Origin of the sequence: Chromobacterium vaccinii (assembly GCF_000971335.1) — a bacterium.
Lineage (GTDB): Bacteria > Pseudomonadota > Gammaproteobacteria > Burkholderiales > Chromobacteriaceae > Chromobacterium > Chromobacterium vaccinii.
In genome coordinates, this window is sequence record NZ_JZJL01000006.1 from 1 (window position 1) to 56332 (window position 56332).

The following is a 56332-nucleotide window of genomic DNA, read 5'->3' on the forward strand; positions in this document are numbered from 1 at the left end:
CGGCCACCGGCGCGGCGATCGGCGGCCTGCTGGGCGCGGGCGGCGGCTATCTGTGGTCGCAGCACATGCAGAAGCAGAAGGAAGCGATGGAGCAGGCGACCAAGGGCACCGGCATCGGCGTGAGCCAGACCGCCGACAACCGCCTGAAGCTCAACATCCCCGCCGACGCCTCGTTCGCCACCAACAGCTACGCCTTGCGTCCCAGCCTGAAGCCGGTGCTGGACAAGCTGGCCGCCACGCTGCAGCAGAACCCGGTGACCTCGGTCAACATCATCGGCCATACCGACAACACCGGCAGTGACGCGATCAACAACCCGCTGTCGGTCAACCGCGCCAAGGCGACGCAAAGCTACATCGCGTCCCGCGGCGTGGACATCAACCGCATCGGCGTGGACGGCCGCGGCTCGCGCGAACCGGTGGCCGACAACGGCACCGTGTCCGGCCGCGCGATGAACCGCCGCGTGGAGATCTTCGTGGCCGAACCGGCGCAGCCGCAGAAGTAAGCGCGGACGGCGAAACGAAACAAGGGCGGCTCCCGATCGGGTGGCCGCCCTTGTCGCATTCAGGCTGGGGGAGGTTAGAACGTGGCGTCTATCAAGCGCCGCACTTCGGCCTCGTCCCATTGCTGTTGCGATACCTTCAGGTAGGCGACGCGGTCGGCCAGCACCACGGCGGCTTCGTGCACGCCGGACACGCCGGCCAGCTCGCGCGACAGCGCCTCGGCGTCGCCCTGCCACGATTCGCCGATATGCAGCATCACCGAGCGCACCGCCTTGGGCGGCTGCATGCCCAGCGACCAGATCAGCCACGACAGCATCAGCAGGGTGGTGAAGCCGAACACGCCGGCCGGGCCGTAATGGCTGTACAGCCAGCCGCCAGCGGCCGCGCCCAGGAACAGGCCGAACGACTGCGAGGTGTTGTAGACGCCGATGGCGGTGCCTTTGGCATCGGCCGGGGCGATCTTGGAGATCAGCGACGGCAGCGTAGCCTCCAGGATGTTGAAGGCGATGAAGTACAGGGACAGCCAGCCGACGATCTGCCAGAAGCTGTCCAGCGCCAGCGCCATGCCCAGCTGTGCGGCGGTCATCAGCGCGATGGCGCCGACGAACACCGGCTTCAGCCGCGCTTTCTTTTCGCCATAGATGATGGCCGGCACCATCAGGATGAAGCCGATCACCGTCACCGGCAGATACACCTGCCAGTGCTGGGACTTGTCCAGGTGCGCGGTCTTGATCAGCGCGAAGGGCACGGTGACGAACATCGCCATCTGCGCCGCGTGCAGCGCGAAGATGCCGTAGTTGAGCCGCAGCAGCTGGCCGTCCTTCATCACCGCCGGCAGCCGCTTGGCGTTGGCCTCGGTGTCGGAGTGGAAGCGGGATTGCGTCGGGTCCGGAATGACCAGCCACACGCCGATCAGCGCCGCCAGCGACAGGAAGCCGGTGAGGGCGAAGATGCCGTTGACGCCGATGTACTTGGCCAGCAGCGGGCCCAGCACCAGGCTGGCCGCGAAAGTGGTGCCGATGGACATGCCTATCATCGCCATCGCCTTGGTGCGGTTTTCTTCGCGGGTGAGGTCGGCCAGCAGCGCGGTGATGGCGGCGGAGATGGCGCCGGCACCCTGGATCACGCGGCCCACGGTCAGGGTGGCGATGTCGTGCGCGCCGGCGGCGACGAAGCTGCCGATGGCGAACAACAGCAGGCCGCCGTAAATCACCTTCTTGCGGCCGATGCGGTCGGACAGCATGCCCAGCGGCAGCTGCAGGATGGCCTGGGTCAGGCCGTAGCTGCCCAGCGCGATGCCGATCAGCGTGTGGTTGTCGGCGCCTTGCAGAGTTTTGGCGTAGATCGCGAAGACGGGCAGAATCAGGAACATGCCCAGCATGCGCAGGGCGTAGATACCGGCCAGCCCCAGGCTGGCCCGCAATTCAGTGGCATTCATGCGGTGAGATTTCGGTTTTGCGTATCTGGGTTTTAACGACCGCGCCGCGCAAACGGATGACGCGTTTGCACGGTCATTGCACGGACAAGTGGAGCCGTCCCGGCCAAGTCGGGTATATTAACAGGTTCCCTGACGACGGTGAGTAACAGCTTCTTATGGACAGCATCCGCATCCGTGGCGCCCGCACCCACAATTTGAAGAACGTCAACCTGGACTTGCCGCGCAACCAGTTGATCGTGATTACCGGCTTGTCCGGCTCCGGAAAGTCCTCGCTGGCCTTTGACACGCTGTACGCCGAAGGCCAGCGCCGCTACGTCGAGAGCCTGTCGGCCTACGCGCGGCAGTTTCTGCAATTGATGGAAAAACCGGACGTGGACCTGATCGAAGGCCTGTCGCCGGCGATCTCCATCGAGCAGAAGGCCACCAGCCACAACCCGCGCTCCACCGTCGGCACCGTCACCGAGATCCACGACTACCTGCGCCTGCTGTTCGCCCGCGTCGGCGATCCGCATTGCCCCGAGCACAACGTGCCGCTGTCCAGCCAGACCGTCAGCCAGATGGTGGACCACGTGCTGGCGCTGCCGGAAGAAACGCGGATGATGATCCTGGCGCCGGTCATCGTCGGCCGCAAGGGCGAAAACCTGGACCTGTTCGACGACCTGCGCGCGCAGGGCTTCGTCCGCGTGCGGGTGGACGGCGAGGTGTACGAGCTGGACGCGGTGCCCAAGCTCGACAAGAACAAGAAGCACACCGTCGAGGTGGTGATAGACCGCCTCAAGGTGCGCGCCGACATGCAGCAGCGGCTGGCCGAGAGCTTCGAGACCGCGTTGCGCCACGCCGAAGGCCGCGCCATCGCCGTGGAAATGGATGGCGGCAAGGAGCACTGGTTCTCCGCCAAATTCGCCTGCCCGGTGTGCAGCTACAGCCTGCCGGAGCTGGAGCCGCGGCTGTTCTCGTTCAACAACCCGATGGGCGCCTGCCCCAAGTGCGACGGCCTGGGCGAGATCACCTTCTTCGATCCCAAGCGCGTGGTCGCGCATCCAGAGCTTTCCCTCGCGTCCGGCGCGATCAAGGGCTGGGACAAGCGCAACCAGTTCTACTATCAGATGCTGCTGGCGCTGGGCGAGCACTACGCTTTCTCGGTCAATGACTTGGCCTTCGACGACTTGCCGGAGAAGGTCAAGCACGTGGTGCTGCACGGCTCCGGCCGCGACAGCATCGAATTCAGCTACATGTCGGAGAAGGGCACCAAGTTCACCCGCGCCCATCCGTTCGAGGGCATCATCCCCAATCTGGAGCGCCGCTACCGCGAAACCGACTCCATGGCGGTGCGCGAGGAGCTGGCCAAGTATCAGAACAACCAGGCCTGCCCGCACTGCAGCGGTTCCCGGCTGCGGCTGGAGGCGCGCCACGTGTTCATCGGCACGCGCACGCTGCATGAGATCAACCAACTGCCGCTGAAGGAAACGGCGGACTTCTTCGAGGGATTGGAATTCACCGGCCAGAAACAGGCGGTGGCGGAGAAGATCGTCAAGGAAATCCGCGAGCGGGTGTCCTTCCTCAACAACGTGGGCCTGGATTACCTGAACCTGTCCCGCTCCGCCGACACCCTGTCCGGCGGCGAGGCGCAGCGCATCCGGCTGGCCAGCCAGATCGGCTCCGGCCTGACCGGCGTGATGTACGTGCTGGATGAGCCGTCCATCGGCCTGCACCAGCGCGACAACGACCGCCTGCTGGGCACGCTGAAGCGCCTGCGCGATCTGGGCAACAGCGTGATCGTGGTGGAGCATGACGAAGACGCCATCCGCGAGGCCGACTACCTGGTGGACATGGGACCCGGCGCCGGCGAGCACGGCGGCGAAGTGCTGGTTGCCGGCACGCCGGCCGACGTGGCGGCCAGCGAGAATTCTGTCACCGGCGCCTTCCTGTCCGGCCGCCGCAAGATCGCGCTGCCGGGCGGCCGCCGCGAGCTCTCCGAGGAGCGCATGCTGCAGCTGATCGGCGCCACCGGCAACAACCTGAAGGACGTGACGCTGAACCTGCCGCTGGGCGGCCTGGTGTGCATCACCGGCGTGTCCGGCTCCGGCAAGTCCACGCTGATCAACGACACGCTGTACAAGATCGCCGCGCGCGATCTGAACGGCGCCAGCGAGGAGCCGTCGCCGTACCGCGAGATCAAGGGACTGGACCAGCTGGACAAGGTGATCAACGTCGACCAGAGCCCGATCGGCCGCACGCCGCGCTCCAACCCGGCCACCTACACCGGCCTGTTCACGCCGATACGCGAGCTGTTCTCCGGCGTGCCGCTGGCGCGCGAGCGCGGCTACGGTCCGGGCCGCTTCTCGTTCAACGTCAAGGGCGGCCGCTGCGAGGCCTGCCAGGGCGACGGCGTGATCAAGGTGGAGATGCATTTCCTGCCGGATATCTACGTGCCCTGCGACGTTTGCCACGGCAAGCGCTACAACCGCGAGACGCTGGAAGTGCAGTACAAGGGCAAGAGCATCCAGGAAGTGCTGGAGATGACGGTGGAGCAGGCCCTGGAGTTCTTCGCCGTGGTGCCGCCGGTGGCCAGGAAGCTGAAAACGCTGATGGACGTGGGCCTGGGCTACATCCGCCTGGGCCAGAGCGCCACCACGCTGTCCGGCGGCGAGGCGCAGCGGGTGAAGCTGGGCCTGGAACTCTCCAAGCGCGACACCGGCCGAACCCTGTATATTCTGGACGAACCGACCACCGGCCTGCATTTTCACGACATCGACCTGTTGCTGCAGGTGCTGCACCGCCTGCGCGAGAGCGGCAACACGGTGGTGGTGATCGAGCACAATCTGGACGTGGTGAAAACCGCGGACTGGCTGATCGACCTGGGGCCGGAAGGCGGCGCCGGCGGCGGCCAGATCATCGCCAGCGGCACGCCGGAACAAGTGGCGGCCAATCCGGTCAGCCATACCGGACGCTATCTGGCGCCGCTGCTGGAACGAGACAAGAAATAAAACCAAGGCGCCGGCTTGTCCGGCGGCAAACCACAGCACATCAAGAGGTAGGCATGCTGAGCTTAGGCAAGATCGATCACATCCACATCCGCGTCAAGGACGTGGCCGTCGCGCTGAAATGGTACCAGCGGGTGCTGGGCATGGTTCCCGACGCGCGCTACAAGACCGACGGCGAGCACAACAACGCCATGCTGGCCAACGCCAGCGGCAATGTGCGCCTGGCCATCAGCGAGGACGCGGACGCGGCGCCGTCCGACGCCCAGGGCGCGGTCGCCTTCGTGGTGAGCGGCCAGGAGTTCGTCGAGTGGATAGACCAGCTGGCCGGCGAGCGCGTCACCAATCGCGAAGGCCAGACCATCGCCCGCGATTCGGTGCACGACCACCGCTTCTTCTGCGCGCTGTCCTTCGTCGATCCGTTCGGCAATCCGTACGAGATCGTCAGCTACGACCACACCTGGCTGGTCGGCAAGCTGAAGCTGGGCGGCCAGTTGGCCGTTTGATCCGAGTCGTTCAAGACACCCGCCGCGAGCGGGTGTTTTTTCATTGGAGCAGGCCATGGCGCACTATCTGGTCGATAACCCTTCCCCGGAGCAGGTGGCGGCGCTGCCGGGGCTGACGTTGCTGGAGTTCGGCGTGGACTGGTGCCCGCATTGCCAGGGCGCGCAGCCGCTGCTGGCGCAATATCTGTCCGCGTATCCGCGACTGCGCCATCTGGCGGTGGAAGACGGCAAGGGCAGGCGGCTGGGGCGGCTGTACGGCGTCAAGCTGTGGCCCAGCTTCATCCTGCTGCGCGACGGCGTCGAGATCGGCCGCGCGGTCCGGCCGCAAAGCCTGGACGATCTGGAGGCGCTGCCGGCTGGCGCGTAAACGGTTTTGACGCCGGCTTTGCGCGGATGGCCTCCGCTTTTAGCCGGTTTTTAAGCGTATTTGGATATCTTGCATGTCCGTCCCGCCAAAGGGCGTCGCAAGGGGCGATGCCCGGCCTGGGCATGGTCTGGAGATATCCATGTTTGAAAAAGGCAAAAGCTACACCCGCGAGGAAATCCGCGCGGAGGTCGGCGGCAACAAGCATTCCTTCCTGCCGCGCCACAAGGGCAGGGTGGTGGCCGCCTGCCTGCGTCCGGATCTGAACCCGGACGCGCCCGAAGTGATCCTGTGCAATTCCTGCCCGCCGGAGCGCGCGGCCGGCGAGCAACTGGCCAGCCAGGGCGGGGCGATCCCGGTATTCCTGAAACAGGGCGCGGACAGCTGGACATACCAGGGCCTGTTCCGCGTGGCGGACAGCGAGACCCATCCGGACGTTTGCGCGCCGCATGCCGCGCGCAGCGCCTGGACCCGGGGTCAGATCAAGCGGGTGTTGAGGATGGCGAAGCAGGGCTAGCGCCGGCAGGCCGGCGCGGCTTGTCGGGACGGATCGGATGCTTTGGGCGTTCGATCCGCCGCCAGGCTCAGGCTTGCGGCTTGGCGCCCAGCCGCCACAGGCTGGTGATTTCGGCCCGGCGCGCCACGCTCAGGCCGTCGGTCTGCTCTACCGCTTTCTTGTGGCTGGGTTTGATGTCCAGCCTGCCCAGCACGGCGAGGCCGGCCTGGTCTATCCATTGCAGCAGTTGCTCGCGCGAGCGCAGGCCCAGGTGTTCGGCCAGGTCGGACAGGATCAGCCAGCCTTCGCCGCCGGGCAGCAGGTGCGCCGCCAGGCCGTCCAGGTAGCCGCGCAGCATGGCGCTGTCCGGGTCGTAGACCGCGTATTCGATCGCGGAGCTGGGTTTGGCCGGCAGCCAGGGCGGGTTGCATATCGCCAGCTGCGCCCGCCCTTCCGGGAACAGATCGGCGCGCCGCAACTCCACCTGGCCGTCCAGCCGCAGGCGTTGCAGATTGTCGGCGGCGCAGGCCAGCGCGCGCTCGTCCTGGTCGGTGGCGACGACGCGGGCCACGCCGCGCTTGGCCAGCAGCGCCGCCAGCACGCCGCTGCCGGTGCCGATGTCGAAGGCCAGCTCGGCGCCCGGCAGCGGGGCCTCGGCCGCCAGGTCGACGTATTCGCCGCGAATCGGCGCGAACACGCCGTAGTGCGGATGGATGCGCGCGTCCAGCGCCTTCACTTCCACGCCTTTCTTGCGCCATTCGTGCGCGCCGATCAGGCCCAGCAGCTCGCGCAGCGACACCAGCGACGCTTCGCCGCCCTCGCCGTAGGCTTCCCGGCAGGCCCGGCGCAAGTCGGGCGCGCGGCGCAGCGGGATGGCGTAGTCGGCGTCCAGCGGCAGCACCAGCCGCGACAGGATCTGCGCGCGGCGTCCCTGGGCCTGGCGGTGCAGGTGGAACGATTCCAGCGGCGTGGCGCCGGTTTTGGCGCCCTTGCGGTCCACGCGCCGCGCCAATGCCTGCAGCAGCTGGCGGGCGTTCTGGTAGTCGCCGCGCCACAGCAGGGTGCCGCCTTCGCAGGCCAGCTTGTAGGCGGCGTCGGCGGACAGGCTGTCGTCGGCGATCACGATGCGCTTGGGCGGCGGCAGGCCGGCTTCGGAGCGCCAGCGGGCGCTGCGCTCGGCGCCGTCTTCCTGCCAGTGGGCGATGGGGTGCGCTGGGGCGGCGGGCTGCGGAGTCTGGGTCATGTCGTGCGTCGGATAAGGTTGGCCAAGGGCGGAGCCGCGTCTGCGCAGGGCCAATGGGCTGCGACTCGCCGCGAGGCGGCGGGCTTTGGAGTGCGGGACTGCGGGGAAGGGCTGAATGGTAAACGCAACGGGGCCATCCGTCATCTGGAAAACGCGCCGGTCCGCGCGGGCGGTCCGGCGCGGCGAGGGGGCTTATTTCAGCTTGATGCCCCAGTTGTCTTCCACGCAGCGCTGGTAGTTGCCGGCCTGCAGCGCGCTGTACGGCGTCTGGTAGCTGACCAACTGGCACTGGTAGTCGTGCTGCCACTGCCAGTCTTTTTCCCAGTAGATGTTGTAGGCGGCGGAGCTGGCGGAGGTGAAGCGCTGCATATTGGCGCAGGACAGCTGTTCGTTGCCGTAGTCCCAGCCCAGATCGTGGGCGAACTGCTTGTAGTAGTCGATGCGGTTCTGCGCGGCCTGGCGCTCGGTGCCGCCGCCGCATTCGCCGTTGATGATCTGGATGGTGGTGGCGAAGTTGTTGCCGGCGCCGGCGGCTTTGTCGGCGGCGTTGGGCACCCAGGTGCCATCGAGAACGTGCAGCATGGAGGGCTTGGGCGGCTGCGGATAGACGAAGAAGAAGGTGGCGGAGGCGAGGTTGAGCCAGGTGCTGGCCACCAGGTCCGGGTTTTGCAGCAGCACCGATTGGTCGCCGTTGTTCATCGCCTGCGAGAAGGGGCCGTAGTTGTAGTTGTACGACAGCTGCTTGGCGCCGCGGCCATAGTATTTCTTCCAGCTGCCGTCCGCGTTCTTGCCGCAGGTCCACACCTTGTTGAACACCGGATCGTTGCACTCGGTGTTGTAGCCGCAGGCGCTGCCGCTGTCGGTGCAGCCCATCTCGCGCAGGTAGGCCAGGCCCTGGCGCCATTGCGGCACGGTGTCGCTGGCGTCGTGGTTGCCGGTTTCCTGGCCGAAGTGGGCGAACATGGTGGCCAGGCTGTGGCGGCAGATGGCGTCGGCGTCGCGGCCGTCGCTGTAGTCGTCGCAGACGCCGGGGAATTTGGCTACCGCCTGCAGAAAGCGGGTGTAAGTGTAGCTGGCGTCGCGGCGGCTGAAGTAGTAATCCCATTTGGCAGACGGCAGCAACCGCTCGACGCGGCGCACATTGGCCGGGTTGGCGGCGCGGCCGGGGGCCACTTGCTCCACCTGGTCGTTGGGCAGGGTGCGGATGGACGCCTTCACTTTGCGGAAGAAGTCGTTGTTGGTGAGGTCGGCTTCATGTTGCAGCGCTTGCTGCAGGGTGGGAATGGGCGGCGCGGCGTCATCCAGCTTGCGCAAGGTTCCGCCGACATGGGCAACCCACGATCCCTTGGGGTTGGCGCCCGGGGTTTCGCCGCGGGTCGGCCATTTGGCCTGCCAGTCGCGGCCCTGCCATTGGACGGTCTGGCCTTTCTGGTAGGCGGCGCCGGCGTTCCATGGAGCGGCGAGCGCGGAGCCCGTCAGCAGCGACAGGACAAGGGATGCGAATAATTTCATATCGGTTCCTCGATGGTGGGGCATGCCGGATGGCACGTAATACCACTATGGAACCAATATGAAGTATGTCAAATGCAAATCAATGCCGCTAGTTCAATCCGCAGAGGAAGCGCCAAGCGGCGAGGGGCCAGAGCCGAAGCTGGCCGATGCGGAGCGCACAGGGCCGAAAAAACGGCCGCAGGCGCTCAGCGGCGGTGGTGCGACGGACGCGGGCCGGCACCGGGGTTGGCGGTCGGGTGGCGGAAGTTGATGCGGCCTTTGGTCAGATCGTACGGCGACATTTCCACGGTGACGCGGTCGCCCAGCAGCACGCGGATGCGGTGCATCTTCATCTTGCCGGAGCCGTAGGCCAGGATCTCCATATTGTTGTCCAGTCTCACGCGAAAGCGCGACTCGGGCAGCATTTCGATGACGACGCCTTCCAGTTCGATCATGTCTTCCTTGGACATAGCGTTTCCTTTCTCATACGGTAATGAAATGGCTCCGCGCGGCTGTCGGTTCGACTGCCGCGGCGAGGCGTTTTAGCTTCAGTTCGGTGACCTTGCGGGATGGGCGCTAGGCGGGCCCAAGAGGCGAGGCTAAGCGTCGGGCCGCGCGGGGCTCGACAGCTGAAATCCAGAGGCAAGCCGGTATTGTACCGCCAAGCGGGCAGACTGGTCAGCTGTTTTGTTCTCATCGCGGAAAAAAGCGCTCAGTTCGCGCCCGCAAGCTGCGCGCCGGCCAGCTGCCCCACGCGCACCAGTGCGGCCAGATAGCGTTCGTCCAGCGGGTAGCAGCAGGACAGCCGCATCGCGTTGCGGTAGCGGCCGCCGGGCGAGCTGAGCGGGCCGGGAATCAGGCTGATCTTCTCGGCCATCGCGGCGTGGAACAGCGCCACGCTGTCGCAGCCTTCGGGCAGCTCCAGCCAGATCAGGAAGCCGCCTTGCGGCTGGGTGGCGCGGGTGCCGGCCGGAAAGTGGCGGGCGATCAGGCCGCGCACTTTTTCCACGTGGGCGGCGTAGCGGCGCTTCAGCGTGCGCAGATGGTGGTCGTAGCCGCCGGACTCAAGAAACGCGCCCAGGGTCTCGGCCAGCACCGCCGGCTGCGCCACCGACGAGGCGAACTTCAGCTTGCGCAGCGCCGCGCCGAAGCGGCCGCCTTCCATCCAGCCGATGCGGAAATCCGGCGCCAGCGTCTTGGTGTAGCTGGCGCAGACGATGATCCAGCCGTCGTTGTCGAAGGACTTCACCGCCGGCGCCAGCGTGTCGGAAAACTGCAGCTCGGCGTACAGCGCGTCCTCGATCAGCGGCACCTTATGCTGGTTGACCAGCCGCGCCAGCCGCTTCTTGTTCTCCAGCGGCATGCAGCAGCCCAGCGGATTGTGGACGTTGGGCATGGCCACCAGCGCCTGGATGCGCCCCTCGGCCAGCAGCACCTCCACCGCGTCTATCGACAGCCCGGTCTGCGGGTCGGTGGGAATTTCCACCGCCTTCAGCCCCAGGCTGGCCAATAGCGGCAGCAGATTGAAGTAGGTGGGCGACTCCAGGCCCACCGCGTCGCCGTGGCGAGTGACCGCGCGCAGCGCCAGTTGCAGCGCCTCCATGCAGCCGTGGGTGAGGATGATGTCGTCCGGCTGCAGCGTCATGCCCAGGTCCATGCCGCGGCGGGCGATCTGGGTGCGCAGCTTCTCCGGGCCGGGCGGCAGCGCGTAGGTGCTGACCATGCCGGGCTGGCGGCGCAGGATCTGGCCCATCAGCCGCGCCAGCTTGTTGCCGGGGTAGAAATCGCCGCCGCGCGGGCAGGCCAGGGCCAGATCGATGAAGCCTTCGGTCTGCTGCGCCTGCAGCACGGTGCCGATCAGGTCCAGCACCGCGTGCTTGGTCGGCGAGGCCGGGCTGCTCTGGGTGCCGGCCTGCCTGGCCGGTGACGGCAGCCGCGCGCGCACGTAATAGCCGGATTGCGGCCGCGCCTCGATCAGGCCGCGGTCTTCCAGCACGCGGTAGGCGCTGACTACGGTGTTGAGGCTGAGCTGGCGATTGTGCGCGGTGCGCCGCACCGACGGCAGCCGCGACCCCGGCGGCAGCGTGCCGCGGCTGATCGCCAGCGACAGATCGTCTGCCAACTGCTGGTAAAGGGTGGAGGCGCTGTTCTGCATCGTCGGCTTTCGGCGGGGGAGAAGTACAACGCTCATCATAGTGGATGGTAACAGTTGCTGAAAAGATCAATCTGTAACCAGATCAATAATGGATTTTTGAATCTGTATCCATAAGGACGGTCCGCATAGCATGTGGGAGTGGGCAAGGGCTTGTCGCCGCTTGCCGTTTTGCCGGAGAACCGCCATGCCAGAATTCGCCTTGCTGTCCTATGTCGCCCTGATGTCCATCACCCCGGGCCCCAACAACCTGATGCTGGCCTCGTCCGGCGTCAATTTCGGCTTCCGCCGCACGGTGCCGCACATGCTGGGCATCAGCCTGGGCTGCGCGTTGCAGGTATTCATCGTCGCGATGCTGCTGGCGCAGATGCTGGGCTGGCTCAGCGCCTGGCGGTTGCCGCTGGCGGTGGCCGGCTGCGTCTACCTGTTGTGGCTGTCGTGGCAGATCGCCCGCTCCGGCCAGCCCGAGGCGCGCGAGCAGGCTCGGCCGCTGGGCTTTGTCGGCGCGGCCTTGTTCCAGTGGCTGAACCCCAAGGCCTGGGTGATGGTGCTGAACGCGTCCATCCTGTTCATGCCGGCAGGCGAGGGCGGCCGCTGGCTGGCGGCCTCGCTGCTGGCGCTGGCCTTCGCGGTGGTCAATCTGCCCTGCATCAGCGTGTGGGCCTGGGGCGGAGAAAAGCTGCGCCGCTGGCTGGCCGCGCCGCGCGCCTTGCTGGTTTACAACCTGACGATGGGCGCGCTGATGGCCGTCACCGCGGTGTGGCTGCTCTACGACGAACTGACGCCGGCGCTCGCCCAGATGGCATGATGTCCTTTTTTGGCAGGCGCTTGTCCGCTCGCGGCCTTATTTCCTCGCGCTATCCGCCTTACGATGCTGTCCATATCCACACCGCCGGGAGAGGCGAAATGAAAAAGACCGCATTGTTGGTGATCGACGTCCAGGATTCCTTTCTTCACCGTCCGTACTGGGAAGAGAGCGAACTTCCCGCCTATCGCGAGGCCCAGCTCCGCTTGATCGCCGGCGCCGAGGCGCGCGGGGTGCCGGTCGTCAACATCTTCCATACCGATGACGATGCATCGTTCCGGATCGAGTCCGGGCTGGTCAAGCCGCAGTCCTGGCTGACGCACAAGCCGGTGGCGTCTTTCGTCAAACGCGTGCACAACGCGCTGACCGACTCCGGGCTGAAAGATTGGCTGGAGCGGCGAGACATCCGCCGCTTGGTCATCTCCGGCATCCGCACCGAGCAGTGCTGCGAGACCACCACCCGCGTGGCGTCCGATCTGGGCTACGAGGTGGACTTCGTCACTGAGGCGACGCTGACTTTCCCGATGACGCATGCCGGCAACGGCGTGGTTTACAGCGCCGCCGACATCCGCGCCCGCACCGAGCTGGTGCTGGCCGGACGCTTCGCCACCATCGTCACGGTGGAGCAGGCGCTGCGCCGGATGGAAGGCTGATCTGGAGCGCCGGGCCGCGCTTGCGGCTCGGCATGTCCATGGAATAGAGTGGTGCGAATAGTCATAACAAGGTGAAACCATGCCCGCAGATACGAGCAACACCCCGCCCGACGGCCTGCCGGCTTATCGGCTGCTGACCGGACCTGACGATTCCGTCTTCTGCAAGCGGGTCAGCGAAGCGCTGGCGCTGGGCTACCGGCTGTACGGCTCGCCGGCGGCCACTTTCAACGGCGAGCGGGTGATCGTCGCGCAGGCGGTGTTGTGGCCGGGGAGCGACCATGCCGCTGGCTGACATGATGCAGGCGCTGGCCATCGTGCTGGTCTGGGGCGTGAATTTCGTGGTGATCAAATGGGGCGTGGCCGGCGTGCCGCCGCTGTTGCTGGGCGCGCTGCGCTTCGCGCTGGTGGCGCTGCCGGCGGTGTTCATCGTCAAGCGGCCGGCGCTGCCGTGGCGTTACCTGGCGCTGTATGGGCTGACGGTGGGAGTGGGGCAGTTCGGCTGTCTGTTCACCGCGATCAAGCTTGGCATGCCGGCTGGCCTCGCCTCGGTGGTGCTGCAGTCGCAAGCTTTCTTCACCTTGTTGCTGGCCCGGGTCTTCCTGGGCGAGCGCTGGCAGGCCAGCCAATTGGCGGGGCTGGCGCTGGCCTTGGGCGGCCTGGCGCTGATAGGCATGGGCAAGGGCGGCAATATGACGGCGCTTGGCTTCGGCCTGACCATCGCCGCGGCCACCAGTTGGGCGGCATCCAACATCGTGGTGCGCGCGATCGGCCGCGACGGCTTCAAAGTGGAGCCGCTGGGGCTGGTGATCTGGTCCAGCCTGGCGCCGCCTATTCCTTTCTTGCTGCTGTCGTGGCAGCTGGAAGGCGGCGAACGCATCGCGGCGGCGCTGCGCGGCTTCGACGGACAGTCGCTGTTCGCCGTCGCCTACCTGGCCTTTGTCGCCACCATGTTCGGCTATGGCTTGTGGAGCCGCCTGCTGGCGCGGCATGCGGCGGCCAAGGTGGCGCCGTTCTCCCTGCTGGTGCCGGTGGTGGGGCTGCTGGCTTCGCACTGGTTGCTGGGCGAGAGCCTGACCGCCCCGCAACTGGCCGGCAGCGGGCTGCTGATGGCCGGATTGCTGGCGACGGTGTTCGGCGGCAGGCTGCTGGCCTTGGCCGCTTCCTGGAGAACCAGCCGTGCGTGACGTTTATTTCGTGCTGTCGCCCAACGTCTTGCTGCTGGATCTGGCCGGGCCGGCCGACGCCCTCCGCCTGGCGGGGCTGCGGGGCGCGGATTTTCGTCTGCATTACGTCGGCGCGTCGGAAGCGGTGGATACTTCGCTGGGCCTGCCGCTGGGCGGCCTGGCGCCGTTGCCGGACCAGCTGCCGGAGGGAGCGGTGGTGGTGGCGCCGGGCTCGACGCCGTCCATCGAGGCCTATGCCCGGCCGGAAGCGAGGCGCATCGTCGCCTGGCTGGCCGAGCGCCGGCGCCAGCCGGGCGTCCGCTGGGCCGGCGTCTGCTCCGGCAGCCTGCTGCTGGCGGAGGCCGGGGTGTTCGACGGCCGCGCCTGCACCAGCCACCATACGCTGCTGGAGCGGCTGCGCGCGCTGGCGCCGGCGGCCCGGGTGCAGGAGAACCGAGTGTTCGTCGCCGATGGCCCGTGCTACAGCAGCGCCGGCATCACCGCCGGCATCGATCTGGCGCTGCATCTGATCGCCGATTTGGCCGACCCCGCGATCGCCCGCGCGGTGGCGCGCGAGATGGTGGTGTATTTCCGCCGCTCGCCGCAGGACCCGGAGCTGTCGCCATGGCTGGCCTGGCGCAACCATCTGCACCCGGCGCTGCACCGGGCCCAGGACTTGATCTGCGCCGACCCGGTGCGGGACTGGCCGCTGGACGAGCTGGCCGCCAAGGTCCACGTCAGCGCGCGCCACCTGTCCCGGCTGTTTCGCGATCAGGCCGGCGTTTCAGCGCACGATTACCACCGAGCATTGCGGCTGGCGCTGGCCCAGCAGTGGCGCTCGGCCGGCCTGGGCAAGGAGAAGGCGGCGCTGTCGGCCGGTTTTTCCTCGGCCAGACAGATGAGCCGGGCCGCCGCCGTGCATGACTGAGAGGCTCCGCATGCCGTCCGCTTCTCAAGTTTCATCAGTTATTGCCGATGTTTCAGGTTGACGAGCTCCGGGAATGGTTCATACCATTCCATCAACACCTATCGGTAATTGCCATGAATACAGTCCGTCGTATGCCCCGCCTCGCCTTGTTCGCCCTGATGGCCGGTTTGACCGCCTGCGCCACCCCCGCCCCGCAGACGTCCGCGATGTCCGCGTCGACGCCGATGAAGGAAAGCGGCTCGGTGCCGTCGGGCGTCGGCTATGTAGGCTCCGGCGACGAGACGGCCAGCGGCGAGGAGGTGAGGGTGGTGGTCAAGGAGGTCAATCCCTTCCAGCCCATCGTGGTCCGCGTGACCGGCTCCGGCGCCGCGCCCTACACCAACAGCCTGACGCCGTCTCAGCGCAAGCTGCTGGCGATGCGCGCCGCCCGGCTGGACGCCTTCCGAGCGATCGCGGAACAGGTGCAGGGCATGAAGCTGGTCGGCAACAGCTCGGTGTCCAATATGATCGCCAACAGCGACAGCTTCCGCACCTATGTGGACGCCTATCTGCGCGGCGTCACCATCGTTTCCACGGTGATGAAGCCGGATGGCACCAGCGAGGCGGTGGCCGAGATCACGCTGGACCAGGAGTTCTACAAGCAATTCCGCCACTCCATGGAAAAGACCGGCAGCGTGATGCAGGCGTCCAAGGAAACCGGCACCGCCGGCGCGCTCTGTCCGGAAGCCAACTGCGGCGCCACCAAGATCGTGCCGGCCCCGGCGGCCGCGCCGGCGCCCGCCGTCATGACCGTTTCGCCAGCCCGCTACAGCAACAATTTCTACGTGACCCAGTAATGACGCGAATCGCTATCCGCGCCGCCGCTCTTGCGGCGGCATTTGTTTTGTCGGGCCCGTCGCAAGCGGAAATCCTGACCGCCGAGGGCGTGGCGCCGCTGGACAACGGGCCGGTCGCCGCGCGGGAGATGGCGATACAGGACGCGTTGAAGCTGCTCTCCATCCGGCAGGGCGCGCGCATCGAGTCTACGCAGCTGATCGATGCCGGCCGGCAGGGCGAATCCAGCACGCTGAGGGCCTTGTCTCCGGTGCAGGGCGCGGTGCGGGTCGTCAATGAATACGCGCAGGGCAAGCTGTACCACGTCAAGGTCGAAGTGGACACCGGCCCGGCCAAGGCCGCTCAGGCGCCCGCGCCGGAGCGGAGCGGAGACCCGGCCTGCCAGATGCCGGTGGGCCGGTCGCTGAAGCGCAAGCTGGTGACCACGTATTTCGACGTCGCGCATCCGGCCGACGCGTCCGATATGCCTGACTTGGCCACCGCGCTGCCGACTGAGTTGGCGCGCAGGTTGGCGCACAACAGCATGCTGGTGGTGAAGGACGCCAATACCGTGTCGGTGCTGGCCGACAGCCGCGTTTCCGAGCCGGATGCCGGCTGGCAGGTCGCCAGCCAGCTGGGGCAGCGGGAGAACGTCCAGTTCGTGGTGGCGGGCCGGGTGCTGTCCACATCGGTGATGGACAAAGGAATGCGCAAGTCCTTGTTCGAATCCAACAATACCAGCCAGCAGGGGGCGTTTTACAACGGCCCCTTCGCAGGCATGTTCGGCGGCGGCGTCAAGTACGTGCCCACGCAGCGGCAGTTCGATCTGGAGTTCTGGATATACGACGGGTTGACCGGCTCGCTGATCGCCAAGGATAGGGTCAGCGGCATCGTCAATTCGAAAGGGCCGGTGATTCCGACCATGCCGCAGCCCTTCGCCTCCGTCGCGTTCTGGCAGAGCGACTACGGCAAGCAGGTGGATAGGTGGCTGGATAATGTGTCGGACCGCATCGAAAGCGTGATTTCCTGCATCCCGTTCTCCGCCCGCGTGGTAAGGCTGGAAGGCAAGCGCGTTTACATCAACGCCGGCCTGCTGGACGGCATGGCGGTGGGCGACAAGCTGCTGCTGTACAAGCGCTCGACCGGGCAGCCGCTGCGCGATCTGATTTCCGGCCGGGAGCTGGGCATGCCGGAAAGCCTGAACGGCGATGTGACGCTGACCCAGGTCCAGCCCAATTTCTCGATAGGCGTGACGCAGGGCAGCGCCCGCGTGGCGGAGGGGGATTACGTCCGCTTCGGAACGGCGCGCTGACGGTGGTTTTTCTGCCGGAAGTTCCGCCGTTTTCAATTTATTTTTGTATTGATAAGTATTATCAGCTGGTGTTACGGTGCTCCCCGCACTTCGCTTTTCGTCTCAATCGAACAGGGGAAACACCTTGAAACAGCAACTGATGTTGGCCGCCGCGCTGGCGGCCGTGGCCGGCCCCGCGCTGGCCGAGGATGTGGTGGTCTACAGCGCGCGCGGCGAGCAACTGCTCAAGCCCATCGTCGAAGCCTACAAGAAGGAGACCGGCGTCAACGTCAAGCTGGTGTCAGACAAGGAAGGCCCGCTGATGGAGCGTCTGCGCGCCGAGGGCCGCAACAGCCCGGCCGACCTGCTGCTGACGGTGGATGCCGGCAATCTGTGGCAGGCCGAGCGCATGGGGCTGCTGAAGGCGGTCAATTCGCCGGTGCTGGACGCCAACATTCCGGCCCACCTGCGCGATCCGGCCAAGCAGTGGTACGGCCTGTCCATCCGCGCTCGCACCATCTTCTACAACACCCAGAAGGTGAAGCCGTCCCAGCTGTCCAGCTATGCCGATCTGGCCGATCCCAAGTGGAAAGGCAAGCTCTGCCTGCGCACCTCCAAGAAGGTGTACAACCAGTCGCTGGTGGGCATGATGCTGGCCGAGATGGGGCCGGCCAAGACCGAGCAGGTGGTCAAGGGCTGGGTGGGCAATCTGGCCGCCGCGCCGTTCCCCGACGACACCAAGATGCTGGAGGCCATCGCCGCCGGCCAGTGCGAGGTGGGCATCGCCAACACCTACTACTATGGCCGGATGATGGAAAAGTCGCCGAAGCTGCCGGTCGGCATCTTCTGGGCCGACCAGGCCGGCAAGGGCGCCCATGTCAATATTTCCGGCGCCGGCGTCACCCGCCATGCCCGGAACGAGAAGGGCGCGGTGAAATTCCTGGAGTGGCTGAGCTCGGAGAAGGCGCAGAACATGTTCGCCGACGTCAATCTGGAATTCCCGGTCAATCCCAAGGTGAAGCCCGACGCCCGCGTGGCGGCCTGGGGCGATTTCAAGCACAACTACATCAACGTCTCCAATGCCGGTGCCCGGCAGGCCGAGGCGGTCAAGCTGATGGACCGCGCCGGCTACAAGTAAGCCGCCGCGATTCGTGTTGAACCGGGCCCGCCGTCCTGACGATGCGTGCCCGCCGCCGTTGGATCGCATCGCATGCCGTTTACCGTTTCGCGCTGGCGCGCGTCGGCCGCAGCCGCCAGCCTGCTTACCCTGATTCCGCTGGCGGTGATCGCCCTGGGCCTGTTGGAGCCGGACGCCGAAGTGTGGCGCCATCTGGCGGAGCACGCGTTGCCGGAGCTGCTGCGCAACACCGCCGTCCTGCTGCTGGGCGTCGGCGCCGGTGTGCTGCTGCTGGGCGTGCCGCTGGCCTGGCTGACCGCGGTGCATGACTTTCCCGGGAGGCGGTTTTTCTCCTGGGCGTTGATGCTGCCGCTGGCGATGCCGGCCTATGTGATGGCGTTTTCCCAATTGGGACTGTTCGATTTCACCGGTCCGTTCCAGACCTGGTTGCGCGAGGCCTTCGGCAGCTCCGCCTGGGTGCCCGACATTCGTTCGACGCCCGGCGTGGTGCTGGTGCTGTCGCTGGCTTTCTATCCCTATGTCTACCTGCTGGCGCGCAACGCGTTCGCCGGCATGGGCCGGCGCGCGCTGGAGGTCGGGCAGTCGATGGGTTTGTCGCCGCTGGCCGGTTTCTTCAAGGTGGCGCTGCCGATGGCCCGGCCCTGGATCGCAGGCGGGCTCGGCCTGGCGCTGATGGAGACGCTGGCCGATTTCGGCACCGTCGCCATCTTCAATTTCGACGCCTTCACCTCGGCCATCTACAAGGCCTGGTTCAGCCTGTTCTCCTTGCCCGCCGCCAAGCAGCTGGCGTCCTTGTTGGCGCTGCTGGTGTTCGTCCTGCTATGGCTGGAGCAGCGCGCCCGCGGCCAGCGCGGCTATGTCCAGGCGGGCAGGGCGGCGCCGCTGCCGCGCACCCGCCTGGCCGGCGCGCGCGGCTGGCTGGCCAGCGTCTTCTGCGCGCTGGTTTTGTCGCTGGCTTTCGCCTTGCCCTTCGGCCAGATACTGGTTTGGGCGGCAGGCCATCTGGCCAGCGATCTGGACGCCGACCTGCTCGACAGCTTGAAGAGTTCGCTGTCGCTGGCGGCGTTGGCGGCGCTGCTGGTGCCGGCCATCGCCTTGTGCCTGGTTTTCGCCGGCCGGCGCGATCCGGGCAGCCGGCCCTGGATCCGGCTGGCCACGCTGGGTTACGCGGTGCCGGGCACGGTGCTGGCGGTGGGGGTGTTCGCGCCGGTTGCGGCGTTGGACAATCTGCTGCTCGAGCATTTCGGCCGCTGGCTGCCGGAAGGCGCGTCCGCCGTGTTCAAGGGCACGCTGCTGGTCTTGATGCTGGCCTACGCGTCGCGCTTCCTGGCCGTGGCCCACTCCGCGCTGGAGGCGGCGATGCAGCGGATCAGCCGCAGCCAGGAAGAAGCGGCGAACAGCCTGGGCGTATATGGCGGACGGCTGTTGCTCTGTCTGCACCTGCCGCTTCTCAAGGGCGGCCTCTTCACCGCGATGCTGATGGTGTTCGTCGACGCGATGAAGGAGATGCCGATCACGCTGATGACCCGGCCTTTCGGCTGGGACACGCTGGCGGTGCGCATTTTCAACCTGACCAGCGAGGGCGAGTGGCAACGCGCGGCTCTGCCCTCGGTGGCCATCGTGCTGGCCGGCCTGTTGCCGGTTTTGCTGCTGTCGCGGCAGAAGCCTGGAGTGTGAGATGGACAAGACGCTTGAATTCGACGCGGTAAGCCTGGCTTTCGCCGGCAGGCCGGTGCTGGACGGCATGAGCTTCGCGCTGGAGGGGGGCGAGATCGCCTGCCTGCTGGGCGGCTCCGGTTGCGGCAAGACCACCGCGCTGCGCTGCATCGCCGGCTTCGAGACGCCGTCGGCCGGCCGCATCCGGCTGGAGGGCGAGACGGTGTTCGGCGTGGGCGTGAATGTGCCCGCCCATCGCCGCCGCGTCGGCATGGCGTTTCAGGACCATGCGCTGTTTCCGCACCTGACGGCGGCCGGCAACGTGGCTTTCGGCCTGTCCGCGCTGTCCCGTGCCGAACGCAAGGCCAGGGTGGCGGAGACGCTGAGCCTGGTGGGGCTGGAGGACGAAGCCGCGCGTTATCCTCACCAGCTGTCCGGCGGCCAGCAGCAGCGGGTAGCCCTGGCGCGCGCGCTGGCGCCCAGGCCCAGGCTATTGCTGCTGGACGAGCCGTTTTCCAATCTGGACGCCGAGCTGCGCGAGCGGCTGGCGCGCGAGGTGCGCGCCATTTTGAAATCGCAGGGCATCGCCGCCTTGATGGTCACCCACGACCAGCACGAGGCCTTCGCCATCGCCGACCAGGTAGGCGTGCTGCACCAGGGGCGGCTGCAGCAGTGGGACGCGCCGGACGGGCTTTACCATCGGCCCGCCAACCGCTACGTGGCCGGTTTCATCGGCCAGGGCGCGTTTCTGCCCGGCAGAGTGAGCGGCCGCGCGGTGTGGCTGGAGACCGGGGAGCTGAGATGCGACGAGGGCCTGCCCTTCGACGACGGCGCCGAGGTGGACGTGCTGCTGCGGCCGGACGCGGTGCTGCCGGAGCCGGGCAGCCCGCTGCGGGCAAGAGTGGTGGACAGGGTGCTGCGCGGCACAGTCAGCCATTACGCGCTGGAGCTGCTGTCCGGCCGGCGGCTGCTGGCCGAGCTGGGCCATGAGCGGCCGCTGGCGGTCGGCGACATGGTGGGCATCCGGCTGCAGCCCAGGCCGCTGCTGGCGTTCGCCCGGGAGTGAGGTCCAGGCTGTGCCTTGGAATTGCCAAGGCCTAGGCTCTTTGGCGCGCGCTCGCGCAAAACGGAGGCGGGCAGGCCCTCAGGCGAAGGCCTGGCAGACGTCCACCCACTGGCCGGCGGTGATGTCGCCGAGCCGGTCCGGGCTGATCCGCACCGCGCTGTGCACGGCGCCGGCAGCGGGCAGCACCTCGTCGAAAGCTTGTATCGAAACGTCCAGATAGATGGGCAGCTCGCGGGCCAGGCCGAACGGGCAGACGCCGCCGACCGGGTGGCCGGTGATGGCCTCCACTTCTTCCGGCGGCAGCATCTTGCCTTTGCCGAAGGCGTCCTTGAACTTGCGGTTGTCGATGCGGGCATCGCCGCGCGCGACCAAGATCACCTCGCGGCCGTCGCTGAGGCGGAAGGCCAGCGTCTTGGCGATGCGGCCGGGTTCGACGCCATGGGCCGCTGCGGCCTCGGCCACGGTGGCGGTGCTGACGTCAAGCTCGATGATGGCGATGTCCGCTTGGCGGGCGGCGAAGAAGGCTTTGACCGATTCCAGGCTCATGGGCGATTCTCGTCGGGAAGGAGGGATGACCCGACCATTATTCCCGATGAGGACCAAAGGCGCCAGGCTCGGCTTCCGCTCGCGGTTTTTGCGGCAGCGGCCATTTCCGGCGCGGAAAAATGCCCCAGGCGGTGTCGTCCGCGGCCCGGGGCGTTTGATGGGGCGATGCGGCGGGGAAAAGCGGCCCGATAACCAGTCTTTGATGGATGATCAGGACTGACGCACGATTTCGGCCAGCTTGTCGGCGATGTCTTGCGAGGTAGCGGCCTGTTCCTCGGCGGCGTTGGCGATCTGTACGACGAAGTCGCGCATATTGTTGATTTCGTTGACGATGGTGGTCAGCGCCTGCTCGGCGTGCAGGAAGTCGCTCTCGGTCGCGTCCACTTGTAGGCGGCCGCGTTCGATCGCCTCCACGTTCTGCTTCACCTCGTGCTGGATGTCGCGGATCATGTCGCCGATTTCCTGGGTGGCCTTGGTGGTGCGCTCGGCCAGCTTGCGCACCTCGTCGGCCACCACGGCGAAGCCGCGGCCCATCTCGCCGGCTCGCGCCGCCTCGATGGCGGCGTTCAGCGCCAGCAGATTGGTCTGGTCGGCGATATCCTTGATCACGCCGATGATCTGGCCGATGGTCACGGAGCGCTGGCCCAGCGACTCCAGGCTGTCGGCGGTGTCGCGCACCATGCCGCCCACGCTTTTCATGCTGCCGCTGGTTTCGTTTACGATGGTCGCGCCCTTGCGGCCTTCGCCCAGCATCAGTTCGGCCGATTCCGACGCCGACGCGGTCTGCACCGCCACGTTCTGGATCGTGGCGCTCATCGCCTGCATGTTTTCCGACAGCTCATTGATGCGGGCCTCCAGGAAGTCGCGGCGTTGATTGCCTTGTTCCTGCAGCTTTTGGGCGCGGATTTCAGAGGACACGTCTTGAAAGCTGGCCATGAAGCACAGCAGTTGATTGGGGTTGGCCGAATCCCAGATCGGAAACACCTTGGTTTCGAACATGACCTCGCCCACCGGAATCATCGCCACGTGCTGCTCCATTTTGCGGCTGGCCAGGTCGGCCAGGATGCGGCGGTTGTGCTCCGGATCCCGGTGGAACTGGTGGATGCTGTGGCCGTGGGCATGGTTGACATCGACGCCGGCCCGGAATTTCTGGTTCATCATTTCTCGATGGCGGCCAAACACATCGCGCGCAGTCCGGTTCATGTAGAAAATCGCGTTGTCGCGACTGGTGTCGCACAGCATGATCAGATTATCCGCATGATCCAGCACGCTTTCCAGCTGGCGCACCTTGCGCGCCGCATCCTCGGCCTGATTCGCTGCTTTCTTGAAACCAAACATCCCTATCTCCCGCCTACGTACGTGTTTTTACTAGGTTTATTATTTTTGGTTTGGTTGACTCAAGACATAAAAGCAAGCTTTTTCTGGGATTTGGTCAAGTTTCATGCATTGATTTTAAAGGGGTATTTCAGTCTCCCAGAGGCAGTTGCAGGGTCTCTTTGACCTCTTCCATCACCACATAGCTTTTGGACTCCTTGGCCGAAGGCAGCTGCAGCAGGATGTCGCCCAGCAGCTTGCGGTACATCGACATGTCCGGAATGCGCGCCTTGATCAGGTAGTCGAAATCGCCGGACACCAGGTGGCATTCCAGTATCTCCGGAATGCTCATGATCTCGCGGCGGAAGGCATCGAAGATGTTGCCGGACTTGGCCTCCAGCTTGATCTCCACGAACACCAGCAGCGAGCCGCCCAGCGCGTGCGGATTGAGGCGGGCGTAATAGCCCTCGATGATGCCGTCGCGCTCCATGCGCCGCACCCGCTCGGTGCAGGGCGTGGTGGACAGGCCTACTTTTTCGGCCAGTTCGGTCATGGCGATGCGGCCGTTCTTCTGCAGGATGCGCAGGATTTTCCGGTCCATCTTGTCCAGGGCTTTGGCGACGGCGGGAAGTGGCTTCATGTTTTCACTGTTTTTATGAGAAAGATTTGAGAATGATCATTTGATTTTTATCAATTTCAGTGAAAAAAACCAGATGTCAATGCATATACTAGCGGAATTCACTATCTGGTAGTGCCAAGACTACAAACGGAGACAGAAATGAAGGTAATCGTGCTGGGCGGCGGCGTTCTGGGCGTATCCACCGCGTGGTATCTGGCCAAGGCAGGCTGCCAGGTGACGGTGCTGGAGCGCCAGGAAGGCGTGGCGCTGGAAACCAGTTTCGGCAACGCCGGCCAGATATCCCCCGGCTACTCGGCGCCGTGGGCCGCGCCCGGCATTCCGTTGAAGGGTCTGAAGTGGATGTTCCAGCGCCATGCGCCGCTGGCCATCAGCCCGGACGGCAGCCTGTACCAGTTGCAGTGGATCGCGAAAATGCTGGCCAACTGCAACGAGAAGGCCTACGCGGTCAACAAGGGCCGCATGATGCGCCTGGCCGAGTACAGCCGCGACAAAATCAAGGAACTGCGCGCCGAAACCGGCCTGCAGTACGAAGGCCGCCAGGGCGGGACGCTGCAGCTGTTGCGCAGCCAGGCCCAGGTTGAGGGCATGGCCAAGGACATCGCCGTGCTGCGCGAGTGCGGCGTGGACTTCAACGTGCTGGACCCGGACGGCTGCGTCCGCGTCGAGCCGGCGCTGGCGGCTGTCAAGCACAAGCTGGCCGGCGGCCTGCAGCTGCCCAATGACGAAACCGGCGATTGCAATCTGTTCACCAGCCGCCTGGCGGAGCTGGCTCGCGCCAAGGGCGTGGAGTTCCGCTTCGGCGTGACGGTGGACGGCATCGAGAACGACGGCAAGCGCATCACCGGCGTGCGCGTTGGCGACGAGCTGCTGCGCGCCGACCATTACGTGGTGGCGATGGGCAGCTACTCCCGCGACATGGTGAAGGAGCTGGGCATCGACATCCCGGTCTACCCGGTCAAGGGCTACTCGCTGACGGTGCCGATCACCAATCCGGCCGGCGCGCCGACCTCCACCATTCTGGACGAAACCTACAAGGTGGCGATCACCCGCTTCGACGACCGCATCCGCGTCGGCGGCATGGCCGAGCTGTCCGGCTACAATCTGGAGCTGAACCCGCGCCGCCGCGAGACGCTGGAAATGGTGGTGGGCGACCTGTACCCGAACGGCGGCGACATCAAGGCGGCCAGCTTCTGGACCGGCCTGCGCCCGATGACGCCGGACGGCACGCCCATCGTCGGCGGCACCCGTTTCGCCAACCTGTCGTTGAACACCGGCCACGGCACGCTGGGCTGGACCATGTGCGCCGGCTCCGGCAAGGTGCTGGCCGACCTGATCACCGGCGCCAAGCCGGAAATCAGCGTGGACGGCCTGTCGATGCAGCGCTACGCCAAACAGGGCGAAACCCTGGTGGTGCCGGTGATCCGTCCCGCGGCGCAAGGGGCCTGATCCGATGCGTCCGTTGATCGCGACGATACGGCTGGACCACCTGCGGCACAATTATCTGCTGGCGCGCGCCGCCCACGGCGGCAAGACGCTGGCGGTGCTGAAGGCCAATGGCTACGGCCACAACGCGGTGCGCTGCGCTCAGGCGCTGGCCGATATCGCCGACGGCTTCGCCGTCGCCTGTCTGGAAGAAGCGCTGCAGCTGCGCGCCGCGGGCGTGGCCGCGCCCATCCTGCTGCTGGAAGGGGTGTTCGAAGCGGCCGAGCTGGCCGAGGTCGAGCGCCATCGCTTGTGGCTGGTGGTGCAGAGCGAGAGCCAGTTGCGCATGCTGGAGGACGCCAATCCGGCCGAGCCGTTCCGCGTCTGGCTGATGCTGGACAGCGGCATGCACCGCGAAGGCTTCCTGCCGCAGCATTACCGCGCCGCCTGGCAGCGGCTGCGGGACAGCGGCAAGGTGGAGAGCATCGTGAAGATGACCCATTTCGCCCGCGCCGACGAGCCGGGTGTGCCGATGACCCAAGCGCAGATAGAAGTTTTCGACGCCGCCACCGCCGGTCTGCCGGGGGAGGAGAGCATGGCCAATTCCGCCGGCCTGCTGTGCCATCCGCGCGCGCGCCGCGATTGGGGCCGCGCCGGCATCGTGCTGTACGGCGCCAACCCCTTGTCGGCCGGCTACTTGCAGGGCGATGCGTTGAAACCGGTGATGCGCTTGAGCAGCCGGATCTTCGGCGTGCGCGAACTGGCCGCCAGCGAGCCTATCGGCTATGGCAGCAATTTCGTCACGGATCGCCCGACCCGGGTGGGACTGATCGCCTGCGGCTACGCCGACGGTTATCCGCGGCTGGCGTCCAGCGGCAGCCCGGTGGCGGTGGACGGCCGCCGTTCGCGCATCATCGGCCGGGTGTCGATGGACATGATCACCGTGGATCTGAGCGATCTGCCCGAGGCCGGCATCGGCAGCGAGGTGGAATTGTGGGGCGACGCGGTATCGGTCAGCGAGGTTGCCGCCGCCGCCGGCAGCATTTCCTATGAATTGCTGTGCAATATCAAGCGCGCCCACTTCGCATTCGAATAAGTTTTTGCTGATTTTCTGAAAGGTATTTCAGAATCAAACGACTAAGGGACAAGCCCGGCCATTGGCCGGGTTTTTTATTTATATTGCATCTTGTGTTGCGTCGACGCCGCAAGGCTGGCATCAAGCTTGGGTAATTTTGTCATTATTTGATAGTTATTCTCATTAGCCTGGACGCGCAATGGGATTTCTGTTTTCCTTTGTTAAAAATAGTTAAGAATCTAGTGATGATTAAATACAAAAAACTATCTTCGGCCAGATTGTGGCGGATGGCGGGGATAGTCTGCTGGGGCGTGGCGGCGCAAGCCGCGGAAGTGCCCGGCATGTCCGGCAGCATGCATCAGCAGATGGAAAACGATTCGCGGCGCTTGTTGCAAGACAACAGCCGCCGCTTCGACGCCATCATCCAGCAGCAGCGTCTGCGGCAGATGCTGCCGGACAGCAACACCATGCATCGGCCGGAAGCGGAGGACATGAGCGAGCTGGATTGCCTGCGCGTCAAGGGCGTGCGTCTGGCCGGCATCAAGCTGCTGAGCCGCAAGGAAGTGGCTTCGCTGGGCGAGCTGGCGGGCGACTGCCTGAGCAATGAAGAGCTGAACCGCTACAGCCGCGCCTTGACCCAGCTTTATCTGAAGAAGGGCTATATCGCCGCGCGGGTGGCGGCCGAAGGGCCGGACGAACAGGGCGTGCTGACCTTGCGCGTGCATGAGGGCCGGGTGGAAAAAATCGTCAGCGCCGACCGGCGCAGCAACCCGGCCACCTTGTTTCCCGGGGTGATTGGACGGCCGCTGAACATCCACGACGCCGACCAGGGACTGGACCAGGCCAACCGGTTGCCGTCCAGCAAGGCGACGCTGGACATCCTGCCCGGCGAAACGGTGGGCGGCTCCATCCTGAGCCTGCGCAACAATATGGACGCGCCCTGGCGGCTGAACTTCAACGCCGACAACACCGGCCGCGACAGCACCGGCCGGGTGCAGGCCGGGGTGGGGCTGTCCTGGGACAGCCCGCTGGGCTTGTCTGATTTCGTCAGCGTGTCGGCGCAGCGCACCAGCAACGACAACGCGGTGCGGCACAGCCGCAGCGAGTCGCTGTTTTATTCCTTGCCCTACGGCTATTGGACTTTCAGCGCCTTCGCCAGCCGCGCCGATTATCTGAACACACAGCAGTTTCCTAATGGCGTGGCGCAGTTGTCCGGCAGTACCGCTCAGAGCGGCCTGCGTACGGACTGGGTAATGAGCCGCGGCCAGGACCAGACCACCTCGCTGATGGCCCAGCTAACCCATAAGCGGGTGCGCAATTATTTTCTCGACAGTGAACTCGGCGTCAGCAGCCCGACGCTGAGCGTGGTCGAGCTGGGCTTGTCGCGTCTGCAGCTGCTTAGCGGCGGGGTGTTGATCGCCGATGCCGGCGTGCAGCGCGGCACCCGTTGGCTGGGCGCCAGCGCGCCGGACCCGCGTTCGCCGGACGGCCCGAATCCGCAGTTCACCAAGTGGAAGGCGTCGCTGAACTGGTTCCAAAGCCTGGCCTTTCCCGGCGGGCCGTACCAGCTCAACAGCGCGCTGGTCGGCCAGACCAGCCGCGACTACCTGCCCGGCGTCGAGCAGATGGACGTGTCCGACGCCAGCGCGGTGCGCGGCTTTCGCCGCAACACGTTGGCAGGCGAAACCGCCTGGTCCTGGCGCAACACGCTGTCGCGCCGCTTCGAGATGGCAGGCGTTGGCGTGACGCCGAGGCTGGGATTGGATGGCGGCCGGGTATTGCCGAACGGCTCGGTCCAACAGTGGCAAAGCATTGCCGGCGCCAGCCTGGGCCTGGCGTTCAGCTATCGCAGGGCCAGTCTGGATCTGGAATACAGCCGACCTTTGTACAAGCCCGCCGGCTGGCAGCCGGAAGGCCATCAGTTGTTCGCCAGGCTGGCGTTGTCCTGGTGATGCCTTTGGCATCTGTTTTTAAAAGCATAAATATTCTGAAAGAAATTAGCTGCGTACGCGACTAAGCGGTATTGGCAGTATTTCATTTGAATTGATTTAAAAAGAGACGTAGATTAGAAATCAAACGTATGTTTTAGTGCGGGTAAGAACGGCAGGCAGGCCGGCGATGCTCGCGCGACATGGGTTGGATGAAGCGGCCTGAGGCCGGATCTGCTTGTTCTTTGGATGAACGGGACTCAAATCATGAAGAAAAAAATAAATTTCGGATTATCGGCAACGGGGAAAGTGGCCGCGGCGCTGACCCTGGCGTTTTGCGTGGCGGAAGCCACGCTGGCAGCCGGCATCGTAGCCGGGGGCAACGGCGCGCAGCCTCAGGTGAGCAATGCCGCCAACGGCGCGGCGGTGGTCAATATCGTGGCGCCCAGCGCCGCGGGCCTGTCGCATAACCAGTACCAGGATTTCAACGTCGGCAAGCCGGGCGCGGTGTTCAACAACTCCGCCACTGGCGGCCAATCGCAGCTGGCCGGCCAATTGGGCGCCAACGCCTTGCTGGGCGGGCGCGAAGCCAGCGTGATCCTGAATGAAGTGATCAGCCGCAATCCGTCTCTGTTGCTGGGCAAGCAGGAAGTGTTCGGCAAGGCCGCCGACTATGTGCTGGCCAACCCCAACGGCATCACCTGCAGCGGCTGCGGTTTCATCAATACCCCGCGCGCGTCGCTGCTGGTAGGCAACGCCAATATCGAAAACGGCGCCATCGCCTCCTTGCAGGCGGCGATGAACGGCAACGCGCTCAGCGTCAACGGCGCCGGCCTGAGCGGCGTCAATGTTCTGGACCTGATCGCGCCGCGCATCGATGTCCGCGGCAATGTCGCCGCGCGCGACCGGATCAATGCCCGCGCCGGCTTCAACCTGGTGGATTACCAGGGCAGCGACGCAAGGATCATCCGCAGCGACAAGGCGCCTGAGGGCGTGGGCTCGCTGGACAGCGTGTTCCTGGGCGCGATGCAGGCCGGCCGCATCAACATCATCAGCACCGCCGACGGCGCGGGCGTGAACGTGGGCGGCAGCCTGAACGGCGCGCAGGAAGTATCGGTGGAGGCCAATCAGGGCAAACTGGCGCTGGAAGGCGCGCAGATCCACGCCAGCGAAGGCAAGGTGGCCCTGGCCGCGCGGCAGATCGACAGCCGCGGCCGAGTGGAGACTTCCACCGCTCAGGACAGCAGCCATGACGAGAGCTGGTTCATCTGGAAAACCGGCGAAACCAATACCGCCAGCAACAGCAGCGACACCCGCATCAAGCGCAGCGCCATCAGCGCGCGCGACGATGTGGCGCTCAGCGCCGGCGATGCCGTCACGCTGGCGGCCACCGACATCAGCGGCCGCAACGTGGCGGTCAGCGGCAAGGACGTGACGCTGGACAGCCAGTTGGCGGAAAGCACATCGAGCAGCAGCAATCACGCCTGGAAAAACTCCTGGGCGTACAACCGCGACCAGAACGAAACCACCCAGCGCCAGGAAGGCGTGCGCATCCGCGCAGACCAGGATGCCACGCTGACCGCGGCGGCATCGGCTGCTGACAATCAGGCGGCCGACGGCGCGCAGCCGCGCGGCCAGATCGCCATCCGCGGCGGCAGCGTCAGCGCCGGCCAGGACATCCGCCTGCAGGCCGACGGCGGCGTGAAGCTGAGCGGCGTGACGGAAACCGACACCCGCCGGGACCAGGGCAACCGCAAGAACGACGGCGCCAGCCTGGAGACCGGCTCCTGGGACAATGCTTCCAGCGAGCAGCGCCTGGCGCAAAGCCAGCTGCGCGCCGGCCGCGATCTGAGCGTCCGCGCCAGCGGCGACATCGACGCCAAGGCGGCCAAGCTGGCCGCCGGCCGCGACGCCGGCCTGAACGCGGGCGGCGCGCTCAGCCTGGGCGTGCAGCAGACCGTGAGCCTGAACAACCAGCGCAACGATCAGGTGTACTGGGGCGGCATCGGCGGCGGCGGCAATCGCGACAACGGCAAGAGCGACACCGTCAACACCGGCAGCGACCTGACCGCCGGCGGCAAGCTGACGCTGCAGGGCGACAGCGTGGCGATCTCCGGCAGCCGCGCGCGCGGCGAGCAAGACGCGGTGGCGATCAGCCGCAATGGTGACGTCAGCATCGACAGCGTGGTCAACCAGTCGCAAACCCGAACCGACCAGCGCAGCGGCACCGCTTTCAACATCACCAAGAGCAGCAGCAAGGGCAACGCCAGCCAGCAGCAGGCGGTCAACGCCGAGCTGAAGTCGGACACCAATCTGACCATCCAGTCCGCCAAGGACGTGGCGATCAGCGGCAGCCAGGTGCGCGCCGGCGGCGAATTGAACGTTTCCGCGAACGGCGACATCAAGGTGGCGGCGTCGCAGACCCGCGACACCGTGCAGAGCAAGGACACCGAGCTGGCGCTGCGCGGCGTCGGCGAGATCACCGGCGACAAGCAGTACCGCGGCGGCGTGCGCATCGAGCATACCAGCAGCAGCGTGGATCGCGACGCGACTCAGAACCAGGTGGCGACGCTGTCCGGCGACAAGGTGGCGCTCAATGCCCAAGGCGATCTGACGGTGACCGGTTCCAAGCTGAACGCCGGCGTCGGCGGCGCGGCTCTCAGCGGCCAGAACGTCAGCCTGAACGCGGCGCAGGACACGGTGAAGGAAAGCAAGAGCAGCAGCGTCACCGGCGGCGGCATCTATGTCGACGCCGGCCTGGACAAGACTGGTTTGGCGCTGGGTGTGGACCAGAAGAACAGCAGCAGCCGCTCCGAGAGCGGCACGGCCCAGGTCAGCGCCATCAGCTCCAAGGGCGGCGTCAGCATCGTCGCCGGCAATGGCGACGGCGACATCCGCAACCAGGGCACCCAGGTCAAGGCTGATGGCGACATCAAGCTGGCTGGCGGCCGCATCGACAACCAGGCTGCCAACAGCACCCAGAAAACCACCACCGACAGCAGCCATTGGGGCGTGGAGGTGGGCGTCAACGCCGATTACAGCGGCGTGACTCGTCCGCTGGTGGCGGCCGGCGAAAAAGTAGTCAAGGGCGATGTGGTCGGCGCGGCCGGCGCCGCCGGCAATCTGGGCGCGGCCAATCTGGGCGTGGACCTTGGCGTCAAGGCCGGCGTCGGCTCGGAAATCAGCCAGTCCAGCACCGCGCAGGCCAGCAGTCTGAACGGCGGCAACGTCAAGGTGGACGCCAAGGCGGGGCTGAGCGACCAGGGCACCCAGTACCAGGCGGGCAACACGGTGGAGATCAAGGCGGACAGCCACCAATTCACCGCCGCGGCCAATACCCAGAGCCAGAGCGGCAGCAAGACCGAGGCTGATGTCGGCGTGCGCGTCTACACCACTACCGGCGAGGACGTGAACGTCAAGGCGGCAGGCAGCGGCAGCACGGTGACCAGCGCTTCGTCCAGCTCCACCGCAGTGACTGGCGGCATCCGCGCCGGCAACGGCGTCAAGGTGGACGTGGACAACAACGCCGCCTACCAGGGCGTGGCCATCGCCGGCGGCAAGGGCGCGGCCAGCGTCAATGCGGGCGGCGACCTGAGCTTCAGCCAGGCCAGCAATACCAGCAGCAGCGAGCAGCGCACCGTGGGCGGCAAGGCCAATCTGGCCATCACCACCAGCCCGATCGAAGGCGGCGGCAAGAATGTCGGCGGCAGCGGCGCAGTGGCGGTGAACGTGGACAAGCAGCAAGCCAACTCCAGCGCCGCCGTGACCGGCGGCGTGGACGCCGATGCCGGCGTGGCGTTGACGGCCGGCGGCAAGCTGGCGCTCCAGGGCGACAAGATCGCCAGCCGCGGCGACGTGGCGCTGAAGGGCGACAAGGTGGAGTTCAAGGCCGCCGAATCCAGCGCCGACAAGTCCGGCAGCCAGTGGGGCTTCGACGTCAAGGCCGGCGGCAGCCAGAGCAACGGCCAGGAGAAGGCGAGCCAGGGCTTCAATGTGGGCGCCGGCGGCAATTACGCCAGCACCGACGAGTCCAGCCGCAGCCAGGCTGGCGGCAGCGTGGCCAGCGGCGGCAAAGCCAGCATCGAGGCCGGCAGCGGCGGCATCCGCCTGAGCGGCACCCAGGTGCAGGGCGACAGCGTCAAGCTGGACAGCCAGGGCGATGTCCGCCTGGAGTCGGCGCAGTCCAGCAGCCAGCGCAACAACTGGAGCGTGGCCGGCAATATCGGCGGCGGCAACAAGGCCAGCAGCGACAAGGAAAACGGCCAGATCAAGCCGGACAGCGCCAAGAACGTGCATGACGTGAGCGCGGGCTTGAGCGTCAAGGTGGATCAGCAGGACAAGCTGAGCAACGCCAATGCTTCCGTCACCGGCAAGCAGCAGGTGGAGCTGAACGCCGAAGGCAACGCCACTCTGGCCGGCGCCAACGTCAGCGGCAAGACCGTCGCTGGCCAAGTGGGCGGCAAGCTGGCGCTGGAAAGCCGTCAGGACCGCGACAACAGCGTCAAGGTGGATGTGGCGCTGGGCGTCAACAGCTCCAACGGCAAGGAGGCCAGCCTGGTCGATCAGGCCGCCGACAAGGCCGGCCCGCTGAAGGACAAAGTGAAGGAGAAGGGCGCCGAACTGGTCAACGCCGCGTCCGACAAGGTGAAGGAGAAGTATGACAGCCTGGCCTTCAACAAGGGTCTGAAGGAAGACACCACCAATGCGGTGAGCTTCAACGCCAATAGCGAAACCGTCACCCTGCCCGAGCAGCCGACCTCCGGCCCGGCCAAGTCCGGCACGCTGGACACCCTGGCGCGCAAAGGCGGCAACACGCTGAAGGACAAGCTGCTGAACGCCCAGGACAAGGGCACCGAGCTGAAGGCCGACGTGGACGTCAGCGTCAAGCGCGACAACTCGGTCGGCGCCGTAACCGGCATCGCCGGCGCCGACGGCGTGACGCTGCAAGTGGGCGGCAAGACCCAGCTGACCGGCGCGACCGTCTCGTCCGCCAACGGCAAGGTGGATCTGGGCGATTCCAAGGTGGAAACCGCCGACATCGCCACCGAACGCTACAACGGCGGCGGCGGGGTCAGGCTGAACAGCACGCCGTCAGGCATCCTGAAGCAGGCGGTCAGCGATGTGGCTTCCGGCAAGGCGCCGCTGATCCGCGCCGAGCATGAGAATGTGCCGACCGTGGTGCAAGGCGGCATCCAGAGCAAGTAAGACGCTTGATCCAAGCGAAAACCCCCGTCAGGAAACTGGCGGGGGTTTTGTTTTGGAGCGGCGGTTATTGCAGGGGAATGAACTCGGTCTCGCCCGGCACCATGGGAAAACGCTGGGCGATCCAGTCCGCGCGCGCCTGGGCCAGCCGCTCGCGGCGGCTGGATACGAAGTTCCAGTCCAGATAGCGCGGGTTTGCCGGCGGCGTGCCGCCCAGCAGCATCACCCGGCTGTCGCGCCGCGCGATCAGCTCGCCTCCCTGGCCGGTTCGCAGCAGGCCCAGCTGATTGGAGTCCAGCGCGGCGCCGTCCACGTCCAGCTCGCCGGCGGCGACATAGGCGGCCAGTTCTTCCACGCCTTCCGGCAGCGACAGCCTAGAGCCGGCCGGCATGACGGCGCTGGCGTAGAACACCGGCAGCGGATAGGCGACCGGCGCGTTGCGGCCCCAGCCTTCGCCCATCAACAGGTTCAGCTCCACGCCGTCCTGCCGCCAGCGGGGCAGGTCTTCGGCCGGGTAATGGGCGAAAGCCGGCTCGCACTCCTCCAGCTCGTCCGGCAGCGCCAGCCACAGCTGCATGCCTTCCACCGCGACGCCTTGCCGGCGGATGTCGGCCGGCACCCGCTCGGAGTGGGTGATGCCGCTGCCGGCGGTCATCAGATTGACTGCGCCGGACTCGATGCGCTGTACGGTGCCCAGGCTGTCGCGGTGCATCATCGCGCCGGAGAACAGGTAGGTGACGGTGGCCAGGCCGATGTGCGGATGTTGCCGCACATCGCCGGCGCTGCCTTCGGCGGAGAAATGGGCCGGACCCATGTGGTCGAGAAACACGAAGGGACCGACGCGGCGCGCCTGGCGAGTGGGCAGCAGCCGGCGCACCGGAAAACCGATGTCGCGGTCCTGGCTGGCTATGGTTTGCGTAAGCAGAGGCATGGCGGCTCCAGGCAATGAGTTGGATTTAGGGTCTGTTCAAGTTTCGCCTTTGTTCACGAGGCGTTGAACAGGCAATTAGAAGCGTCCGTCGCGAAAATCGCTGATGGCTTCTTCCACTTGTTCGCGCGTATTCATCACGAAGGGGCCCCACTGGGCGATGGGCTCGCCCAGGGGTTTGCCGGCGATCAGCAGCAGGCGGCTGTCGGCCGCGGCGCGGACGACGACGCCGTCGCTGCCGGCGCGGTTGTCCAGCACCGCCATCTGCCTGGCCTTGACGCCGCGCTGCCGCGCGCCGACGGCGATTTCTCCCTGGTAAACATAGAGGAAGGCATTGTGGCCGGCCGGGATTTCCAGCGTCTCTTCGCGGTCGGCGTCCAGATGCAGATCCAGGTAGAGCGGTTCGGTGGCTTCGCGCTGCATCGCGCCGGCCTGGCCTCGCCAGTTGCCGGCGATCAGGCGCGCCTCGCCTTGGGCTGGCGCAGAGGGGATCTCGGCGGCGGGGATGTCGCGATACCAAGGCTCGCACAGCTTGCGATCCGCCGGCAGGTTCAGCCACAGCTGGAAGCCGTGCATCAGGCCGTCTTCCTGCTCCGGCAGCTCGGAATGGACGATGCCGCGCCCTGCGGTCATCCATTGCACGCCGCCGGGTCCGAGCAGGCCCTCGTTGCCGGCGTTGTCGCGGTGGCGCATGCGGCCGGCCAGCATGTAGGTGACGGTTTCGAAGCCGCGGTGCGGGTGGCTGGGAAAGCCGGCGATGTAGTCGTCTGGATTGTCGGAGCGGAACTCGTCCAGCATCAGGAAGGGGTCCAGCCGCCGTTGCAAGTCGGCGGTAAGCACCCGCAGCAGGCGCACGCCGGCGCCATCCGATACCTCGCGGCCATTGATGATGTGTTCCACTTCGCGGCTGGTCTTGCTCATTTCTCTCTCCGGTCTGAATTCATGTCCTTTATTTTTACAGTGAAAAATCAGATAAAAAAGCGCAAAATTCAGCGTATATATATCTAAAAATTTGATCAATTATGAAAACGACGCTGGATCAATGGCAGGTGTTGCGGACCATCGTGGAGGAGGGCGGTTTCGTCCAGGCGGCGGAGAAGCTGCATCGCAGCCAGTCATCGGTCAGCTACGCGGTGGCCAGGCTGCAGGAGCAGCTGGATGTCGCCTTGTTGCGGCAGGACGGGCGACGGATGCGGCTGACCGGCGAGGGGGAGGTGCTTTTGCGCGAAGCCGCCGAGCTGCTACGCCACGCCGACAGGCTGGAGCGTCGCGCGGGAAGCCTGCGCCGGGGATGGGAGCCGGAGCTGAAGGTGGCGTTGGATAGTCTGTTGCCGTCCGAGGTGGTGCTAGCCGCCTGCGGCGATTTCGCCGGCCACTGCCGGGAGACGCAGCTGCAATTGCATGAGGTGGTGATGTCGGGCGCCGACGACGCCTTGTACCAGGGCGATGCAGCCTTGGCGGTGGCGGGGCGGGTGCCGCAGGGTTTTCTGGGCGACTGGCTGCTGGACGCGGAGTTCATCGCCTGCGCGGCGCCGGGCCATCGCTTGCATGCGCACGGCGGGGAGCTGGACGGCGAAAGGCTGCGCGGCGAGGTGCAGGTGGTGTTGCGCGATTCCGGCATTCGCCAGCCGCGGGACGAGGGTTGGCTGGGCGCGCATCAGCGCTGGACGGTGTCGCAGCCGGAAACCGGCATCGCGATGGTGGAGGCCGGCCTGGCCTTTGCCTGGCTGGCGCGCCACCGCATCCGGCGGCAGCTGGCCGAGGGCAGCCTGAAGCCGCTGCCGCTGAAGAGCGGAGCGGTGCGCAAGGCCTCGCTGTACCTGGTGCTGGCGGAGCCTGCGTCCGCCGGGCCCGCCTGCCTGTATCTGGCCGACGCGCTGAGAAGGGCCGCCGCCGATTGGCGGAGCGGCTGCGCTCAGTGATTCGCCTGCTGGCCCTTCAGATAGCTTTCCAGCGCATGGCCGGCGGACAGGATGTGGAAACGCAGGAATTCCGCCGCCTCGTCCGCCTTGCCCTGGCGGCATAGCTCCAGCAGCCGGGTGTGCTCTTCGTGAGCGCGCTCCATGGTGCGGGTGAACAGGATCTGCATCCGGGTGTAGCGGTCGGTCTTGTTGTGCAGCTGCTCGATCAGCGCCAGCGTGTTCGGGCGCTTGGCGGCACGGTACAGCGCCAGATGGAAGCGGGAGTTGATCTCGCCCCAGTGGCGCACGTCGTTGTTGTTGAGCGCCACTTCGAACTCGCGCAGCGTCTGCTGGGCGGCGTCGTGGTCGGCCGAGCTTTGACAGGGGACGGCCGCCTTCAGCAGCGAGCACTCCAGCATCGCCCGCACTTCCAGCAATTCCAGGATGTCTTCCAGCGACAGCTTGGAAACCAGCGCGCCCTTGTGATCGATGATCTGGATCAGCCCCTCGGCCTCCAGCTGCCGCAGCGCTTCCCGCACCGGCACCCGGCTGACGCCGTATTCATTGGACAGCGCCTCTTGGCGCAGTTGTTGGCCGTCGGCGAACTCGCCGGACAGGATGCGTCGGCGCAGGGATTCGGTGACGGCACTGGTAAGCGTCTGGCGCTTGATCGGCTGCAGGGTGGTCATGGTGGATGGGCTTATCTGTCAGTCAATCGGATACATGCAAATGTATTCGATTATACGGAGCTTCACTGTACTGGCAAGCGGCAAATCTGAACATTTTTGTCGCAATTCTATAATTGCGGAGGCGGGAAAAGATAAAGCCCGACGCGTGGTCGGGCTTTGCTGTTTCTGGGGTGGATGATGGGACTCGAACCCACGACAACCGGAATCACAATCCGGGACTCTACCAACTGAGCTACATCCACCGCTGATGACGCGATGGTCGAAACCTTGGGGTGGATGATGGGACTCGAACCCACGACAACCGGAATCACAATCCGGGACTCTACCAACTGAGCTACATCCACCGTCGAAACAGTTCGACTGCGGCCATGCCGCAATCTTGCAAATTGTGGGGTGGATAATGGGACTCGAACCCACGACAACCGGAATCACAATCCGGGACTCTACCAACTGAGCTATATCCACCACTGTTTGTTGCCGCCGCTTAAGCGGCTGGCGCGCCCGACAGGAATCGAACCTGTAACCCCCAGCTTAGAAGGCTGGTGCTCTATCCGGTTGAGCTACGGGCGCTCTATCGGGCATTGTGTCTGGTCGGGGCGGCGGGATTCGAACTCGCGACCCCCTGATCCCAAATCAGGTGCGCTACCAGGCTGCGCTACGCCCCGAACAGAGACCGCAACTATACGGACGGGGCATGGGGCTGTCAACGGCTTTGTGCAAATATTTTCGGGGCTTTCCGGGGTGTTTTCGCCGCGCCGGAATAGGATGTTTGTTTTTTCTTTATTTATCTTGATCTTAAGAAAAATAATCCGCCGAGCGGCCTTACTGCACTGCGCAATTAATGCGAGAATAGCGGCCGTTATTCATTGCACCAATATGGGAATCAGGCATGTCGGCACAATTGATCGATGGCAAGGCGGTAGCGGAAAAACTGCTGGAGAAGGTGCGCGCGGGCGTGGAAGAGCGCCTGGGGCAGGGCAAGCGGGCGCCGGCGCTGGCGGTGATCCTGGTCGGAGACAATCCGGCCTCCGCGGTTTACGTGGGCAGCAAGAAAAAAGCCTGCGAAAAGGCGGGCATCCGCTCCGTCGCTTACGATTTGCCGGCCTCCACCAGCCAGAAGGAATTGCTGGAAATCATCGATGGCTTGAACGCGGACGCCGGCGTGGACGGCATCCTGGTGCAATTGCCGCTGCCGGCGCAGATCGATCCGCAGGCAGTGATCGAGCGCATCGATCCGAAAAAGGATGTGGACGGCTTTCACCCGTATAATGTAGGCCGCCTGGCGATCAAGATGCCGCTGCTGCGGCCGTGCACGCCGCGCGGCGTGATGACGCTGCTGGAAGAGTACGGCATCGATCCCAAGGGCAAGAAGGCGGTGATCGTCGGCGCGTCCAATATCGTCGGCCGCCCGCAGGCGCTGGAAATGCTGCTGGCGCGCGCCACCGTCACCGTCTGCCACAGCGCGACGCAGAATCTGGCGGAGGAAGTGGCCGGAGCGGACATCCTGGTGGCCGGCGTCGGCATTCCCAACTTCGTCAAGGGCGAGTGGATCAAGCCGGGCGCGGTGGTGATCGACGTGGGCATCAACCGGCTGGACACCGGCAAGCTCTGCGGCGACGTGGAATTCGACGTCGCGCGCGAGCGGGCCGGCTTCATCACCCCGGTGCCGGGCGGCGTGGGGCCGATGACGGTGGCGACGCTGTTGCAGAATACGCTGGACTCCGCCAATCTGAACGCCTGAGCCGAACGCCGCCGCAGCTGCGGCCGCAAGCCAGTTCGCCACAGCCGCCGCCGCGCCGGGCTGTGGCGATTTTGTTTTCCGCGGCGGCGGCTTGACCGCGTCATGCCGCGCGCGAATTTGCAGACAGCCGTCCGCGGCTGTTTTAGTATCATGTAAAACTAATTTACGGATTTGCTTCATGAGTCACGACAAGCACTCGGCGACGCTGTTGATCAGCGCGCCGGACAAGAAGGGCCTGGTAGCGGCCATCGCCAATTTCCTGATGACCTACAACGCCAACATCATGCATGCGGACCAGCATCAGGACACCAGCGAAAACCTGTTCCTGATGCGGGTGCAGTGGGATCTGGACGGCTTCACGCTGCCGATGGACAGCTTCGCCGCCGCGTTCCAGCCCATCGCCGACGAGCACGGCATGAACTGGAAGGTGTCGCTGTCCGCGCGCAAGCCGCGGATGGCCATCTTCGTATCCCAGTACGAGCATTGCCTGGTGGACCTGATGCACCGCTGGCGCATCGGCGAGCTGGATTGCGACATCCCGCTGGTGATCTCCAACCACGAAACCTGCCGCCGCCTGGTGGAGTTCAACGGCATTCCTTTCCATGTGATCAAGGTCACCAAGGACAACAAGGCCGAGGCCGAGGCCGAGCAGTTCCGCCTGCTGGAAGAAGCGGGCGTCGATTTCATCGTGCTGGCCCGTTACATGCAGATCCTGTCCAGCGGCTTTGTCGAGCGCTATCCGGACCGCGTGATCAACATCCACCACAGCTTCCTGCCGGCCTTCGACGGCGCCAAGCCCTATCACCGCGCATTCGCGCGCGGCGTGAAGCTGATCGGCGCCACCAGCCACTATGTGACCGAAGATCTGGACGAGGGTCCGATCATCGAGCAGGAGGTCACCCGCATCTCGCACCGCGACACGGTGGAGGATCTGGTGGAGAAGGGCCGCGACCTGGAAAAAGTGGTGCTGTCCCGCGCCGTGCGCTGGCATCTGGACAACCGCGTGCTGTCGTACAGCAACAAGACCGTGGTTTTCGACTGAGGATGCCATGCGCCTGTTGATCGACGATGTGCTTGATTTGCTGCGCCTGCGGGTCAAGCCGCTGGCCGCCTACCAGTACGCCTGGTGGCAGCCGGCGCTGCTGCTGACGCTGATGGGCGCGGTTTCCAGCGGCGATACCGCCGAGCTGGGCGGCAATATCGCCGGCCGCATCGGTTTCATGGTGCTGTTCACCTGGTTGCAGACCCTGCTGTTCGCCCGTTTCATGGGCGTCTGGCTGCGCTGGGGCAAGGGCGAAGTCAGCGGCTCGCTGTTCGGCCTGGTGGTGGTGGCCAGCGGCCTGCAATTCGTGGAGCCGCTGACCAGCTGGCTGCCGGGAGACGCCGCCAAGGTGATAGACATCCTGCTGTCGCTGCTTGGCCTGGTGGTGCTGGTCAACGCGCTGTCCAAGGTAGCGCAGGTGTCCGTGATGCGCACCTTGGCCGGCGTGGTGCTGTTCGCGCCCTTGTCGCTGCTGCTGTTGGCGGCCACGCTGTCGTTCGCCAAGACCGCAGGCTGGGTGGAGCTGCCTCAGGAGATGGTGGAGATGATGCAGCAGCAGGGCGCCGCCAGCGATGCCGCGTCGGCGGTGAAAAAATAAGCCGCATGGCGGGCAAGAAAAAAGGACACGCGCACGCGTGTCCTTTTTGTTTTGAGGATTGAATCCCTCAGTCTACTTTGGCGATGTAGCGGGCCAGGCCCAGCAGCGCGCGCAGCGCTTCTCCTTTGGCGGTTTCCTCGTTGCGCAGCCTGGCGTAGCGGCGCAGGATGGCCCGTCCTTCGACGAACAAATCCATATCGGTATCCGGCGACGACACCAGCGCGATGCGCTCGATCTCGTTCTGCGGCTTGGGTTGTCCCTGGGCGATGCACAGGTAGACCTTGTGGGCGTTGAACGGGGTGATGTGGTCGAACAGGTACAGCATGGAGTTGATGCGCAGGCCGGTCTCCTCGCGGATTTCGCGAATCAGCGCCTGGGAGCGCAGTTCGCCGCGATTGGCCTTGCCGCCGGGGAGGTTGTAGCGGCCGCCGCGGCTGGCGGTGACCAGCACGCCGTCCGGCATCTCGATGATGGCTGTGGCGCGCCTGGCCAGGTCGCTGGGCAGGCGTTCGTTCTTACGGTCTTCCAATACGTTCATTCTTCCAAAATATCATTATTTGATGAGGTCTGACGCCTCGAGCCAGCATTCCAAACACAGATAGCGCCCTTTGGCGGCGCCATCTGTATTTCAATAAGTAGAATTACTGGTCACATGCCATTTTATATCAAGGCATGGCCAAGTCCAGCGCATTTATACGAGTTTGACCAGTAAACCGACAAGGCCGACCAGCAGGCAGTAAAAGCCGAAGGGACGCAGCGACTCGATTTCGGTTTTCTTGAAGTAACGCATCAGAAACCAGGTGCTGGCATAGGCGCACAGTCCCGAAACGGCGCCGCAGGCCAGCAGCAGCCCCCATTGCGGGGCGCCGCTGCCGTGGTGCGCCAGCTTGGGAATTTCCAGCACGCCCGCCGCGGTGATGATGGGCGTGGCCAGCAGGAAGGAAAAGCGGGCGGAGGAGGCGTAGTCCAGGCCGTGGGCCAGTCCGGCCACCAGCGTGGCGCCGGAGCGGGAGAAGCCCGGCAGCAGCGCCAGCGCCTGGCCGGCGCCTATCTTGATCGCGCCGGCGAAGCTCAGCTCGGATAGCTCGTGCGAGGCGGTTTTCTTTTTCAGACGGTCGCCCCACAGCAGCATCAGGCCGTTCAGCGCCAGGAAAACCAGCACCGCGGTGGCGCTGGTGAACAGCGCGCGCAATTGTTTTTCCAGCAGCAGGCCCAGCAGGCCGGCGGGTATGGTGCCGGCGATCACCAGCCACATCAGGCGCGCGTGCGGATTGCTGGCGCGGCCGCCGGCTTTGAGCCAGCCGCCGATCAGGTCTGTCCAGTCGCGGCGAAAGTAGATCAGCAGCGCGGCGGCGGTGCCCAGGTGCAGCATCACCATGAAGGGCAGGAAGTCGGGATGGGTGCGGTTGATCGACCAGTGCAGCCAGTCAGGTATCAGCACGCCGTGGCCCAGGCTGCTGACGGGAAATAATTCGCTGATGCCCTGTATCACGGCAAACAGCAAGGCTTCGGTCGCGTTCATGGCTCCCCCTTGGATAGGACGCGGAAGAAACGGGCGGCGGATCCGCCGCGCCCGTTTTGGAAGAATGACCGCTTCTTAACGCGCAAGCCAGCTGTCCGGTTTACCGGATCGTTCAGTGCGGGCGGCGCGGCTCTTCCCGCTCCAGCTCCTGCTCTTCCTGCTCCAGCTGGCGGCGGATGGCGGCGAAGAAATCATGGATGCCGTGCACGGAGGGGGAGAGCGACGCCAGCAGCTCGGCCCGGGTCTCGGCGTCGATGGCGTCGACGAAGGGGCGCATTTCCGGGTCCGGATGGCGTTCGAAGCCCAGGATCATGATCGGCTCGAGCAGCGGCGCGTTGTCGGGGGAGTCGAACAGCAGGCCCCAGTCGTCGTTCAGCAGCTCCATGCCGGCGGCGAAGCCTTCTGCCCAGTCGTTGCCGGTGGTCTGGCCGGCCGCGTCGGCATCCAGCCATGGCTGAAACTCGCCCTGCTTCAGCGCTTCGGCGATGTCCTGCCAATGTCCGCGCAACAGCGCCACGAACTGCTCCAGCGCTTTTTCGCTGGGAAAGGCCGACTCGTCGTCGAAAGCGTCGCCCAAGATCAGCGGCAGGCAGTCCGCCGGGCGCACGGCCTCGGGGCCGGCGAGCAGCGCGGCGAAGAAGCCGTCCAGTCGCTCCAGGTTCATGCAGCCGTGGCCGGCGAAGCGGGCGAGGGTGGCGGACAGGCGTTGATAATCTTGTTCGCTGAGCGGCTTGTGCGACATGGCGGATTCTTCTGGTTAGGTCAGGCGGCCATTATGGGGCAGGGCGGGGCAAAACAAAACCGCCCGCGCAGGGGCGGGCGGCTTGGCGGGGCGGTCGGGGCTTAGTAGGAAGCCAGCACCAGGCCGGCGATCAGCGCCGACAGGATGCTCACCAGCGATGAGCCGTAGACCAGCTTCAGGCCGAAGCGGGACACCATGTTGCCGCGCTCTTCGTCCAGGCCCTTCACCGCGCCGGCGATGATGCCGATCGAGCTGAAGTTGGCGAAGGACACCAGGAAGATGGACAGCACGCCGCGGGTGTAGCTGGACAGGTGCGCCGCCTGGTTCTTCAGTTCCAGCATGGCGACGAACTCGTTGGTCACCAGCTTGGTGGCCATGATGCTGCTGGCGGTCAGCGCTTCGTGGCTAGGCACGCCCATCAGCCAGGCGAACGGCCAGAACACGTAGCCCAGGATGGTCTGGAAGTTGATGCCGAAGATGGCGGTGAAGATGAAGTTCACGCAGGCGATCAGCGCGATGAAGCCGACCAGCATGGCGGCCACGATCACGGCGATCTTGAAGCCGGTCAGGATGTACTCGCCCAGCATCTCGAAGAAGGACACGCGGTGCGCGTCGCTGCTGATCAGCTCGTCCTCGCCCAGCGCGCTGTCGTAGGGGTTGATCAGCGACAGCACGACGAAGGTGCTGAACAGGTTCAGCACCAGCGCGGTCACCACGAATCGCGGCTCGATCATCTGCATGTAGGAGCCGACGATGGACATCGACACGGTGGACATCGCGGTGGCGGCCAGCGTGTACATGCGCTTCTCGTCGAAGGTGTGGATGATGTTCTTGTAGGCGATGAAGTTTTCGGACTGGCCGACCATCATCGAGCTGATGGCGTTGAACGACTCGATCTTGCCCATGCCGCTGATCTTGGACAGCACGAAGCCGATCGCGCGGATCACCACCGGCAGCACGCGGATGTGCTGCAGGATGCCGATCAGCACCGAGATGAACACGATGGGCATCAGCACGTTGAGGAAGAAGCTGAATTCATCCTTGTTCTGAATGCCGCCGAAGGCGAACTTGGTGCCTTCGCCGGCGAAGTCCATCAGCTTGGTGAAGACGCCGGAAATGCTGCCGACGATGGCGAGGCCATAGGTAGTGTTGAGCAGGAAGAACGCCAGGGCGATCTCGATGACCAGCAACTGGATCACGGAGCGGATCTTGATGTTCTTGCGGTCGCGGGCAACCAGCTGGGTGAGGGCCAGTACCACGATCAGGCCGATGATGAATTGGACGATATGCATGATGAAGTCGCTTTGTGGGTTCCCCCTGCCTAGGCAGGTATCGAGCATGGTTCCGGTCCCGCCTGATGCCGCGGGCCGTATGCCGGTTTTTATAAAATGCGGCCAGCGCCGCGCCGGGCGGCATGCGCTTGGGGCGGATGCCATCGGCGTGAGCACAATGCGCTGAAGCAGAGAATAATACTTGTCTTTAGATCAAACAATCTGTCTTTAGGTAAAGAGAAGCGGCCCGCCCCGGCGCATGCCTGGGGCGGGCCGCTTTTCATGTCTATTGACCCGATTGGGCTTCCTCCGCCTCGCGGCGGGCTTGCTCGGCGAAGTAATGCGCGCGGCGCGCTTCCTTGGCGGCGGCCTTCTCCGTCAGCTCGGCGGCTTTCTTTTCCTTCTCCGCGTTTTCCTCCGCCAGGCGCGCCGCCTTGGCGGCCTCGCGTTCGGCGGCTTCTATCGCCTCGATTTCCTCGACTTCCTTGCGCGTCTTGCACGGGCTGGTCTTTTCGAACCAGGCCACGGACTCGACGTGCGCGGTGTGCGGGAACATGTTGATGATGCCGGCCGCCTTCAGCGTGTAACCCTTGGTGTTGACCAGGATGCCGGCGTCGCGCGCCAGCGTGGCCGGGTTACAGGACACGTAGACGATGCGCTTGGGCGCGGTGTCCTCGGTGATGGCCTTCAGCAGCTGCACCGCGCCGTCGCGGGGCGGATCCACCAGCATCTTGTCGAAATGGCCCAGCGCCGCGAACGACTCCTCGGTCACCTCGAACAGGTTGGCCATCTCGTAGCTCACCTTGTCCTGCAACTGGTTGTGCGTGGCGTTCTCCACCGCGCGCTTCACCAGCGGCTGGCTGCCTTCCATGCCGTGCACGATCGCGCCGGAACGGGCGATGGGCAGGGTGAAGTTGCCGATGCCGCAGAACATGTCGGCGATGCGCTCGCCCGGCTGCGGGTCCAGAAACTTCAGCGCGCGGGCCACCATCACCGCGTTGATCTGCGGGTTCACCTGGGTGAACTCGGTGGGGTAATAGGGCATCTCCACCGCGAACTCCGGCATGCTGTAGGTCAGCTTGGGCGCGTCCAGCGGGTAGATCGGGTAGCAGGTTTCCGGGCCCTTGGGCTGCAGCCAGATCTGCAGCGGGCGCTCGGCGGTGCCGTGGGTGTCGGAAAACGCCTTGAGGATGGCGAAGTCGGCGTCGGTGATGGCGTCCATATTGCGGAACACCAGGATGTCCAGCTTGTCGCCGACGGCCACTTCCACCTGCGGCATGCGCTGGCTGATGGACAGCGTGGCGATCATCGCGCGCAGCGGCATGATCAGATCGGAGATGTGCTTGGGCAGAATGTGGCACTCGCGCATCTCGGCGATGTAGCTGGAGCTTTTCTCATGGAAGCCCACCAGCACGCCGCCCTTCTTGGCCACCATGCGGGCGGACATGCGGGCGCGGTGGCGGTAGTGCCAGGCCGGACCGGCGATGGGGGTGAGCACGCGTTCCGCCTTGACCTTGCCGATGCGCTTGAGATTGTCTTCCAGCACGCGCTGCTTGATCGCCACCTGGGCGGTGAATTCCACGTGTTGCATCGAACAGCCGCCGCAGACGCCGAAGTGCGGGCAGCGCGGCTCGGCGCGCATAAAGCTTTCCTTCAGCACCGCGGAGGTGTTGGCGTTTTCGTAGCTGGGCTTTTTGCGGTAGCTGCTGTAGACAACTTTTTCGTACGGCAGCGCGCCATCGATGAAGATGGTCTTGCCGTCAACGTGGGCGACCCCCCGGCCTTCGTGGTCCAGCGATTCGACCAGGGCAATAGTCTGTGCGTGCGTCATCGTCTTGCTTGCAAAATCAAACGGTAAAACGCGGATTTTCTCAAAAACCGGCGATTCTTGCTGGTTTTTTTACGATCCCGGAATTAGCCGCCTTTCTGTTAGAATCAGGACTGTGAATCATGGTTACAGAAGGTGCGGTATGTTGAAGCGGTTGTCGGTGCTGGCGCTGGGATGGTGGCTGGCTGTTCCCGTACAAGCGGCGGTGATGCCCGCGCCGGATGTCGCGGTCAATCCCATAGGCCGCCACCTGGTGCTGAATCTGCCGCAGGCGCGGCTATTCCTGTATCAGGACGGCAAACTGGCGCGGATCTTCCCGGTGGCGGTGGGCAAGATGCTGACCCAGACCCCGACCGGCAGCTTCGACATCACCGGCATCTACCGCGCGCCGAGCTGGCACGTGCCCAAGTCCATCCAGGAAGAGATGCGGCGCAACGGCAAGGAGGTGCAGACCGTCGTGCCGCCGGGTCCCAACAATCCGCTGGGCCCGGTCTTCGTGCGCTTCGGCGAGAACAGCCTGGGCCTGGGCTTCCATGGCACCAACGCGCCGGGCTCGGTGCCGGGCTTCCGCAGCCACGGCTGTGTCCGGCTGCGCAACAACGACGCGTTGGAACTGGCCGGCACCGTCAGCCGCGGCGACGCGGTCACCGTCGCCTACCAGACCATCATCTTGAGCGAGGACGAGGCCGGCCAGCTGTGGCTGACCGTCTACCGCAACCACTACCGGCAGAGCGATCCCTCGCTGCCGTACTTGGCGGATACGCTGCTGGCCTGGCAGCGCCAGCACCAGCAGGCCTTGTTCGGCCAGCGGGTGGACAATGCGTTGAAGCAGCGCGACGGCAAGCCGGTTTGCCTGAGCTGCAAGAGCGCCAAAACCGACATCAACGGCAATCTGAGCGCCTTGCCCTGGTTGTCGAAGATGAACCCGCCGGTTCCGCCCGCGCCCGCCGCGCCGGCGGCCAGCCAGCCGCAGAACGAGCGCCAGCCGGGACCGCCGTCGGCCAGGGCCGGCCAGCGGGTCCGGCCTGTGGCCAAGGCGGGCTGAGTCCGCTAGTTTGAGTCAATGAATCCGGGCCGCGATCGCGGCCCGGATGCGTTTGGCGGCGCGCTTACTGCGCCGCGGCCTTCAGCGCCTGGCCGATATCGGCCAGGATGTCGTCGATGTGCTCGATGCCGATCGACAGCCGCACCAGTTCCGGCCGCACGCCGGCCTGCAATTGTTCTTCCGGCGACAGCTGGCGGTGGGTGGTGGTGGCGGGGTGGCAGGCCAGCGATTTGGCGTCGCCGATATTCACCAGCCGGGTCACCAGCTGCAGCGCGTCGATGAAGCGGCCGCCGGCCGCCGCGCCGCCCTTGATACCGAAGGAAAGGATGCCGGAGGCGCGGCCGCCCAGGTAGCGGTCGGCCAGCGGCTTGCTGGGGTGGTCCGGCAGGCCGGCGTACTCCACCCACTCCACCGCCGCGCTTTCTTTCAGGAAACTCGCCGCTTTCAATGCGTTGTCGCAGATGCGGTCCATCCGCAGCGCCAGCGTTTCTATGCCCTGCAGGATCAGGAAGGCGTTGAACGGCGACAGCGCCGCGCCCATATTGCGCAGCGGCACCACCCGGGCGCGGGCGATGTAGGCGGCCTCGCCCAGCGCTTCCACGTAGTTGACGCCGTGGTAACTGACGTCCGGCTCGTTCAGCCGCTTGAAGCGCGCCTTGTGTTGCCCCCACGGGAATTTGCCGGAATCGACGATGGCGCCGCCTATGCTGTTGCCGTGGCCGCCCAGGTATTTGGTCAGGCTGTGGACCACGATGTCGGCGCCGTGCTCGAACGGCCGGCACAGATAGGGCGAGGGCACGGTGTTGTCGACGATCAGCGGCAGGCCGTGTCGATGGGCCTCGGCGGCGAAGGCGGCGAAGTCCACCACATTGCCCAGCGGATTGCCTATCGATTCGCAGAACACGGCCTTGGTGCGCTCGTCCACCAGCGCGGCGATCGCGGCCGGGTCCTTGTAATCGACGAAACGGACTTCGATGCCCAGCTGCGGGAAGGTGTGGGCGAACAGGTTGTAGGTGCCGCCGTACAGGGTGCGGGTGGCGATGATGTTGTCGCCGGATTCGGCGATGGTCTGGATCGAATAGCTGACCGCAGCCATGCCGGACGCCACCGCCAGCGCGCCTATGCCGCCCTCCAGCGCCGCTATCCGCTTTTCCAGCACGTCGGTGGTGGGGTTCATGATGCGGGTGTAGATATTGCCCTGCACCTTGAGGTCGAACAGGTCGGCGCCGTGCTGGGTGCTATCGAAGGCGTAGCTGGTGGTCTGGTACAGCGGCACCGCCACCGCCTTGGTGGTCGGGTCGGGACTATAGCCGGCATGGACGGCGAGGGTTTCCAGTTTCATCGTGGGCTCCGGTTGAGTGGACGGGTGGCTGCAGGCGCTTGTCATGATCGCTTACCTTAATGCCGCCGCGCGCTTGCCACAAGGAGATATCGATGATGGCGGATATAACTTTTGAATCTATTTAATCCATTGTCGATTAGTCTTGTTCTGTCTAGTTCCACCCAGGATGGCTGCGCCGCAGTTCCGCCCAGATTTTCAAGACGTGGGCAGCGTATGGCTGGGCCTTGCTCGGGGTGGGGCTGTGATAGGCGCCGATGCCGGCTTCCCAGCTGCGGGTGCGCCTCACTTCGGAGGAGAGCAGCCAGGCTGCGACCTGGACATTGACGCAGGGATCGTACAGCCGGGCGCGGTCGATGTCGTAGCGCGCCAGCTTGGGCAGCCAGTTGTCGTTGATCTGCCAGTAGCTGATGTCGCTGCTGCCGTTGCGGTTGCGGCCGGTGATGTAGGGATTGCTGAACTGGACGCCGGATTCCTTTACTTTCAGCGCCATCAGCAGCAGGTAGGGCACGCTGAAGCGGCGCGAGGCGTCCAGCGCGCAATTGGCGGTGCGTTGGATGTTGAAGTGTTCGGGGGGGGCGTCGGCCAGGGCGGACTGCGCGAGCAGCGCCGCGACCAGCGGCGGCAGCCAGCAGAGTCGAAGCCGGCGAGGCGGTGATTGCGTTTTTGACATTGATTTCATTGCGTTGCGCCCATGGTTGGCCCAGGCATTGCCCAATCTCCTGTTTTCATCGGTAACGCCCGTGCGGGGCGCTTAGGCGGCCTGGCTGACTCGCTTGAGCGGCCCCAGGGCATCGCGCACTTTGCGTTCGCCGCTGCCGTCGTCGGTGAAAGGTCCGAGCTGGATCTGGAATTTGCGGCCGATGGTTTTGATCTGGCAGTCGAATCCCTTGCGCTTGTAGTCATCCGCGATCCGCGCGGCAAGGCGGCGGCTGGAAAAAATGCCCCCATCCATCGAGTACTTCTGGGTCTGCGGCTTGCTGGCGCCTTGGGGGTCGATAATCAGCCTGGTGTAGTCCAGCAAGATGCTTTTGGCTCGCTCGTCGACAACCAGCGCATAGGGAAATTGCTCGCCGATCGAGCGCAAAACTGTCATTGCCGGCTGAGACGCGCTTCTGACGCGAACGACGGCGTTGGCGTCGGGGGCGCCGCGTTGTTCGAAGCGCCAGCCCACCGTATCGGCAATGTCTTGAAGAATGCCGCTGGGCGGGCCGCTGTAGTCGGCGGAGTAGAGCCGATTCAAGTTGTCGTCCGGCTTGCGGGACAGGCGGCTTTTACTCATCTGCGCGCTGTTGCCGTCGCTTGCGTCGGCTGTCGTCCGGCTCGTTGTCGGCGGGATGAGGAAGGCGCCTTCCAGTGCCTTATCCAGCATGTTCAGCTCGGCGCTGTTTCCCGGCGACCTGGCGACGGGCAGCGCGCAGCCTGTCATGGCTAGGGCGGTGGCGATGGCCATCAATGTCTTGGTAGTGTTCATGTCTTGGTTTTTATTTAGTTGAATACTAACTATATCAAACAAAAAATTACTATGCTATAGTGCTGCGGATATTTTCCTGCCGAGGCTTTGCCGGTGCCCCTGCTGGGCGGAGGGCGGCGTTTGTGCTTGGCTTGTCTGATAAATGGTTTGATATGATATGTATTAAAGTAAATTTATAGGCGGCGTTATGAAGTGGAACGTGGTGATGGCTGCATCCGGCCTGGCGCTGATTGCGAATGCGCAGGCGGGTTTTCTCTACCTGGGCGATGACTCGGGAAAGATCGAGAAGAAACTGAATAGCCTCAATGGCGGCAGTGGGACGTTCGCGGAAGCGCTGGCGAACGATCCTGTTCCGGCGGCGCGGGCAGCGGAACCTGAAGCCGGCCGCGGCACGCTCAGGCTGATCCCGGGGAAGGGGCGGGTTTCCGCCGCCTTGCGCGATTTCGCCAAGGCGAATGGCTGGGTGCTGGCCTGGGAGCTGGAGCGCGACTTCCCAATCGACTACCCCGCAACCTTCAGCGGAACCTTTCTCGAGGTGATGGAGCAGGTGGCCAAGTCGTTGCAGAACACCGACTCGCCGGTGCGCATCAAGATTTATGAGGCCAACAAGGTCATTCGGGTGATTCACGCGACACGATGAGGAAGCTTGCGATGAAAAAAATTGCGATCGCGGTTGGCGGGCTTTGTCTGCTTGCCGGTTGCGGCACGCCAGGGCTGTTGCGCAGCACCGATGACAGGGTCGCGGACACGCAAAATGCGCTGCGCAATGCAGAGGCCAAACTGGCGTACCCGTCGTCGGCGCTGGTGGAAAGGGATGGCGGTGCATGGTTCGCCCAGCGGTCGGTGGTGCTGGACGAGGCGGATGCGCTGCCGACGCGGTTCGATCAGGCGGCGAGCTTTTCTTCCGGCAGGGCGCTGCCCTTGTCGTTGGTGACGGAGCAGATCGCCAGGGAACAAGGCATTACGATACGGCTGGCCAGGGATATCTTCAGCGTGTCCCCGGCTAAGGCGGCAGCCGGCGGCCAGCCATCGCCCAATCCGGCGGCGCAGCCCGCTTCGGCGCCGTTGCCGTACGGCATGGGCGCGGGCGCCTATCCCTTGGCCGGGCCGGCGGCCGCGATATCGATAACGGAGGGGGAGCCGCGCGCCCAGATCAATTACGCCGGCACCCTGCATGGGCTATTGGACGCGGTGGCGAACAGGACCGGCACCAATTGGAGCTACCGCAATGGCGCGGTGGAGTTCTCGCGCCTGATCACCCGGACGTTCCAGATCAAGACCATGCCGGGCGCCTCCAGCTATTCGGCGAAAGTGGGCAAAAGCTCGCAAAGCACTACAGGTGGGTCTTCAAGCGGCGCCAGCGGCAGCTCCGCTTTGAGTTTCGGCTCCGACTCCTCGGTCAGCATGAGTTCCGAGATGAGGTACTGGGACAAGCTGAGCGACACGGTCAACAGCATGCTGTCGCCTTTGGGCAAGGCCATGCCTTCGGAGATGACCAGTTCCATCACCGTCACCGATTCGGCCGACGTGGTCGAGCGCGTGCGCCGTTACGTGGACAGCGAGAACGCGGTGCTGGGGCGCCAGGTCAGCTTGTCGGTTCAGGTGTTCTCCGTGCATTTGACGGAGAAATCCTCTGCCGGCATCGACTGGAACTTAGTTTACCGGGCGGCGCAAAGCGGCTGGGGCAGCACCTTCAAGATGGCGGGAGAACCTGAGGCGAATGGCGGGGTGTTCGGCGTCACGATGAATTCAGGCCAATTCAACGGCTCGCGGATTCTGCTGCAAGCGCTCAGCCAGCAGGGTCGGGTCAGCACCGTGGTGAACACCAATGTGGTCACCTTGAATAATCAGCCGGCGCCGGTGGCGGTGACCAGCAATCAGGGATACCTGGCCCGGATCACCTCCACGCCGGGGGTGAGCGGTTCGGCGCCCAGCGTTGGCTTGGAGCCAGGCTTGGTTACGACCGGTTTCGTGATGAACCTGCTGCCCACTTTGCTGGACAACAGCAGCGTGATGCTGCAGATCCAGATCGACTTGTCCCAGCTGCAGAAACTGGACAAGGTCTCATCTGGCGACAACTCGATTCAGACGCCGATCACCACCTCGGTGCAAACCATGCAGCGGGCTTCGCTGAAATCGGGGCAGACCCTGATCCTGAGCGGTTTCCGCCAGGCTCAGAATAAAACCAACCGCAATGGCGTCATCGCCTACCAGGGCGGCACCAAGTCCGCTTCGCAAGACGATGAGGAAACCATCGTCGTGATTTCCCCCCAGCTGACCGAGGGGGTGTGATATGGCCAGAGTGCTGCTCGGCAATCTGGTGGTGGGAATGCAGTGGGAGGCTTTGCTTGGCCTGAGCAAGGAATCCGACGAGGTACGGGAGCTTGCCGCCAGAAGAGGGGCCAGGCAGTACTTGGTGCTGCGCAATCTTCTCGGATCCCAGGTGGTTGGCCTGGCTTCCTTGCCTGGCCGGAGGCGGAAGTCCGAGTTCTTCGCCCTGGCCGGCTTGCTGCGGGAAAGCTCTGACGACCAGAACATCCTGTTTCTGCACAGCGATCCGGATGACGCGGACAGGGTGATCCTGATCGGCATCCATGACGGCAAGCCGGTTGAGGACCGGCTGGTCGCCAGAGAGGATGCGACGGAGGCCGCGCGGCAGTTCATTCAGGAAGTGGGAACCGGCGTCACGATTCTTGGCGATATCGCCGATGGCCAACTGGAGACGACCCGACAGCTCAGGCTAGAGGAGGTCGCCGGCTCGCTGACCCGGGAGGCGATGGCCGCCTACCGCCTGCGTCCCTTGCCCCCCAGCCGGATGGTTGTGGCCGCGCTGCTGGCGGTGGCGCTTGCCTGCGTGGGCGGCGGCGTGAAGTGGTGGATGCACGGACGAGAGCAAGAGCTGCAGACCAAGCTTGCCGCCATCGCAACTACACGGCCGGACCAGGGGGCGGAGTATCGCGCGCAGACGCAGGCGGCGTTGCAGTCCCCATCGCTGAGCCGTGGCACGGGGTATGCCCGAACCATGCAGGCTGCCATTTTGCAGCTGCCGAGGGAAACCGGCGGCTGGAAGATGGCGCGACTGTCATGCAAGGCCGCGGCCTGCGAAGCGCTCTGGCAGCGCGGCGAAGGCGGGAGTTTCGCCACCTTGTTGGCGCAGCGGCCGCGCATCCAGTTTCAGGGAATGAACGCGGCGTTGGAAAACGTGGCGTTCACTGCCGTCGCCGACAAAGTGACGCCGGTTCCGATCACGCAGTTTTATCTCAAGACCGGCGTGAGGATGCAGGCGCTGGAAGATTACGGCAAGTCCGGCAAAGCCGGGGATAAGGCATTGCAGGTGACGCTGGACAAGACCGAGCCCCTGGTGCCGCTTCCCGCAGGGCTCACAGAGAAGGAAAAGGCTGCGCCCCAAGTGGCCAAGGGCGCTTGGACGATGCAGGGCCATCTCGCATTTCTGGATTCCGTGGCGGGACTGATGGAGCGTTCCGGGAATATGGCCATCGATGAGATAGCGGTGACGCTGAGCGACGAGAGCCCGCAATTCTCGGCAAAAGGTACGTTTTATGTTCAATAAATTGCTTGCATTGCTGTTGGTTCTGCCGCCATTCGCTGCGGCCGAGACGATCGATACATTCGCCAAAAGTTCTCTCGCGCGCATGGCGGCGCCGGCCGCGGCGATGCCGTCGGCGGGAACGATGCCACCGTTGCCGATGCCCGGCGCGGCGGTCCCTGCCGCGTCATTGCCGGGCCGGAGCGGCGCCGCGCAAACCTTCGATGTGATGTTCATCCAGGGCAATGGCGCGGTGCGCAAGGCCTATCTGCTGGTGGACGGCAAATACGGCAAGATGGTCAGGGAAGGAGACAAGCTGCTGACCTGGAAAGTGCTGGCGGTGGGAGACGACTATGTCGATGTCGCCCGCGGCGGAAGACGGACACGGTTGCTGATGGATGCCGGGACCGCGACATCCGAGCGGCGGTAAGCGCGCGGAAGCGGGGGAGGTTCCGTCATGTGGAAGTGGCTTGCGGAAATGGGAGGACGACCAGGCGCCGAGCCGGCGCCCTCGCGGCGCGCCGAACCGGCAACGCGCGCGCGCGCGCAATCCGCCGCGCCGGCGCTGCCGGTTCGGAGAATCTCGACGTTCAAGTCGGAGGCCATTCGGCATCACGGCTGGCGCCAGGAGGGTGAACTGGTCTTGTCCGGCTATGAGAACAGCGCGCTGGTGCTGATTTCGGCCAAGGCCAGGCAGTACATCCTGTTGTTGGAGGAGGCCGGCTATCGCCAACTGCAGCAGAGCGATCTGCTGCAACGGTTCGATGCGGGCGTTCGCGCGCGGACCAAGCTCAGTTGCTACGGGGTGTTTGTCGGCGGGATGGAGGAAATCCTGTTGATGCACTCTCAGCTGCAGCAGCACGGCGGAGACGCAGGCCAACGCAATGGAGACGCCAAGACCGGCGGTTATCGCAATTTCGACATGGTGATCGAAAAGGCGATAGATCTGAGGGCTACCGACATCCACTTCGAATTTCGCGAAGGCACCCAGGTGCTGGTGCGCTATCGCATCCACGGCAAGCTGAGGGACAGCGATCCCAAGGACCGGCTGCTGCGGGACTTCAACGCCATGATGGACGCGGTGTCAACAGCGTACAACTCGCGCGCGGACTCCAGCAGCCGCAGCCATAACCATTTCGACGAGAACAAGCATCAGAGCTGCTCGATCAATCTGAGCGTCCATGGGCGCAATTACCAACTGCGCTTTCAGAGCGTGAAGGAGAACCGCGGCGTCGACGTCATTCTGCGGATTCTGCTGAACGAGGCGGTGGAGAAAGACATTCTCACGCTGCTGGAGCTGGGATATTCGGCGGACCAGGTTGAGGTGCTGGAGGATGCGGTCTACCGCTCGCCGGGCCTGACCATCATCGCCGGCGAAACCGGCTCGGGCAAGACCACCACGCTGAGAACGCTGATGACTTACGAGCGAAGCTCGGGCAAGAAATTCTTTTCGATCGAGGACCCAGTCGAATACATCCAGCCGCACGTCACGCAGATACCGATCCAGCGCAAAGCCGAGGACGCCAGGAAAGATGGCAGCGAGACGGCGTTCGGCGCCGCCGCCAAGGTGTTGTTGCGCGGCGATCCCGACAAGGTGATGAGCGGCGAGATTCGCGACGCCGAAACCGGCTCTTTCGCCAAGGCGATGACCCAGACTGGCCATCAGGTGTTGTCCACCGTGCACGCTTCCAGCGGCTTTGGCGTGATTCCCCGGCTGTCCGACGAGGAAATCGGCATTCCCATCCATGCGCTGGCGGCCCCGGACTTCCTGACTGCGCTGGTATACCAGAAGCTGGTGCCGGTGCTATGCCCCGCCTGCAGCCTGATGGCCACCGACGTGTTGGATGATGAATATCTGATGGTGATCGCCTCGTTGGGCATAGACATCGGCGAAGTGCGGGTGGAGGGGGCGGGCTGCCCGCAATGCCGCCATTTGGGCACCTCCGGCCAGACCGTGGTGGCGGAGGTGTGCGAAGTGACCGAGGAAATGCTGCCGATGATCCGCGACGGCCGCTTTTGGGAGGCGGAAAGGTACTGGCGTTCCAAGAGCAACGGCAAGCTTTACGATGGCGTGATGCTGGGGAAGACAGCGATGGAGCATGCCATTTACAAAATGTCCCGGGGGCTGCTGGATCCGCGCGATGTGGAGTCGGCATTCCGCAAGCTCAAGAAATATCGTCCCTTGAGCCTAGTTGATTGATGGAAGGAACGAATATGAGCAATGGTGAGGATGTCTTCAAAGGCTTGCTGGGCAGGTTTCGTCATGGCCGCGCGGCAGGGGATGCCGCGTCGGGTCCAGCTGCGGCCAAGGCTTCGGCGGCGGCTTGGGGCGCTGAGCCTGAGCCTGCGGTTTCCGAGGAGGCTTGGCGTACGCGCGAGGCGGCGGAGGAAGCGCAGGACGATGAGCGGCAGCTATTGACGCCGCTGCCGGCGACGCCGCCCTCGGTCAAGCGCGCCAATGGACTGAGCGAAGAACGGAGGGCCTTGCTGCACCGCCTGGCGCTGGAGGTGCGCGGCGAGAGCGCAGGGTCGGCCGAGGTCTTCGACATGGGGTATCGCGATCCGCTGGTGCAATTGGCGAGCCCGCCCGGCGCGCCGGCGTCTCCCAAGGAAGGCCGCCAGGATCTGCCGGTGCCTTTATGGGCGCGGCGGACGGTGGAGCGCGGCTTGCTGGGCCGGGATGCGCGGCAAGTTTTTCAGAATCTGGATGCGCTGGGGCTGGTGAATGACGATTGCCATGCGGCGCAGGCGGCCGCGCATTGGCCGGTGGAAGTCTGCTGCCAGTCTTTTGACGAGATGGCGAAAATTCCGCTGAGCGCCCGCAGCGAGTTGCCGCAGGCGACCCGGCGCAGCGATCAACTGGGTCGCGACGGTTATTTCTATCTGAAAGGAGCGGCCATGGGCACGCGGGCGCTGATCGTGGTGGATGGCGCGAGAGACGATGCGGTGCGCCACGTGACGGAGATCCATGCCGAGCTCGATGCGGCGGGGCAATCTTGCCGGGTGCTGCTGCTGGCCTCCTATGCGTATCGCTGGGCCGCGCGCCGCTTCCTGTGGGAAGAAATCGTGGCCGAGCCGGACATCGCCTACGCCGCGGATATCGCCGACGCGACGCGCGCCTATGCCGCGCCGATGGCTGATGGCAAGCGATTGTTTTTATTGGAGACTTCCTTCGGCATGGAGGCGGTGGCCGTGCTGGAACCCGGTCCGGCCGCGCGTTTTCTGGAGATGTGGGGCAGCGTGCCGGAGTTGGGTGACCCTGGCGTATGGGCGGCGGAATGCCGCCGCGAGGGTGGGGGGCGCAACAAGCCGGCTGCCTTGTCGGCATTTGGGCTGGAGGATCGCGGCGCGATCGCCCGGTTGGTTGCGGAGTTGCGCCGAACCGGGGCGATCGTGTTTGTCGCCGGAGAGATGGCCCGGGCGGCTGCGGCGGCGTTGATGGCCGAGCTCTGGAGACAGGGGGTGAGGGTGGCGGAGAAGCCGGCCGCGGGCCTGCCGACGGTGTTGATCGATCCCTCCCCGAGTCAACTGCGCGCTGGTTTTTCGCCGGTGCTGGCGGTTTATCCCGGCAAGAACGCCACCGCGGAGTCGGTGCTGATGGCGTTGTTGGCCGAGCAGCATGACTGGGCCAGGGGCCGGCTGATGTTGGGCGTTCATGCCATTCGCGTTCCTACTCTGTGCCCGCTGTGCTGCGAGCCGGTCGGCGCGGAACTGGCGGCGCTGGCGCTGGCTGAGCGGGTGAGCAATTTCCGCAGCGTGGATTTTGGCAATATCCGGACGCGAAACGCCAAGACGCCTTGCTGCGGCAATGGCTATGCCGGCGAGGCATGGTTCAGCGAGGTGTGGGACGGCA

General features: G+C 65.1%; 49 protein-coding genes and 5 tRNA genes (1 of these 54 cut by a window edge). 30 read left to right on the forward strand and 24 right to left on the reverse strand.

Annotated features, from left to right (window positions below; genetic code table 11):
- The coding region (locus VL52_RS04220) for a YiaD family glycine zipper/OmpA-like lipoprotein (RefSeq protein WP_046155873.1) at positions 1–503 on the forward strand (503 nt) is incomplete at its 5' end.
- A 74-nt stretch (positions 504–577) separates the two neighbouring features.
- Here VL52_RS04220 and VL52_RS04225 read toward each other — a convergent pair.
- Positions 578–1939, reverse strand: a complete 1362-nt coding sequence (locus VL52_RS04225) for an MFS transporter (RefSeq protein ID WP_046155874.1) — start codon at positions 1937–1939, stop codon at positions 578–580.
- Positions 1940–2094: 155 nt separating this feature from the next.
- Here VL52_RS04225 and uvrA point away from each other — a divergent pair, with 155 nt between their 5' ends.
- The 4 genes from uvrA to VL52_RS04245 all read left to right on the forward strand — a co-directional run bounded on the left by uvrA (position 2095) and on the right by VL52_RS04245 (position 6307).
- A complete protein-coding gene (gene uvrA / locus VL52_RS04230) occupies positions 2095–4926 on the forward strand; it encodes an excinuclease ABC subunit UvrA (RefSeq protein ID WP_046155875.1) in 2832 nt (943 codons plus the stop codon).
- Positions 4927–4979: 53 nt separating this feature from the next.
- Positions 4980–5426 carry a VOC family protein gene (locus VL52_RS04235; protein WP_046155876.1) on the forward strand — a complete coding sequence of 149 codons (447 nt, stop codon included), beginning with the start codon at positions 4980–4982 and terminating at the stop codon, positions 5424–5426.
- A 55-nt stretch (positions 5427–5481) separates the two neighbouring features.
- Positions 5482–5793 carry a thioredoxin family protein gene (locus tag VL52_RS04240; protein ID WP_046155877.1) on the forward strand — a complete coding sequence of 104 codons (312 nt, stop codon included), beginning with the start codon at positions 5482–5484 and terminating at the stop codon, positions 5791–5793.
- Positions 5794–5932: 139 nt separating this feature from the next.
- Positions 5933–6307, forward strand: a complete 375-nt coding sequence (locus VL52_RS04245) for a hypothetical protein (RefSeq protein WP_046155878.1) — start codon at positions 5933–5935, stop codon at positions 6305–6307.
- Positions 6308–6374: 67 nt separating this feature from the next.
- On the opposite strand, the gene VL52_RS04250 is transcribed toward VL52_RS04245, so the two are convergent.
- The 4 genes from VL52_RS04250 to VL52_RS04265 all read right to left on the reverse strand — a co-directional run bounded on the left by VL52_RS04250 (position 6375) and on the right by VL52_RS04265 (position 11175).
- Positions 6375–7529 carry a methyltransferase gene (locus tag VL52_RS04250; RefSeq protein WP_082113616.1) on the reverse strand — a complete coding sequence of 385 codons (1155 nt, stop codon included), beginning with the start codon at positions 7527–7529 and terminating at the stop codon, positions 6375–6377.
- Positions 7530–7721: 192 nt separating this feature from the next.
- Positions 7722–9041 (reverse strand): glycoside hydrolase family 19 protein, encoded by a 1320-nt coding sequence (locus VL52_RS04255; RefSeq protein ID WP_046155879.1) that lies wholly within the window; start codon positions 9039–9041, stop codon positions 7722–7724.
- Positions 9042–9226: 185 nt separating this feature from the next.
- Positions 9227–9490: a translation initiation factor IF-1 gene (gene infA / locus VL52_RS04260; protein ID WP_021478917.1), complete on the reverse strand. Its 264-nt coding sequence runs from the start codon at positions 9488–9490 to the stop codon at positions 9227–9229.
- Between the two features lie 242 nt (positions 9491–9732).
- The gene (locus VL52_RS04265) at positions 9733–11175 is read right to left on the reverse strand and encodes an aminotransferase-like domain-containing protein (RefSeq protein WP_046155880.1); all 1443 of its coding nucleotides are present in this window, start codon (positions 11173–11175) and stop codon (positions 9733–9735) included.
- A gap of 184 nt (positions 11176–11359) precedes the next feature.
- On the opposite strand from VL52_RS04265, the gene VL52_RS04270 reads away from it, so the two are divergent.
- From VL52_RS04270 to VL52_RS04315, 10 genes are all read left to right on the forward strand, one after another.
- The gene (locus VL52_RS04270) at positions 11360–11980 is read left to right on the forward strand and encodes a LysE family translocator (protein WP_046155881.1); all 621 of its coding nucleotides are present in this window, start codon (positions 11360–11362) and stop codon (positions 11978–11980) included.
- A 98-nt stretch (positions 11981–12078) separates the two neighbouring features.
- Positions 12079–12630 (forward strand): isochorismatase family protein, encoded by a 552-nt coding sequence (locus VL52_RS04275; protein WP_046155882.1) that lies wholly within the window; start codon positions 12079–12081, stop codon positions 12628–12630.
- A 79-nt stretch (positions 12631–12709) separates the two neighbouring features.
- Positions 12710–12922, forward strand: coding sequence for a DUF1737 domain-containing protein (locus tag VL52_RS04280; protein ID WP_046155883.1), 213 nt, complete (start codon positions 12710–12712; stop codon positions 12920–12922).
- Entirely contained in the window at positions 12909–13814 is a 906-nt protein-coding gene (locus tag VL52_RS04285) for an EamA family transporter (RefSeq protein WP_046155884.1), read from the forward strand. Before VL52_RS04280 ends, VL52_RS04285 begins: the two co-directional genes overlap by 14 nt.
- Positions 13807–14721, forward strand: coding sequence for a GlxA family transcriptional regulator (locus tag VL52_RS04290; RefSeq protein ID WP_046155885.1), 915 nt, complete (start codon positions 13807–13809; stop codon positions 14719–14721). Before VL52_RS04285 ends, VL52_RS04290 begins: the two co-directional genes overlap by 8 nt.
- Positions 14722–14834: 113 nt before the next feature.
- Positions 14835–15557, forward strand: a complete 723-nt coding sequence (locus VL52_RS04295; RefSeq protein ID WP_046155886.1) for an LPP20 family lipoprotein — start codon at positions 14835–14837, stop codon at positions 15555–15557.
- Positions 15557–16846, forward strand: coding sequence for a flagellar assembly protein T N-terminal domain-containing protein (locus VL52_RS04300; protein WP_046155887.1), 1290 nt, complete (start codon positions 15557–15559; stop codon positions 16844–16846). The genes VL52_RS04295 and VL52_RS04300 overlap by 1 nt, the downstream gene beginning before the upstream one ends.
- 124 nt (positions 16847–16970) lie before the next feature.
- Positions 16971–17963: an extracellular solute-binding protein gene (locus VL52_RS04305; protein ID WP_046155888.1), complete on the forward strand. Its 993-nt coding sequence runs from the start codon at positions 16971–16973 to the stop codon at positions 17961–17963.
- A gap of 72 nt (positions 17964–18035) precedes the next feature.
- Positions 18036–19640: an ABC transporter permease gene (locus tag VL52_RS04310; protein ID WP_046155889.1), complete on the forward strand. Its 1605-nt coding sequence runs from the start codon at positions 18036–18038 to the stop codon at positions 19638–19640.
- A 1-nt stretch (position 19641) separates the two neighbouring features.
- Positions 19642–20685 carry an ABC transporter ATP-binding protein gene (locus VL52_RS04315; protein WP_046155890.1) on the forward strand — a complete coding sequence of 348 codons (1044 nt, stop codon included), beginning with the start codon at positions 19642–19644 and terminating at the stop codon, positions 20683–20685.
- Between the two features lie 78 nt (positions 20686–20763).
- On the opposite strand, the gene VL52_RS04320 is transcribed toward VL52_RS04315, so the two are convergent.
- The 3 genes from VL52_RS04320 to VL52_RS04330 all read right to left on the reverse strand — a co-directional run bounded on the left by VL52_RS04320 (position 20764) and on the right by VL52_RS04330 (position 23185).
- Positions 20764–21231 (reverse strand): YbaK/EbsC family protein, encoded by a 468-nt coding sequence (locus VL52_RS04320; RefSeq protein WP_046155891.1) that lies wholly within the window; start codon positions 21229–21231, stop codon positions 20764–20766.
- A 210-nt stretch (positions 21232–21441) separates the two neighbouring features.
- Positions 21442–22569, reverse strand: coding sequence for a methyl-accepting chemotaxis protein (locus VL52_RS04325; RefSeq protein WP_046155892.1), 1128 nt, complete (start codon positions 22567–22569; stop codon positions 21442–21444).
- 127 nt (positions 22570–22696) lie between these two features.
- The gene (locus tag VL52_RS04330; RefSeq protein ID WP_046155893.1) at positions 22697–23185 is read right to left on the reverse strand and encodes an Lrp/AsnC ligand binding domain-containing protein; all 489 of its coding nucleotides are present in this window, start codon (positions 23183–23185) and stop codon (positions 22697–22699) included.
- Between the two features lie 138 nt (positions 23186–23323).
- On the opposite strand from VL52_RS04330, the gene VL52_RS04335 reads away from it, so the two are divergent.
- From VL52_RS04335 to VL52_RS04350, 4 genes are all read left to right on the forward strand, one after another.
- Positions 23324–24631, forward strand: a complete 1308-nt coding sequence (locus VL52_RS04335; RefSeq protein ID WP_046155894.1) for a D-amino acid dehydrogenase — start codon at positions 23324–23326, stop codon at positions 24629–24631.
- Between the two features lie 4 nt (positions 24632–24635).
- A complete protein-coding gene (gene alr / locus VL52_RS04340; RefSeq protein ID WP_046155895.1) occupies positions 24636–25703 on the forward strand; it encodes an alanine racemase in 1068 nt (355 codons plus the stop codon).
- 224 nt (positions 25704–25927) lie between these two features.
- The gene (locus VL52_RS04345) at positions 25928–27634 is read left to right on the forward strand and encodes a ShlB/FhaC/HecB family hemolysin secretion/activation protein (RefSeq protein ID WP_082113618.1); all 1707 of its coding nucleotides are present in this window, start codon (positions 25928–25930) and stop codon (positions 27632–27634) included.
- A 243-nt stretch (positions 27635–27877) separates the two neighbouring features.
- Positions 27878–32815, forward strand: a complete 4938-nt coding sequence (locus tag VL52_RS04350; protein ID WP_160298911.1) for a hemagglutinin repeat-containing protein — start codon at positions 27878–27880, stop codon at positions 32813–32815.
- A gap of 64 nt (positions 32816–32879) precedes the next feature.
- On the opposite strand, the gene VL52_RS04355 is transcribed toward VL52_RS04350, so the two are convergent.
- Together VL52_RS04355 and VL52_RS04360 are read right to left on the reverse strand one after the other, a co-directional pair.
- Positions 32880–33743, reverse strand: coding sequence for a pirin family protein (locus VL52_RS04355; RefSeq protein ID WP_046155896.1), 864 nt, complete (start codon positions 33741–33743; stop codon positions 32880–32882).
- A 75-nt stretch (positions 33744–33818) separates the two neighbouring features.
- Positions 33819–34661: a pirin family protein gene (locus VL52_RS04360; protein WP_046155897.1), complete on the reverse strand. Its 843-nt coding sequence runs from the start codon at positions 34659–34661 to the stop codon at positions 33819–33821.
- 101 nt (positions 34662–34762) lie between these two features.
- On the opposite strand from VL52_RS04360, the gene VL52_RS04365 reads away from it, so the two are divergent.
- The gene (locus VL52_RS04365; protein ID WP_046155898.1) at positions 34763–35662 is read left to right on the forward strand and encodes a LysR family transcriptional regulator; all 900 of its coding nucleotides are present in this window, start codon (positions 34763–34765) and stop codon (positions 35660–35662) included.
- Here the strand turns inward: VL52_RS04365 and VL52_RS04370 are convergent.
- The 6 genes from VL52_RS04370 to VL52_RS04395 all read right to left on the reverse strand — a co-directional run bounded on the left by VL52_RS04370 (position 35656) and on the right by VL52_RS04395 (position 36995).
- On the reverse strand, positions 35656–36330 hold the full coding sequence (locus VL52_RS04370; RefSeq protein ID WP_046155899.1) for a GntR family transcriptional regulator: 675 nt from the start codon (positions 36328–36330) through the stop codon (positions 35656–35658). The two genes, VL52_RS04365 and VL52_RS04370, sit on opposite strands and share 7 nt — an antisense overlap.
- 166 nt (positions 36331–36496) lie before the next feature.
- A tRNA-His gene (locus VL52_RS04375) sits at positions 36497–36572 on the reverse strand.
- 26 nt (positions 36573–36598) lie between these two features.
- A tRNA-His gene (locus VL52_RS04380) sits at positions 36599–36674 on the reverse strand.
- Positions 36675–36719: 45 nt separating this feature from the next.
- Positions 36720–36795 (reverse strand) — tRNA-His (locus tag VL52_RS04385).
- 28 nt (positions 36796–36823) lie between these two features.
- A tRNA-Arg gene (locus tag VL52_RS04390) sits at positions 36824–36900 on the reverse strand.
- Positions 36901–36918: 18 nt separating this feature from the next.
- Positions 36919–36995, reverse strand: a tRNA-Pro gene (locus tag VL52_RS04395).
- A 224-nt stretch (positions 36996–37219) separates the two neighbouring features.
- Here VL52_RS04395 and folD point away from each other — a divergent pair.
- From folD to VL52_RS04410, 3 genes are all read left to right on the forward strand, one after another.
- Positions 37220–38071 (forward strand): bifunctional methylenetetrahydrofolate dehydrogenase/methenyltetrahydrofolate cyclohydrolase FolD, encoded by an 852-nt coding sequence (folD, locus tag VL52_RS04400; RefSeq protein WP_046155900.1) that lies wholly within the window; start codon positions 37220–37222, stop codon positions 38069–38071.
- 178 nt (positions 38072–38249) lie between these two features.
- Entirely contained in the window at positions 38250–39113 is an 864-nt protein-coding gene (gene purU / locus VL52_RS04405; protein WP_021475696.1) for a formyltetrahydrofolate deformylase, read from the forward strand.
- A gap of 7 nt (positions 39114–39120) precedes the next feature.
- Positions 39121–39711 (forward strand): hypothetical protein, encoded by a 591-nt coding sequence (locus VL52_RS04410; protein ID WP_046155901.1) that lies wholly within the window; start codon positions 39121–39123, stop codon positions 39709–39711.
- A 67-nt stretch (positions 39712–39778) separates the two neighbouring features.
- Here the strand turns inward: VL52_RS04410 and VL52_RS04415 are convergent, their stop codons facing one another.
- The 5 genes from VL52_RS04415 to rlmD form a co-directional block, all read right to left on the reverse strand.
- Complete coding sequence (locus VL52_RS04415; RefSeq protein ID WP_011135479.1) at positions 39779–40249, reverse strand: NUDIX hydrolase; 471 nt, start codon at positions 40247–40249, stop codon at positions 39779–39781.
- 153 nt (positions 40250–40402) lie between these two features.
- Positions 40403–41233 (reverse strand): undecaprenyl-diphosphate phosphatase, encoded by an 831-nt coding sequence (locus VL52_RS04420; RefSeq protein WP_046155902.1) that lies wholly within the window; start codon positions 41231–41233, stop codon positions 40403–40405.
- Positions 41234–41345: 112 nt separating this feature from the next.
- Positions 41346–41975, reverse strand: a complete 630-nt coding sequence (locus VL52_RS04425; protein WP_046155903.1) for a YecA/YgfB family protein — start codon at positions 41973–41975, stop codon at positions 41346–41348.
- 101 nt (positions 41976–42076) lie between these two features.
- Positions 42077–43267 (reverse strand): NupC/NupG family nucleoside CNT transporter, encoded by a 1191-nt coding sequence (locus tag VL52_RS04430; RefSeq protein WP_021475700.1) that lies wholly within the window; start codon positions 43265–43267, stop codon positions 42077–42079.
- A gap of 265 nt (positions 43268–43532) precedes the next feature.
- The gene (rlmD, locus tag VL52_RS04435) at positions 43533–45077 is read right to left on the reverse strand and encodes a 23S rRNA (uracil(1939)-C(5))-methyltransferase RlmD (protein ID WP_046155904.1); all 1545 of its coding nucleotides are present in this window, start codon (positions 45075–45077) and stop codon (positions 43533–43535) included.
- Between the two features lie 139 nt (positions 45078–45216).
- On the opposite strand from rlmD, the gene VL52_RS04440 reads away from it, so the two are divergent.
- Positions 45217–46119 (forward strand): L,D-transpeptidase, encoded by a 903-nt coding sequence (locus VL52_RS04440; RefSeq protein ID WP_046155905.1) that lies wholly within the window; start codon positions 45217–45219, stop codon positions 46117–46119.
- Positions 46120–46183: 64 nt separating this feature from the next.
- Here VL52_RS04440 and VL52_RS04445 read toward each other — a convergent pair whose 3' ends face one another.
- The 3 genes from VL52_RS04445 to VL52_RS04455 all read right to left on the reverse strand — a co-directional run bounded on the left by VL52_RS04445 (position 46184) and on the right by VL52_RS04455 (position 48932).
- Complete coding sequence (locus VL52_RS04445; RefSeq protein ID WP_046155906.1) at positions 46184–47461, reverse strand: O-acetylhomoserine aminocarboxypropyltransferase/cysteine synthase family protein; 1278 nt, start codon at positions 47459–47461, stop codon at positions 46184–46186.
- Positions 47462–47612: 151 nt separating this feature from the next.
- On the reverse strand, positions 47613–48131 hold the full coding sequence (locus VL52_RS04450; protein ID WP_052729126.1) for a lytic transglycosylase domain-containing protein: 519 nt from the start codon (positions 48129–48131) through the stop codon (positions 47613–47615).
- Between the two features lie 81 nt (positions 48132–48212).
- Positions 48213–48932, reverse strand: coding sequence for a DotD/TraH family lipoprotein (locus VL52_RS04455; protein WP_046155907.1), 720 nt, complete (start codon positions 48930–48932; stop codon positions 48213–48215).
- A gap of 187 nt (positions 48933–49119) precedes the next feature.
- On the opposite strand from VL52_RS04455, the gene VL52_RS23100 reads away from it, so the two are divergent.
- The 6 genes from VL52_RS23100 to VL52_RS04485 all read left to right on the forward strand — a co-directional run.
- Positions 49120–49572: a toxin co-regulated pilus biosynthesis Q family protein gene (locus tag VL52_RS23100; protein WP_052729129.1), complete on the forward strand. Its 453-nt coding sequence runs from the start codon at positions 49120–49122 to the stop codon at positions 49570–49572.
- A gap of 11 nt (positions 49573–49583) precedes the next feature.
- Positions 49584–51224 (forward strand): PilN family type IVB pilus formation outer membrane protein, encoded by a 1641-nt coding sequence (gene pilN / locus VL52_RS04465; protein ID WP_046155908.1) that lies wholly within the window; start codon positions 49584–49586, stop codon positions 51222–51224.
- Between the two features lies 1 nt (position 51225).
- Complete coding sequence (pilO2, locus tag VL52_RS04470) at positions 51226–52503, forward strand: type 4b pilus protein PilO2 (protein ID WP_046155909.1); 1278 nt, start codon at positions 51226–51228, stop codon at positions 52501–52503.
- Complete coding sequence (locus VL52_RS04475) at positions 52493–52909, forward strand: hypothetical protein (protein ID WP_144410152.1); 417 nt, start codon at positions 52493–52495, stop codon at positions 52907–52909. Before pilO2 ends, VL52_RS04475 begins: the two co-directional genes overlap by 11 nt.
- A 27-nt stretch (positions 52910–52936) precedes the next feature.
- On the forward strand, positions 52937–54679 hold the full coding sequence (locus tag VL52_RS04480) for a GspE/PulE family protein (protein ID WP_082113622.1): 1743 nt from the start codon (positions 52937–52939) through the stop codon (positions 54677–54679).
- Positions 54680–54963: 284 nt separating this feature from the next.
- On the forward strand, positions 54964–56332 hold the 5' portion of the coding sequence (locus tag VL52_RS04485; RefSeq protein WP_144410153.1) for a hypothetical protein. The gene runs 146 nt beyond the window's last position; 1369 of the gene's 1515 nt are visible here — the first part of the coding sequence; it begins with the start codon at positions 54964–54966; its stop codon lies off the right edge, out of view.

What these genes read in the sequence shown, in the direction of transcription:
- VL52_RS04225 (WP_046155874.1), bottom strand. Translation starts at nt 1,939, where the DNA reads ATGAATGCCACTGAATTGCGGGCCAGCCTGGGGCTGGCCGGTATCTAC.
- uvrA (WP_046155875.1), top strand. Translation starts at nt 2,095, where the DNA reads ATGGACAGCATCCGCATCCGTGGCGCCCGCACCCACAATTTGAAGAAC.
- VL52_RS04235 (WP_046155876.1), top strand. Translation starts at nt 4,980, where the DNA reads ATGCTGAGCTTAGGCAAGATCGATCACATCCACATCCGCGTCAAGGAC.
- VL52_RS04240 (WP_046155877.1), top strand. Translation starts at nt 5,482, where the DNA reads ATGGCGCACTATCTGGTCGATAACCCTTCCCCGGAGCAGGTGGCGGCG.
- VL52_RS04245 (WP_046155878.1), top strand. Translation starts at nt 5,933, where the DNA reads ATGTTTGAAAAAGGCAAAAGCTACACCCGCGAGGAAATCCGCGCGGAG.
- VL52_RS04250 (WP_082113616.1), bottom strand. Translation starts at nt 7,529, where the DNA reads ATGACCCAGACTCCGCAGCCCGCCGCCCCAGCGCACCCCATCGCCCAC.
- VL52_RS04255 (WP_046155879.1), bottom strand. Translation starts at nt 9,041, where the DNA reads ATGAAATTATTCGCATCCCTTGTCCTGTCGCTGCTGACGGGCTCCGCG.
- infA (WP_021478917.1), bottom strand. Translation starts at nt 9,490, where the DNA reads ATGTCCAAGGAAGACATGATCGAACTGGAAGGCGTCGTCATCGAAATG.
- VL52_RS04265 (WP_046155880.1), bottom strand. Translation starts at nt 11,175, where the DNA reads ATGCAGAACAGCGCCTCCACCCTTTACCAGCAGTTGGCAGACGATCTG.
- VL52_RS04270 (WP_046155881.1), top strand. Translation starts at nt 11,360, where the DNA reads ATGCCAGAATTCGCCTTGCTGTCCTATGTCGCCCTGATGTCCATCACC.
- VL52_RS04275 (WP_046155882.1), top strand. Translation starts at nt 12,079, where the DNA reads ATGAAAAAGACCGCATTGTTGGTGATCGACGTCCAGGATTCCTTTCTT.
- VL52_RS04280 (WP_046155883.1), top strand. Translation starts at nt 12,710, where the DNA reads ATGCCCGCAGATACGAGCAACACCCCGCCCGACGGCCTGCCGGCTTAT.
- VL52_RS04285 (WP_046155884.1), top strand. Translation starts at nt 12,909, where the DNA reads ATGCCGCTGGCTGACATGATGCAGGCGCTGGCCATCGTGCTGGTCTGG.
- VL52_RS04295 (WP_046155886.1), top strand. Translation starts at nt 14,835, where the DNA reads ATGAATACAGTCCGTCGTATGCCCCGCCTCGCCTTGTTCGCCCTGATG.
- VL52_RS04300 (WP_046155887.1), top strand. Translation starts at nt 15,557, where the DNA reads ATGACGCGAATCGCTATCCGCGCCGCCGCTCTTGCGGCGGCATTTGTT.
- VL52_RS04310 (WP_046155889.1), top strand. Translation starts at nt 18,036, where the DNA reads ATGCCGTTTACCGTTTCGCGCTGGCGCGCGTCGGCCGCAGCCGCCAGC.
- VL52_RS04315 (WP_046155890.1), top strand. Translation starts at nt 19,642, where the DNA reads ATGGACAAGACGCTTGAATTCGACGCGGTAAGCCTGGCTTTCGCCGGC.
- VL52_RS04320 (WP_046155891.1), bottom strand. Translation starts at nt 21,231, where the DNA reads ATGAGCCTGGAATCGGTCAAAGCCTTCTTCGCCGCCCGCCAAGCGGAC.
- VL52_RS04325 (WP_046155892.1), bottom strand. Translation starts at nt 22,569, where the DNA reads ATGTTTGGTTTCAAGAAAGCAGCGAATCAGGCCGAGGATGCGGCGCGC.
- VL52_RS04330 (WP_046155893.1), bottom strand. Translation starts at nt 23,185, where the DNA reads ATGAAGCCACTTCCCGCCGTCGCCAAAGCCCTGGACAAGATGGACCGG.
- VL52_RS04335 (WP_046155894.1), top strand. Translation starts at nt 23,324, where the DNA reads ATGAAGGTAATCGTGCTGGGCGGCGGCGTTCTGGGCGTATCCACCGCG.
- alr (WP_046155895.1), top strand. Translation starts at nt 24,636, where the DNA reads ATGCGTCCGTTGATCGCGACGATACGGCTGGACCACCTGCGGCACAAT.
- VL52_RS04345 (WP_082113618.1), top strand. Translation starts at nt 25,928, where the DNA reads ATGATTAAATACAAAAAACTATCTTCGGCCAGATTGTGGCGGATGGCG.
- VL52_RS04350 (WP_160298911.1), top strand. Translation starts at nt 27,878, where the DNA reads ATGAAGAAAAAAATAAATTTCGGATTATCGGCAACGGGGAAAGTGGCC.
- VL52_RS04355 (WP_046155896.1), bottom strand. Translation starts at nt 33,743, where the DNA reads ATGCCTCTGCTTACGCAAACCATAGCCAGCCAGGACCGCGACATCGGT.
- VL52_RS04360 (WP_046155897.1), bottom strand. Translation starts at nt 34,661, where the DNA reads ATGAGCAAGACCAGCCGCGAAGTGGAACACATCATCAATGGCCGCGAG.
- VL52_RS04365 (WP_046155898.1), top strand. Translation starts at nt 34,763, where the DNA reads ATGAAAACGACGCTGGATCAATGGCAGGTGTTGCGGACCATCGTGGAG.
- VL52_RS04370 (WP_046155899.1), bottom strand. Translation starts at nt 36,330, where the DNA reads ATGACCACCCTGCAGCCGATCAAGCGCCAGACGCTTACCAGTGCCGTC.
- folD (WP_046155900.1), top strand. Translation starts at nt 37,220, where the DNA reads ATGTCGGCACAATTGATCGATGGCAAGGCGGTAGCGGAAAAACTGCTG.
- purU (WP_021475696.1), top strand. Translation starts at nt 38,250, where the DNA reads ATGAGTCACGACAAGCACTCGGCGACGCTGTTGATCAGCGCGCCGGAC.
- VL52_RS04410 (WP_046155901.1), top strand. Translation starts at nt 39,121, where the DNA reads ATGCGCCTGTTGATCGACGATGTGCTTGATTTGCTGCGCCTGCGGGTC.
- VL52_RS04415 (WP_011135479.1), bottom strand. Translation starts at nt 40,249, where the DNA reads ATGAACGTATTGGAAGACCGTAAGAACGAACGCCTGCCCAGCGACCTG.
- VL52_RS04420 (WP_046155902.1), bottom strand. Translation starts at nt 41,233, where the DNA reads ATGAACGCGACCGAAGCCTTGCTGTTTGCCGTGATACAGGGCATCAGC.
- VL52_RS04425 (WP_046155903.1), bottom strand. Translation starts at nt 41,975, where the DNA reads ATGTCGCACAAGCCGCTCAGCGAACAAGATTATCAACGCCTGTCCGCC.
- VL52_RS04430 (WP_021475700.1), bottom strand. Translation starts at nt 43,267, where the DNA reads ATGCATATCGTCCAATTCATCATCGGCCTGATCGTGGTACTGGCCCTC.
- rlmD (WP_046155904.1), bottom strand. Translation starts at nt 45,077, where the DNA reads ATGACGCACGCACAGACTATTGCCCTGGTCGAATCGCTGGACCACGAA.
- VL52_RS04440 (WP_046155905.1), top strand. Translation starts at nt 45,217, where the DNA reads ATGTTGAAGCGGTTGTCGGTGCTGGCGCTGGGATGGTGGCTGGCTGTT.
- VL52_RS04445 (WP_046155906.1), bottom strand. Translation starts at nt 47,461, where the DNA reads ATGAAACTGGAAACCCTCGCCGTCCATGCCGGCTATAGTCCCGACCCG.
- VL52_RS04450 (WP_052729126.1), bottom strand. Translation starts at nt 48,131, where the DNA reads ATGTCAAAAACGCAATCACCGCCTCGCCGGCTTCGACTCTGCTGGCTG.
- VL52_RS04455 (WP_046155907.1), bottom strand. Translation starts at nt 48,932, where the DNA reads ATGAACACTACCAAGACATTGATGGCCATCGCCACCGCCCTAGCCATG.
- VL52_RS23100 (WP_052729129.1), top strand. Translation starts at nt 49,120, where the DNA reads ATGAAGTGGAACGTGGTGATGGCTGCATCCGGCCTGGCGCTGATTGCG.
- pilN (WP_046155908.1), top strand. Translation starts at nt 49,584, where the DNA reads ATGAAAAAAATTGCGATCGCGGTTGGCGGGCTTTGTCTGCTTGCCGGT.
- pilO2 (WP_046155909.1), top strand. Translation starts at nt 51,226, where the DNA reads ATGGCCAGAGTGCTGCTCGGCAATCTGGTGGTGGGAATGCAGTGGGAG.
- VL52_RS04475 (WP_144410152.1), top strand. Translation starts at nt 52,493, where the DNA reads ATGTTCAATAAATTGCTTGCATTGCTGTTGGTTCTGCCGCCATTCGCT.
- VL52_RS04480 (WP_082113622.1), top strand. Translation starts at nt 52,937, where the DNA reads ATGTGGAAGTGGCTTGCGGAAATGGGAGGACGACCAGGCGCCGAGCCG.